We start from the raw sequence: 57,671 nt of genomic DNA on the forward strand, positions 1-57,671 counted from the left end.
TTTTCTCTTGGTTAGGGAGCTAATGATAATGGAGAGTTTTTACATAAGAAATTGGTTGCGGGAGCCGGATTTGAACCGACGACCTTCGGGTTATGAGCCCGACGAGCTACCAAACTGCTCCATCCCGCGTCCGTAAGAAACGCTGTAGTTGTTTTGATTCTTGCTACAAAGAAATTGGTTGCGGGAGCCGGATTTGAACCGACGACCTTCGGGTTATGAGCCCGACGAGCTACCAAGCTGCTCCATCCCGCGTCCGTAAGAAACGCTGTAGTTGTTTTGATTCTTGCTACGAAAGAAATTGGTTGCGGGAGCCGGATTTGAACCGACGACCTTCGGGTTATGAGCCCGACGAGCTACCAAGCTGCTCCATCCCGCGTCCGGATGTTTACTCTAACCTCTGTTGAGCCAACAGCTCAGTTGCTGTGTAGTGCTCAGTGCGTCAAAGCGGGGCGAACTATATCGACATGGCGGAGCCAATGCAAGTAACGATTACGAAATTCGGGTCAAGCGTTTATTAATCCGTCAATGTGCTGCCTTATCGATCAAGCCGGGAAATTTTAAACCTTCATTTGGCAGAACTTTTTATCATTTAATCTGAGGACAAGGTATAATGACGGATTGATTTTTGAAGTGTGTCTATCTATCCATGTTGAATTTTTTTGCCGCAGCCCCAAGAGGCTATGAGTACGCCCTGTCGTTGGAACTGGCAGAGCTTGGCGCCGCCGAGATAAAGGAAAGCGTTGCCGGCGTCTATTTCTCTGCGCCCCTTAATCTGGCTTACCGTATAACCCTATGGTCGCGACTCGCTAGCCGTATCATTCTAGTGATCTATAAGGGGCCCTGTGAGAGTCCCGAGCAGCTCTATAATGCGGCCTACTGCATCGACTGGCAGACCCATTTCTCCAATAAGAGCAGCTTCAGCATAGATTTTCATGGTGTGGGTGGCTTTATTAAGAACTCACAGTTTGGCGCGCTTAAGATAAAAGATGCGGTCGTCGACCGTTTTCGTGACGATGGCTGTCCACGTCCCGATGTGGCCCGTGTCGATGCTGACTTTAAGATAGATGCTCATTATCGCCGTGGCCAAATTACCCTGGGGCTTAACTTCTCTGGGCCTGCTCTGCATCAGCGCGGTTATCGCTCCACCACGGGGGAGGCACCGCTAAAGGAAAACCTGGCGGCCAACATGTTGGTACGTAGCGGCTGGCAACAGTCGCCGAAAGATCTACTCGACCCTTTCTGCGGAAGTGGCACCATTTTAATTGAGGCGGCTATGATGGCCTGCGATATCGCACCTGCGTTGCAGCGTCGTCGTTTCGGTTTCGAGCACTGGCTACGCCATCAAGAGGCCGACTGGCAGGAGCTGCTCGCTGAGGCCAAGGCCCGCGCCTCTATCGGTACCAAGCGTTGTGAGATCAAGTTTTATGGATCGGATATCGATTCGCGTCTGGTCGCTTTGGCAAAGCGTAACGCGCAAAACGCTGGTGTTGCAGAGCTTATCGAGTTTTCAGTATCTAACGCCCTCAATGTGACGCCGTCGGTGGAGCAGGGCTATCTGATCACCAACCCGCCTTATGGTGAGCGTCTGGGCAATGTCACTTCGCTGTTGCAGCTCTACTATCAACTGGGTGATAAACTCAAGGCCGAATTTGGTGGCTGGCAGGTAGCTGTGCTCAACAGCGACATCGAACTCCTCTCGGCCCTTAAGCTGAAAGCCGACAAGCAGATGAAGATGTATAACGGCGCGCTTGAGTGTGCCTTTAACCTCTATACGCTGCATGCAAACAGCACCCGTCGTCTCGACCCTAGCCAGGTGTTGAGCCAGGGCGGTGAGGTGAGCGAGGTCGCCACGGCATTTAGTAACCGTATCAAGAAAAATCATAAGCAGCTAAGCAAATGGGCTCAGCGCGAGGGGATAGACAGCTATCGCCTCTACGACGCCGATATTCCCGAGTACAATGTGGCGGTAGATATCTATCTGGATCATGTGGTGATCCAGGAGTATTCGGCGCCTAAGTCGATTCCCGAGGCGGTGACTAAGCGTCGTCTGACCGATGTCTTACTGGTGCTGCCGCAGGCCATCGGCGTCGACCCCGATAAGATTATTCTCAAGACCCGTGAGCGTCAGAAGGGCACCAACCAATATCAGAAGTTGGATGCCACTAAGCTCGAGCTGGTCACCACAGAGTACGGCGCCAAGTTTAAGCTCAACTTGAAGGACTACCTGGATACGGGTCTCTTCTTAGATCACAGATTGACCCGTAAGCTAGTGGGCGAGAAGTCGAAAGACAGAGACGTGCTTAACCTGTTTGCCTATACCGGCAGCGCCTCGGTGCACGCCGCACTGGGCGGAGCCAAGTCGGTGACTACGGTCGATATGTCTAACACCTATCTCAACTGGGCGCAGGACAACTTCGAGTTGAATGGCCTTAAAGGCAAGCAGTATCAGTTTATTCAGGGCGATTGCCTGCAGTGGATAGATGATTGTGACCAGCAGTATGATCTGATCTTCATCGATCCACCGACCTTTTCTAACTCTAAGCGGATGGAAGATTCTTTCGATGTGCAGCGCGACCACGTCAAGCTGTTGAGCGCGCTGGTGAAGCTGCTGCGTCCGGGCGGGGAGATACTGTTCTCCAACAACAAGCGTAAATTTAAGATGGATAGCGAGGCGCTCAGTGCCCTTGGTTTGTCGATCACTAACCTGGATAAGCAGACGCTGCCACTGGATTACAAGCGTAATCCGCATATTCATAATACCTGGTTGATTCAGCATGCCTAAGACCAGCGGCTATATTCTTTTTCATACCGATGCCTGCCACCTGTGTGAGCAGGCCCAGGCGCTTATCACGGCGCTGAATATCGATTTTGTCTTGCAGGATATCTGCGATGACGAGCAACTGGCGCAGCGCTATGGCGTGCGTATCCCAGTGCTGCTGCGTAGGGCCGATGACGCCGAGTTAGGCTGGCCTTTCGACAGCGAGCAGTTGCAACAATTTACAGGAGCATAAATTGAGTCTGGTTCGTATTAATAACGGCTCATTGGCCTATGGCTACACCCCCTTATTGCAAAACGCCGACTTTACCATAGAGCCGGGCGAGCGCGTCTGTATCGTGGGCCGTAATGGCGCCGGTAAATCGAGCCTGATGAAGGTGATTGGCGGTGAGGTGTTACTGGACGATGGCGAGTTTAACATCGCCACAGATGTTAAGGTCAGCCGCCTGCAACAGGACCCACCCAAGGCGGAGCAGGGCACGGTTTACGCCTATATTTCGGCTGGTTTGCAGGAGGTGGGCGAGAAGCTTGAGCGTTATCATCAGCTGTCTCACGATGTTGCCCACGTTGACGCCAAGGAGATGGAGCGCCTGCTTAAGCAGATGGAACGTCTTCAATCGGATCTCGATCATCTCAACGGCTGGCAGCTCGATACCCGCATCAATCAGACCTGTGAACTTCTGGGATTGGACGCCGATGCGAGCCTGGCTAGCCTGTCTGGCGGCTGGCAGCGTAAGGTGGCCCTGGCGCGCGCTTTGGTGAGCGAGCCTGATCTGCTGCTGCTCGACGAGCCGACCAACCACCTGGATATCGACACTATCGAATGGCTGGAAGAGTTTTTGCTTAACTATCGTGGCGCCATCGTCTTTATTAGTCACGACCGCGGCTTCATTCAGCGCATGGCGACCCGTATCGTGGATCTCGACCGGGGTGTGGTGACCTCCTGGCCCGGTGATTACCAGACTTACCTAGACGGCAAGGCAGAATGGCTCAGGGTTGAAGAGGAGAAGAACGCTCAGTTCGATAAGAAGCTGGCCGAAGAGGAGGCCTGGATCCGCCAAGGGATCAAGGCGCGCCGTACCCGTAACGAAGGCCGCGTGCGCGCGCTTAAAGCGCTGCGTATGGAGCGTATGGAGCGTATCAATCGTCAGGGTGGTGCCAAGATGGCCGTGGCCGATACCGAGCGCTCGGGTAAGCTGGTATTTGATATCAAAGATCTCAACTACAACCTGCCAGATAAGAACCTGGTGAAGAATTTCACCACCTCTGTGATGCGCGGCGACCGTATCGCCCTTATTGGCCCTAACGGCTGTGGTAAGTCGACCCTGATCAAGCTGTTGATTGGTCAGCTTGCGCCTCAGTCCGGCGAGGTGAAGGTGGGCACTAAGTTAGAAGTGGCCTATTTTGACCAGTATCGTGAGGCGCTTGATCCGGAAAAAACCGTTGAAGACAACGTAGGTGAAGGCAAGAAGACGGTGACCATCAATGGTCAGGACAGGCATATCTTAAGCTACCTGCAGGACTTTCTGTTTTCACCCATGCGCGCCCGTACGCCTGTGAAGGCACTTTCCGGTGGTGAGAAGAATAGATTGTTGCTGGCGCGTCTGCTGCTAAGGCCAGCAAACCTGATCATTCTCGATGAACCGACAAACGATCTTGATATCGAGACCTTAGAGTTGCTAGAGTCGCTGTTGACCGATTATCAAGGCACCTTGCTATTGGTGAGTCACGATCGTGCCTTTATCGATAACACGGTTACCAGCTCCTGGTGGTTTACCGGTAACGGCGGCTGGAGTGAATATGTCGGCGGTTATCAAGATGCCGTGTCACAGGGGGCAAAATTTTATTCTGAGGAACCAGTTGCCAAGGACGCTGTCCAACCCAAGGTTGCCGAACCTGTTAAGCGCGAAACCAAGGCGGCCGCTAAAGCAGAGAAGAAACTTTCTTATAAATTACAGAGAGAACTCGATGCCTTGCCTGCCAAGATGGAGCAACTCGAAGCTGAGATCGAAAGCTTGCAGGCAGTTATCAATGAGCCCGATTTTTATACTCAAGCACAAGATCTGGTCAGTAGCCGATTAAATGAATTGGCAGAGCTGGAACAGGAATTAGAAGTGTGTTTCGAACGTTGGGAAGAGCTAGAAGCCCTCAAATAGACGATAGAATAATAGGAAAAGTACATGAAGTTGAAGTTTGATAGAGCCATCTCTTTAGTCGCCGCCGGAGTGATCACCGCGCTGCAGACGGCTCACGCTGCACCTGTCTATGAGATCCAGAATATTCAAGACTATGATCTTAATGGTACCTTAGAGTCGACCATCAACGGCTACGGCATGTTTGTTAATCAGCAAGATAAGATGGTGGGGATCTCTAAGGGTAAGAAGAAGCTCGAGGTTGACGACGAGACTGGTGGCGCCATCGATATCGAAGATGGTATTCCGCCTGAGCAACTAGTGTCTTACTCCATTAACGCGCCCATCATTGCTAATAACTTTACCTTTTCCGCCGATGGCAATGGTGCGAGCGGTAGCTGGATCCCAACCTTCGATTCGGTTTTCGGCACTACTCATCCGAAAGATACCGATGAAGACCAGCCGGAGACCATTAACTCGATCAATGCCTATTACTATGGCATTAACAATAATGGGATCAAGGTAGGTACCTATACCGCGCCTGAGCAGAAAACCGAGTTTACCGGCGAGCGCAACGACAGTAACCAAGATCAGGAATATTGGTACTACCGTGAATTTGAGGAGCGTGGCTTCCTCAAGACTGCAGAAGGGACAGATATTGCCTTGGTACCACCTTATACCGTTTACAGTAAAGACGATACCGATGTAGTTGTAGGCGGTGTCTCTGTGGCGGCGGCCATCAATGACAATAACCTGATCACAGGCTATGCGACCACAGAACTGGCCAAGACGAGCCAAACCCGTGTCGATAACTGTATTAGCGGTGAGACCTATCCAATCGATGTCTGTGTGCAGAGGGATCAATATCCAGATAGCAACAATGCGCGCCGTATTCTTTATCAGACACGTGCCTTTGTGTGGCAGTTCGATGGTACGGACGTGACGCCGACCGAGTTACCGCTGGGACTTGAGTCGACTTCAGACAGTGTGTTCACCGCTCAGGGGATTGGTTTGAACAGTGAGGGTGTGATTGCTGGTCGCTCTCATGTATATCGTAACGATAACAAGGATAAGCTGGCGTTCGATGCCGCCTATTGGAAGAAAGATGCTCAAGGTGATTACCAATATCACTGGGTGAAGATGACTAACGATCAGCTGTCATCTGTTGCCTATGACATCAACGACAATGGCATTCTGGTGGGCAGCTACCGCCGCTACATCGAAGGCTACCTGCGTGACAAGTTCTTCTATCTGGATACCAACGCCGAAGATCCAACCTTCGTGACGCCGAATGATTTTTATGAGGTGATGTCTGATCGCAGCTCGCGTCCACGTGATATCAACAACAAAGATCAGGTTGTGGGTTTCGTCGAGGTCACCAGCGAGAAAGAGAAGCCACGTATGAAGGGTGCCTTCCTGTATGATAAGGCGAGTGACGAGTTTAACGTTATCGACGATCTCCTGGTGTGTGAGTCTAAGGGATATGTTAAAGACGATGCCGGCAAGTGGACCCGTAACCAGGTCGAGGTGGTCGATGGTGATGGCAAGACCCTTTACTATGATAGCGAGATCCGTATCGTAGAAGCCAACAGCATTAACGATGATGGCACCATAGTGGGCACCGCCTTCATTCGTAAGCCTTCTTATCAGTATGATGAGAAGGGTAATCTAATAATTGGTGAGAACGGTAAGCCATTATTCTCACTCAATGCCAATGGTCAGCCGGTAACCGCCTATCTGCCACGTATGGTGGTGCTAAAGCCGACCACATCGGGTACGGCCTGTGAAGTGGAAGAGACAGATAACTCGGGCAATGGTAAATATGAGCGTAAAGGCGCCGCCAGTTTTGCCTGGTTGTTCCTGCTGCCATTGGTTTGGTTGAGACGTCGTGTTCAGGCCTAAGGGTTGTTAGAACTTATCGAACTAAAAATCGGGGCCAATGCCCCGATTTTTTATTAATAAGGAACTCATGCGTTTAAAAAATAACCCTATCGAAAGGCGAATTTTTGATTGATCTCGTGATGAAAAAGTTCTATTTCTATGGATGAGGCTTCGGCCTTTAGGATTTGAGAACAGAGGATGCTTGCATGAAAAGACAAAAAAGAGATCGTCTCGATAGAGCTTTTTCAAAGGGATTCCAGGCCGGGATAGGTGGCCGCTCGAAGGATAACTGTCCTTATTCTACTTTAGACTCTAAATCACACTGGCTCGGAGGGTGGCGCGAAGGCGTCGATGGCCGTCTCAGCGGCCTGTTCAACAAGTGATTTAGCTGTTTGCCCTCTGTTAAGAGGGCATTTTCATAAATGAGCTAGCAAAAATCGCTTAGAAGCTAGAGGTATCGGTAAAGATACCGACTTTTAAATCCGTCGCCGAATAAATCTCACGTCCATCGACTTCCATTACCGCATCGGCAATACCCATCACCAGCTTTCTGTAGACCTTACGCTTGATGGTCAGCTTGTAGGTAACCTTCTTCGCATCGGGTAGCACCTGGCCGGTAAATTTCACTTCACCAACGCCCAGCGCGCGACCCTTACCTTCGGCGCCTTCCCAGCCGAGGAAGAAACCGACCAGCTGCCACATGGCGTCTAGGCCCAGACAACCAGGCATCACAGGATCTTTCTCGAAGTGACAGCCGAAGAACCAGAGTGATGGATCGATATCCAGCTCAGCAACAATTTCACCCTTACCAAACTCACCGCCGTCATCGTTGATCTTAGTGATGCGGTCTATCATCAACATGTTGTCGATAGGTAGGCGAGGCGAGTTGGCGCCAAATAGGTTACCGTGCCCGCAGGCGACTAATTCTTCTTTACTGAAACTGTTTGCTTTATTCATTGTTAACTTCACTCTAGCAATTTGAGTCGCCAAGGTTAGCTAACACGTGTACGCCAAACAACTCCGATCAGCTAGAAAGTTTCAGTTTATGGAGCAAGTTGGCAAAAAAAGATCGCTCTTCATCGGGATAACCGGCGAGTCCTTCTAATCGCGCCTGTACCATGCCATATAGGCTTTCCTCGGGGAACTGGCCATTATCATCTCGGCTGCCTGCGGGTTTGTTCATCAAGATGGCTACTGCTTGATCTGTATGCTCGACCTGGTACAGGTGAAACTCTTTTGCCTTGACGGCGGCTATCACGGCTGGAGCCAGGTTGAGTTGCTGCACGTTAGAGGCTGGGATGATCACCCCCTGGGTACCCGTGAGTCCTCTACGTTGACAGAGGTCGAAGAAGCCTTCGATCTTCTCGTTAACACCGCCAATGGCCTGTACCTGACCAAACTGGTCTATGGCGCCGGTGGCGGCGATACCTTGCTCTATTGGCTGCTCGGCAATGGCCGACATCAGAGCGCAGTACTCTGCCAGTGACGCGCTGTCGCCATCGATCTCCTGGTATGACTGTTCGAATACTATGTTGGCATTAAGATGCAGCGGCGCATCCTTACCGAAGATACGGTAGAGGCAAGAGGTGAGGATCATCAGGCCCTTGGCGTGTATGTTGCCGCCAAGTTCCGATTTACGTTCGATATCGGCCACTTCGCCGTCGCCATAGTGCACGGCGGCAGTGATCCTCGCCGGCTCACCATAGGTGTATTCGGCGGCATCCAATACGGTTAGGCCGTTGATCTGGCCTATCATGGCACCTTGGGTTGGCAGGTTGATGAAGTTGTCATCGAAGCTCTGGGCTGACAGGCTCTGAGAAGCGTTGTGGCGCGTCTGATGGCGGGCGAGGGCGAGGGCAATGTTCTCGCCGGTAAGTTGCTTGCTCTTGCCGTAAAGGGCTGCCTGTACCATGAGCTGACTGATCCCCAGCGTCTCAAGACTCAGGTGGCGCTGATGCTCTGCCAAGCGGGCACTGTAATTAAACAAAGGCGCCAGCGCCGACTGTTCCAGCGTGAGCTGGTTGGCTTCTGCCAGTTCAACTAAATAGTTGCCATAGTCGAGTTCGCTAAATTCGTTGAGATCTATTTCATCCACTAACTCACCCAGTAGGGGAAAGGCCGCGGGAAAGTTACGCTCTTCCAGATAGCTGACGCTATATAAGGTGCTACTGCCTACCAGGATGATCTTGCTGTGCAGGGGAATTGCTGGCCAGCCAGAGTGCAGCTGGTATTCACCGCGATGGGCGGCTTCCATTACCAGTTCCCACAGGGCTTCGCGTTTCCACAGCGACTCGGCGCAGATAAACAGGTAATCACAGTCGGCCATGGCGCCCGGATGATAGACATTAGGATTGTGGGCATCGAGATGACCTATGAGATCCCGGCGTTTAATGGCGCCGCTCAGATAGCGATAGGGTTTACTCGCGCTGCATTGGCACTCATCACCCGCCTCGGTCTGCCATGCCAGGCTGGCGTCTGGTGCCAGTCGGTTAAGATAGTGGGTCGGTCTGTGTCCCTGATAGTCGACCAGGGCTGAAATGAGGGCGAGTCTATCGATACCACTCTGATCGGCCAGATACATATGCTGGCCGCAGGCCTTAGCTAATAGGTTGAAGGCATCAAGTGTGCGTTCCTGGCCAAGCAGTCGACTGTGTAAGTTAGGCTTAAGTTGGTCAACCTTAGGTAAGTTAAATTGGGGCGATAAAGCGGCAGCGTCGATGGAATGTGCGATCATTTCTGGGGTGAATTATTGAAACATGGACTGATGTTAGCACAGTTTGGTGATGGCTCGACTTACTTTCGCGTTAGTTTTGACCTAGTTTCACGATAGTTTTGCGCGAGTTTCAATTTCGTATAGTCAAATGTGGCTGTTTATCTGTCCGCATTCTTGTGGGTGTAAGTGTGGGCGTATGTGTGGACCTATGTGCTGAAGAATATGTAGGCTTAGCTTGGAATTCGACTCCCATAGAGGTTAATGACTTCCTCTCATAAAACATTTTGTCGACAATCAGGTTGTTCAGGTAGCATTTTTAGTTGCTCTTTGAACTGACCACTAAGTCACATCTTCTAGGCATTAACGGCCCGATTCATAAGAGCGATTAGCCCTCTTTATTCAAATCGAATTGCCTGTTTAATGACCGCTTTCTCGTTGGGTTTTGTCAATCGTTCAAATGCAAGGCATTAAGACTTTAGTCGAAACAGACCTCTTTTTGTCGACAATTTTCCGGTTTTAGCTTGAGAAAGTCGATTGTGAAGGCTATATTGTCGACAACTAATTGTTTGACGGCGATCACATTCATCATGACCCGATACAGCCAAACCCCCGTGACAACGGCAGATAAAACCTTTTATCAACTCAGGCAAGACATTGTCGAAGGGGTAATTGCTGCGGGTGCTAAGCTAAGTGAGACAGAATTGTCGACAACTTATGGTGTCAGCCGAGCAGTGATCCGCGAGGCGATCAATCGTCTCGAGTCTTGTCATATCGTCGAGCGTCGTGCCAACGTGGGCGCCAGAGTGGTGGCGCTCAGTGAAGAGGGGCTGCTGGCCCTGTATGAGATCCGTGAGTCTCTCGAAGGTATGGCCGCACGTCTGGCGGCGAAGAACATGAGCGATGAAGAGATAGCGGAGCTCGAAGCCCTGCTGATCAGCCATTTTCAAGACGTCAAACAGGGTGAATCCTATTACCAGGAGGCCGGCGATGTGGACTTTCATTACCGCATCATATTGGGCAGCAAGAATAAGCACCTTATCTCTATGTTGTTCGACGGCATCTATCATCTGGTGCGTATGTACCGCGTTCAGCTTGGCATGGCGGGGCCTAGAGTCACCACAGCCTATGACGAACACAGGCATATAGTGCAGGCGATCGCCAATCGCGATCAGGAGCTGGCCGAGATGCTAATGCGTAGACATATCACCTATTCAAGAAACAACATCAGAAACAAACTCTCATCAATTCAGTCATAAGAGGAAGCGAGCATGAGCGCAGGAAAGAAATTCCGTCAGGCCTTGGCCGACAACAAGCCATTGCAGATCGTCGGTACCATTAACGCCTACACGGCCATGATGGCCAAGCAGATCGGTCACAAGGCGATCTATCTCTCAGGTGGCGGGGTAGCCAACGCCTCTTATGGTCTGCCGGATCTTGGGATGACCTCGCTAAACGATGTGATCGTCGACGTGCAGCGCATCACCTCCGCCTGTGATCTGCCGCTGCTGGTGGATATAGATACAGGTTGGGGCGGGGCATTTAACATCGCCAAGACCATCAAGGACATGGAAAAGGCGGGCGCCGCGGCCGTGCACATGGAAGACCAGGTCGCTCAGAAGCGTTGTGGTCACCGTCCTAACAAGGAGATCGTCTCTGTTGAGGAGATGGTAGATCGTATCAAGGCGGCGGTCGATGCGCGCACAGACCCAGACTTCTTCATCATGGCCCGTACCGATGCCTTCGCTCAGGAAGGATTGGAAGCGGCCATCGAACGTGCCAAGGCCTATGTGGCTGCTGGCGCCGATGGTATCTTCGCCGAGGCAGTGAAGACAGAAGAGCATTACCGTGCTTTTGCCGAAGCCCTAGATGTGCCTATTCTGGCCAACATCACAGAATTTGGTCAGACGGAGTTGTGGAATCGCGAGCAGCTGGGTCAGTGGGGCGCGGCCATGGTGCTCTATCCATTGAGTGCCTTCAGAGCCATGAACAAGGCGGCAGAGAATGTATATCAAACCATTCTGCGCGACGGCGACCAGAAGGCGGTACTCGATACCATGCAGACCCGCATGGAGCTCTATGACTATCTTGGTTACCACGCCTACGAGCAGAAGCTCGACAGCCTGTTTGCCGAAGGTAAGAACAAGTAACACAGCTTGGCTCGCCAAGGGCGGGCCAGATTGACAGCATACCCCCTACAACCTAGATGATGCAGTACTAGGGATAGACAAAAATATAATAGGAAGACGTTATGGTAGATAAAAAATTAGGCGGCGCCGGACTACGTGGACAGAGTGCTGGCGAAACGGCGTTATGTACAGTGGGCAAATCAGGCTCAGGTTTAACCTATTGTGGCTATGATGTGTCGGATCTTGCGGATAATGCCACCTTCGAAGAGGTTGCTTACCTGCTATTTAATGGCGAGTTGCCAAATGCGGCGCAGCTGGATGCCTACAAGAGCGAGCTGATGTCGATGCGCGACCTGCCACAGACCCTCAAAGAGGTGCTGCAGCGCATCCCTGCCGATGCCCATCCTATGGATGTGATGCGCACCGGCTGCTCTTTCCTGGGTAACCTTGAGCCTGAGATAGATTTCAGCCAGCAAAACAAGGCGGCCAACCGTCTGCTAGCGGCGTTTCCTGCCATCATGTGCTACTGGTACCGTTTCAGCCATGACGGCGTCGAGATCGACTGCGTGACCGATGAAGACTCGTTAGGCGGCCACTTCCTTAAGCTGCTAAATGGCAAGACGCCATCGGATCAACATCGCCGCGTGATGGACGTGTCGCTGATCCTCTATGCAGAGCATGAATTCAACGCCTCGACCTTCACCGCGCGCGTCTGTGCATCGACCCTGTCTGACATGTTCTCTTGTATCACTGGCGCTATCGGTTCGCTGCGCGGCCCACTGCATGGCGGTGCCAACGAGGCGGCGATGGAGATGATCCAAAAGTTCAGCTCGCCAGAAGATGCCAAGGTGCAGATGGCTGGCATGCTGGAGCGTAAAGAGAAGATCATGGGCTTTGGTCACGCCATCTACCGTGAGTCGGATCCGCGCAACGTGATCATCAAGGCCTGGTCTGAGAAGCTGGCGAAAGAGTTTGGCGACACCTCACTCTACGATATCTCTGTGGCCTGTGAAGAGTATATGTGGGACACCAAGAAGCTGTTCTGTAACGCGGATTTCTTCCATGCGTCAGCCTATCACTTCATGGGGATCCCAACTAAGTTGTTCACCCCTATCTTCGTCTGCTCGCGCCTTACAGGCTGGGCGGCCCACGTGATGGAGCAGCGCGCCAACAACCGCATCATCAGACCAAGTGCCGACTATATTGGCTCTGCGCCGCGTAAAGTGGTGCCAATCAACGAAAGATAAGCCTAGATACCAGCCCCTCTGCCTTTCAAGGCTCAGGGGCTGTTTTGGTTTGCTTGCTTCAACTCTTAAATCGTTTGGATAATTTTATGAACTCTTTACATCGTAAACCGCTTCCCGGCAGCGCGCTCGATTACTTTGATACCCGCGCCGCCGTCGAGGCCTTAAGCGCAGGCGCCTATGACAAACTGCCCTATACCGCTAAGGTGCTGGCAGAAAACCTGGTAAGACGCTGCGAGCCCGAACTGCTTAACGACGCCCTGAGTCAGCTCATCGAGCGGAAGCGCGATCTCGACTTCCCCTGGTATCCGGCGCGCGTCGTGTGCCACGATATTCTCGGCCAGACGGCACTGGTAGACCTGGCTGGTCTGCGTGATGCCATCGCCGAGAAGGGCGGGGATCCGGCCAAGGTTAACCCTGTGGTGCCGACTCAGCTGATCGTGGATCACTCGCTGGCGGTTGAACATGCGGGCTTTGAAAAAGATGCCTTCGAGAAGAACCGCGCGATTGAAGATCGCCGTAACGAAGACAGATTCCACTTCATCAACTGGACCAAGACAGCCTTTAAGAATGTCGATGTGATCCAGCCCGGCAACGGCATCATGCATCAGATCAACCTGGAGAAGATGTCGCCGGTGATCCAGGCTCGTGACGGCGTGGCCTTCCCCGATACGCTGGTGGGTACCGACAGCCATACGCCACACGTGGATGCCCTTGGGGTTATCGCCATAGGCGTGGGCGGTCTCGAAGCCGAGAACGTCATGCTGGGTCGCCCATCCTATATGCGTCTGCCGGACATCGTCGGTGTTGAGCTGACGGGTAAGCGTCAGAGCGGCATCACGGCCACGGATATCGTGCTGGCACTAACCGAGTTTTTACGCCAAGAGAAGGTGGTTTCGGCCTATCTTGAGTTCTTCGGTGAAGGGGCTGCGGATCTCACCCTTGGGGATCGCGCCACCATCTCCAACATGACGCCTGAATTTGGCGCCTCGGCGGGTATGTTCTATATCGATCAGCAAACCATCGACTATCTCACCATCACGGGTCGCGACAGCGAGCAGGTCAAGCTGGTGGAAAACTACGCCAAGACCACGGGTCTGTGGGCCGATAGCCTGAAAGATGCTGAGTATGAAAGGGTACTGACCTTCGATCTCTCGAGCGTCGTGCGTAACATCGCCGGTCCTTCTAACCCGCATCGCCGCGTAGCGACCAGCGAGCTGGCCAGTCAAGGCATCGCCGGCGTGGTCGAGCAGGACGACAAGCTGATGCCAGATGGCGCGGTGATCATCGCCGCCATCACCAGCTGTACCAACACAAGTAACCCAAGAAACGTAATAGCAGCGGGCTTGCTGGCCAAGAAGGCCAATGAGCTTGGCTTAGTGCGTAAGCCCTGGGTGAAAACCTCTTTCGCGCCAGGCTCTAAGGTGGCCGAGCTTTACCTGAAAGATGCGGGGCTTCTGCCTGAGCTTGAGCAACTAGGCTTTGGTATCGTAGGTTTTGCCTGCACCACCTGTAACGGCATGAGCGGGGCACTTGACCCTGTGATCCAGCAAGAAGTGATCGACAGAGACTTGTACGCTACCGCCGTATTGTCGGGTAACCGTAATTTCGACGGTCGTATCCACCCCTATGCCAAGCAGGCATTTCTGGCATCGCCCCCATTGGTGGTGGCCTATGCCATCGCGGGTACCATCAGATTCGATATCGAGAAAGATATCTTAGGTCATGATGACAAGGGTGAGCCGATTCGCCTCAAGGATATCTGGCCGAGCGATGAAGAGATCGATGCAATCGTCAAGGCGAGCGTTAAGCCGCAGCAGTTTAGGGATATCTACACCCCTATGTTCGACCTCGCGGTTGACTATGGTGAGGATGTGAACCCTCTGTATGACTGGCGTCCACAGAGTACCTATATCCGTCGTCCTCCTTACTGGGAAGGCGCGCTTGCCGGTGAGCGTACTCTAAAGGGCATGCGTCCGCTGGCGGTACTTGGGGATAACATCACCACAGATCATCTCTCGCCTTCAAACGCCATCTTGGCTAGCAGCGCCGCCGGCGAATACCTGGCGAAGATGGGCCTACCCGAGGTGGACTTTAACTCCTACGCGACCCATAGGGGTGACCATCTGACGGCCCAGCGCGCGACCTTTGCTAACCCTAAGCTGATCAATGAGATGGCGTTGGTGGACGGTGAAGTCAAGCAAGGCTCACTGACGCGCCTAGAGCCAGAAGGTGAGGTGATGCGTATGTGGGAGGCGATCGAGACCTATATGGATCGCAAGCAGCCGCTGATCATCATCGCCGGCGCCGACTATGGTCAGGGGTCGTCCCGCGACTGGGCGGCCAAAGGGGTGAGACTGGCAGGGGTTGAGGCGATTGTCGCCGAAGGCTTCGAGCGTATTCACCGTACTAACCTGGTCGGCATGGGTGTACTACCGCTGGAGTTCAAGGCCGGTGAAAACCGTCATACCTATGGCATCGACGGTAGTGAGACCTTCGATGTGATTGGCTCGCCGACACCTAGGGCAGATCTGACGCTGGTGATCACCCGTCAAAATGGCGAGCGTGTCGAGGTGCCTGTGACCTGTCGTCTGGATACCGCCGATGAGGTACTTGTCTATCAGGCAGGCGGTGTGTTGCAGCGCTTCGCGCAGGACTTCCTCGAAGCGAACGCCTAAGGGCAGTCAAAAGCGGGTAGGGCGATTATGCCTTGCCCGCTTCTCAAAGGATAAGCCAATGAAACAGATAAAAATTCCGGCAACCTATATGCGCGGTGGCACCAGCAAGGGTGTCTTTTTTGCGTTAAAGGATCTGCCTTTAAATGCCCAGCAGCCGGGCCCGGCCCGAGATGCCTTATTGCTTAGGGTGATCGGCAGTCCAGATCCCTACGGCAAGCAGACAGACGGCATGGGCGGGGCTACATCCAGCACCAGTAAGACGGTGATTCTGGATAAGAGTCAACGCGATGATCATGACGTGGATTACCTCTTCGGTCAGGTGGCCATAGACAAGCCTTTCGTTGATTGGAGTGGTAACTGCGGTAACCTGACCGCGGCGGTGGGCGCCTTTGCCATCACCCAGGGTTTGGTGGATAGCGCTAAGATCCCAGACAACGGCATAGCCGTGGTGAAGATCTGGCAGGCCAATATCAACAAGACCATCATCGCCCATGTGCCTATGGTGGATGGTGAAGTGCAGGAGCTTGGGGATTTTGAGCTCGACGGTGTGACCTTTCCGGCGGCAGAAGTGCTGGTGGAGTTTGTCGACCCGGCCGATGGCGAGGGCGACATGTTCCCTACGGGCAATCTGGTCGACAAGCTGGAGGTGCCGGGCGAGCCGGTTTTCGATGTCACCTTTATCAATGCGGGGATCCCTACTATCTTCCTCAACGCAGAGCAGCTGGGCTACCAGGGGACTGAGCTGCAAGAGGCGATCAATGGCGATGCGGCCGCGCTTGAGCGCTTTGAAACCATTCGCGCCCACGGCGCCCTGCAGATGGGGCTGATTCAGTCTCTGGATGAGGCCGCTGGTCGTCAACACACGCCCAAGATTGCGTTTGTGGCTCCGGCTAAGGCCTATACCTCTTCTAGCGGTAAGCAGATCGCAGCAGATGAGATAGATCTGCATGTGCGGGCGCTGTCTATGGGTAAGCTGCATCACGCTATGATGGGAACGGCGGCGGTGGCCATTGGCACGGCGGCATCGATTCCTGGCACCTTAGTCAATCAGGCGGCTGGCGGGCAGGCCCGTGAGAGCGTGCGTTTTGGTCATCCCTCTGGCACCCTCAAGGTGGGCGCCAAGGCGAGCGAGCAAGAGGGTCGCTGGCAGGTCGAAAAAGTCAGCATGAGCCGCAGTGCTCGCGTGCTGATGCAAGGCTGGGTCTGCGTGCCCGAGTCCTTGGGTTAAGGCGATACACACTCGATAAAAAAGGATGCCTCGGCATCCTTTTTCTTTTTTTCCGCTAGTGCTTTAGTATGAAGGGCACTGGAGACTTATGGTTGAGTGCTATAATTGCGCCATAAGTTTGCCGGCGGATAAAAATAGTTCACTTATAATTCATATGCTTAGTTGCACTTAATTTCCGCTTTCTTCTTTATCCCATTTGGGATAAATTACAATCTGTTGCCGACATGCCGTCTATGTGGGCCGAGTATTAGCTGAAGGGTAGATTGAAGTTGATTTCTGTATTTTTAGTTGATGACCATGAGTTAGTAAGAACAGGAATCCGCCGCATCCTAGAGGATGAGCGCGGTATCAAGGTTGTCGGCGAAGCAGGGGATGGCGAATCTGCCGTGCAGTGGTGCCGTAATAACGAGGCTGACGTGATCCTGATGGACATGAATATGCCTGGCATTGGCGGACTCGAGGCGACCCGTAAGATCTTGCGTTATCAGTCCCATGCCAAGATCATCGTCCTGACCATACATACCGAAGATCCTTTCCCGACCAAGGTAATGCAGGCGGGCGCTTCTGGTTATCTGACCAAGGGAGCGACGCCGCCCGAGGTGATACAGGCTATCCGTCAGGTGGCACACGGCCAGCGTTATCTGTCGCCGGAGATTGCTCAGCAGATGGCCCTGAGTCAGTTCAACCAGTCGGAAGAAAATCCGTTTAAGTCCCTGTCTGAGCGTGAATTGCAGATCATGATGATGATCACCAATGGCGAGCGGGTTAGCGATATCTCTGAGCAGCTCAACCTGAGCCCCAAGACAGTTAACAGCTATCGTTATCGCTTATTTGCCAAGCTTGGGATCAGCGGCGACGTCGAGCTGACCCGATTGGCGATCCGCTACAAGATGTTGGATACCGGCCAGTTCTAGTGTTAACCCGCGTGACTTTTATGGCCTCGATGTGACAGATAGCTTTAATGCGACCCAGTTTTTAAAAACCGTTTCCTCCTCTGCCGGCGTTTATCGCATGTACGATGCACAGGGGGTCGTTATCTATGTGGGCAAGGCCAAAGATCTCAAGAAGCGCCTCAGCTCCTATTTCAGACGTAATCTGCCCAACGTCAAGACTCAGGCCTTGGTGTCTCACATCGCCAATATCGATGTGACTCTGACTCCCAGCGAGACCGACGCGCTGATTCTGGAAAATGATTACATCAAGCAGTACATGCCCAGATACAATGTGCTGCTTCGAGACGATAAGTCTTATCCCTATATTTTCCTGAGCGGCCATCGCCATCCAAGGCTTGCCTATCACCGCGGGCCTCAGCGGGAGAAGGGGCACTATTTCGGTCCCTATCCCAATGGCGGCGCGGTGCGCGAAAGCCTGCATCTGATGCAGAAGCTGTTTCCTATCCGTCAGTGTGACGATCTTTATTATAAGGCGCGCTCTCGTCCCTGTTTGCAGTATCAGATCGCCCGCTGCAGCGCCCCCTGTGTGGGTAAGATAAGCGATGAAGATTACGCCGAGCAGGTAAAGCTTGCGAGCCTGTTTCTGCGGGGCAAGGATCAACAGGTGATCGCCACCTTGGTGGGCAAGATGGAGCAGGCGGCTATGGATCTTAATTATGAGGATGCCGCCCGTTATCGTGACCAGATCAGTGCGCTTCGACGCGTCGCCGAGCAACAGGAGGTGTCCAGCGACTCAGGCGACATGGATGTGATTGGCGCCTATTACGCCTCGGGCATCGCCTGTTTCCATCTGCTGTTTATTCGTAACGGTAAGATCTTCGGCAGTCGCAGTTATTATCCTAGTGTGCCGGACGAGACCGAGGTCAGCGAGGTGCTGCGCGCCTTCATGTTGCAGTTTTATCTGAATGTCGACAGTCAGCGCACCCTGCCGAGAGAGATAGTGGTTAGCCACGAGTTTGAAGATATTCATGAGCTGGAAGAGGCAATTGCCCAGGCCTCCAATAGACGCCTGCTGATCAAGACCAAGGTCCGTAGCGAGCGCGCCAGTTTCCTGCGTATCGCCGATGCTAACGCCAAGAATGCGGTAGAGACACGTTTGTCCCACCAAAATACCGTCGAGGAGCGTTTCCTGTTGCTAGAGGAGGCGCTGGAGCAGACTCAGGCGATCAATCGCATGGAATGCTTCGATATCAGTCATACCATGGGGGAGAGCACTGTGGCTTCCTGTGTGGTGTTTAATCGCGAAGGGCCGAGCAAGGGGGAATATCGCCGCTATAATATCTCAGAGATCACCCCGGGGGACGATTACGCGGCGATGAAACAGGCGATCGGTAGGCGCTTCGATAAGATTGAGGCCGACGGCAAGATCCCCGACATCCTCTTTATCGATGGCGGCATGGGACAGTTGAGGATCGCCCAGAAGGTGGTTAATGAAAAATTTGCTCACCTGGATGTGGCGCCGACGCTCATAGGTGTGGCAAAGGGGGAGGGGCGTAAACCCGGACTCGAGACCCTCATCTATGGCGAGAACGAGGTGGCCTTTAGCTTACCGGCAGATTCCGGCGCGCTGCATCTGATCCAACATATTCGCGACGAGTCACACCGTTTCGCGATAACCGGCCACCGTAACAAACGTCAGAAGACCCGTAATACCTCGACGCTCGAGTCTATCCCTGGGGTGGGGCCAAAGCGTCGTAAGGCGTTGCTGCAATACTTAGGTGGTTTACAGCAGGTTAAGGGGGCCAGCGTAGCGCAATTGTCTAAAGTGCCAGGCATTAGCCTAGAAATGGCACAAACAATACATGATGCGTTGCGAGGGTGAGAAAATTAAGGCAAGATTGGCGCTGCTTTTAGATAATTGGTTTTCACATGCCGTTTAATGTACCGATAGCTCTCACATTTTTTAGATTAATATTACTACCTGTTTTTGTAGTGCTTTTTTATGTGCCTTACACTTGGTCCCCCTTTGCGGCTGCCTTCGTATTTTGGCTTGCGGCGGTGACCGACGCATTAGATGGCTACGCGGCGCGAAAATTACAGCAATCGACCCGTTTCGGTGCATTCTTAGATCCTGTCGCCGACAAGATCATGGTGACCACGGCGTTGGTGCTCTTGGTGGCAGAATATAAGAGTATCTGGCTGACCCTGCCGGCACTGTTTATGATTGGCCGTGAGATAGTGATCTCAGCACTGCGTGAATGGATGGCCGAGATCGGCAAGCGCGGCGCGGTTGCCGTGTCCTGGATAGGCAAGTATAAGACGGCGGCGCAGATGGTGGCCATCATAGGCCTTATCTGGAAGCCTAACGAGTTTCTAACTTACACGGCGATGGCACTGTTTTACGTGGCGGCTATCCTGACGTTTTGGTCCATGGTGAGCTACATTATGGCGGCCTGGGCGGATCTCACAGACGAATCGAACAATTAAAATGCAATGCGATCACTTAGTGTCCAAACGGTGCGTTAAGGTGAAATAGGGCGTTGACACTTGAGGGTAAATCGGTAGAATGCCAATCCGCAGTCAGGGGAAAGCTTGTTAAGACTCTGACGCGGAATAAGATGAAGTAAGCGACATTAGCTCAGTTGGTAGAGCGATACCTTGCCAAGGTATAGGTCATCGGTTCGAACCCGATATGTCGCTCCAATCTTAACCTAAGGCGCGATGGCAGAATGGCTATGCTGCGGATTGCAAATCCGTCGATCTCGGTTCGACTCCGGGTCGCGCCTCCACTTTATGTTTTAGTGCAAATATGCGGTAAAACACACTTTGCCCGAGTGGTGGAATTGGTAGACACAAGGGATTTAAAATCCCTCGCTGGTAACAGCGTGACGGTTCAAGTCCGTCCTCGGGTACCATTTAAATCAATGGCTTAGGTTGAGTAGATGCATACTACTTTATCTGGTCCGAACATTTTCCGAAGATAATTTCCGAACATCACAGCTATTTTTGTGTGCTGTCAACGCTCGAAACCTCCTTCACTTTTCTGTCATACCGAGCCGTTTGTCCAACTGATTTGTGTCCAGAGATCGCCTGTTTTTCTTCCAGTGTACCCGGGATGTCGGATATGCCTTTGGCTTTAAGGTCGTGAAAGGTAAAGTCTAATGCAAGGCCGGTAGCTTTCCTTGCTGTATTTCTATCTCTTGCCCATCGGCTAATGAAGCCATCTCTTGACCAGGCGCTGCCATCCTCTTTGCATACAACGAAAGTGGAACTAACTCCTGGTTGGGGTAAAGATTTAGCCAGTTCGATCGCAGCCCGTAGCCGTGGTGACCAGAGTTTGATTTGCTCGGTGCCAGTTTTGCTCTGGGCAATGAAAATTCCGTTTTCAAGCAGCTGAGAAGTACGCATCTTTAGGATGTCGCCTTGTCTTGCACAGCATAAGTACGCCAATTCCATAGCAACTTTGACCACTGCTGATGCATAACTATAGAGCGCTTGGTATTCTGCGTCTGTAACATAACGTTTTCGGCTTGTCTCCTTGAATTTACGCACGCCTTGACAAGGATTTATCTTACATAGCCCGCGCTCGTAGCCATATCGGAAACAGCGACTCAAAAATGCATGTTCTCTATTCGCTTGAACTCGACTAGCTATTCCGCGTTTATCCATATAGAGCCTGACGTGGCGAGGTTCTACATCGTCAACGTGTACTTTGCGAAATACTTTTAAAACTTTCTTTGAGTATTTGTGGTAATCCCTTTGGGTTTCTTGACCTAGCGCTTCAAAATCCGCACTTTGGAAGAATAGCGAGATTAAACCCGCCACAGTAGAATCTTCATTTACGCTATTGACTGCTTTTTCCCAGCAATACCAAACTTCAGAAATTGAAGCGTCAAGATTACATAGTCTAATAGCACCTCCATCTTTTGGTCTCCATTCATAAGCACTTTTTCCACGATAAACTCGTCTTGGCAGTGAGTAATCGCTTTTGTTTTTTCGTACTCCACTCATAATTAATTCTCCTGTTTTTTATTGCAAGCTAGAATAATCTGGAAGTTCTTTATATGATTGCGATGTCAAGGGGTGATTTAACTGGTGCCATGTTAGTCTCGGCCTCCCATGTATATCGACTATATGATTTATTTTGTATTTAGTTAGGATGAAAATTTGTTTCGAGGGATTCTTAGCTCCTGTTATTAATTCAATTTCTTTTTCTGTTAATAGTGTCATTTCTGGTGGTTTGTTACTCATGATATTCTCCCGTCTATATGCCAAATGTTCTTGTTTGTTATTTGTGCTGAATTTATAGCGATTCATTTTAATAATGTCAACGCTTCAAACATATTTATTTATTTTTGTCAAACATTTGCAGGTGTATTTTTTATAAAAACAATTAACTTTTATTTGATGTCGTATATTATGGTTGTTATTAGATGGGGTTACCTAAGGATTAATTAGGTTTTAAATAATTGGTTTAGAAGGCTTAGGCATTTTATTATCAGATATAACTAATAGCTAATATCTGTGTTCTTTTTAAAATTCAGTAGCAAATGTTGGTTGTGCGATGATGTGCCGTTATGCTTTCAGACTTACAGAAAAACTACACCTACCCTGACTTAGTGCTATCATGTCGTGGGTTTAGCGCGACAGGCACAGATTGTACGCCAAGTTGCTAGATACCCTGCAAATCGCTAGCAAAATCATATTTTGGTAACTCCAGCAACGTAAATGAAAACTTTTATGAGAAACTCCTGAAGGGCGCTATGATGTTAGCTTACGTTTAAGTGAGGGGGGGATGTGAAGTGCATAGTGGCGGTAGAATCAAAGCAATCAATGGCCTAAATGAACTTTTTGTATATATTCTCATTGATTTAGGACATGATCACCAAATAGTATTTTAGGTTAAGATACTGGCAGCTAGGTGCTTTTCGAAGAATGATTGTTATTTAGGAAGCTTACCGTAAAGGCTGTTTGAGTTTCTGAGTTATCGAAGTGCATTTACAAAGACACTTTTGTTTTTTCAAAGGAATGGCAATATGGAAAGCTTACTGGTGAACGTTAGCAAATATGCGGCTAGCCATCAAACATCACCAATTGAAAACTTCATCACTGAAGCCTTCTCATGGATTCTCAAGTATGACGTGACAGTAAGAACTGCTTTTTCAACTTTATTAAAAAAGAAAGCAGAACAAAATAATGTCATATTTAAATCGCTCAGTGGATCTAATGATATTGAAACGCAAGTTAATTTTTTTGGAAAGTTTCCGGATTTAGTTTGGACTGCTGAGGATAATGACTTTTGCGCTATTTTTGAGCATAAAATTTGGTCGGAACTGCATTCCAATCAACTTAATAATTATCGTGACTATGCAAGGCAATATCTTAACAATGCCTATGTCATAGTTTTAATTACAGCACATGTAGGCCAGCATCGCCAGTCTCCAGATATAGCATTGTGTTGGCACGAAGTTGCAAAAATTATTGAAGAGCTCGAGGGAAATGATGAGAGAGAAAGTTGGCTGCGTAGTGAGTTTAATCACTTACTTAAAAGTAATGGGCTGTTAAACTTTACACCAATTAACCCATTGGCTATTTCTTATTATAACGATGCTAAAAATATTGACGCTCAGCTCTATAAAATAGTTCAGCGTACAATTGAAAGCCCATGGCCTGTATATGATAGTGATATTAACTTCCATCACTCTGCCAAGCATCGCTGTTCTCGCGGTAAATATGATTGCTGGGGACGCATTGGATTGGAATTCTGCTCTAACAGCACTGAAAATGATGAAGTTGGTTGGAAGCCCGCATTATTTTGTGGATTCATGATTGACGGAGAGGATCACAGAGCAAGCGATTTACTTACTGACGGCCCGATTGCAACCGTTATATTAAGTGTGAATAAAAAACTTCAATCAAAGTTGAAAACAGGTGGACACTATGACCGCTTCGTGAAAGATCTACAGAAAGAATTACCTAGCAGTTGGCAAGTGAGTGATAGAACCACCAAAGGACAAAGAGCCAATCCGTGGCATCCATTGATTGTATATTGCAGTCTTTCCCATTTTATGAAAGGTGCAAACATTTTTGAGGAGCAAGATGCAGCCTATTTCAATCAAATGGTAGCATTACAAAGACTGTTTTTACGCATCTCTTCCTTCGGAGAGTTTTGCATGGAAATGAAGCGACAACATGATCTTTAGTCGTAAGTTCCCTATACAGCAACGGATAGATACGTGTGAAGTCATGACAGTTCGGTACTAATTCAGTCGCTTCTTTTAGTCGGTTAAGTTTTAAGCATTATCCGGGTTGTAACCCTTGTCTTAAATTTTTATGTAACTTGTTGATTTTTTTTGTTAAGAATGTTTGAGCTTTGCAAGCTTACTCTAGATATTGTTTGAAGTATCTGGCAATATCGGACTTTGATTATGCCCGTTTGGTAAGTGTCTGGCTTTTATTAGAAATTCTTCGTAACTGCTCTATTTTAAGTTTACGTTTGAGCTAGGTGCGTACGCTAGATAATTCGTCCGGTTAAAGGTGAGGCCCAAGGATGGTTGAAACAATTCCAAGCTACGAAGAAATGATGCCTGTGGTTCTTAAGGTTTTGGCTGATGGACAACTGAAATCGTTGCGTCAAATCACAGAAGAAGCATCAGCAGCTTATGGTTTCACCAACGAGCAGTTGGCGCTGACGCTTCCGAGTGGTAAGCAAACCTACGTCTATAGCCGTGTGGGTTGGGCCAAAGAATATTTGGTTAAAGCCGGGCTTCTTGAGCAGCCAAGCCGTGGCATTTGCAGCATTACCGAGCGTGGCCGAGCCGCGCTGCGTTCTAATCAAAAGGTCAACAACCAGTACCTGAGTCAGTTTGATGAGTTTGTTCAGTACAAACAGATGTCAAATCAGGCCACATCTCAATCATCAAAGGCTAAGTCTTCAGAAACGGTGGACGACTCAAGTCTTACGCCTTCTGAACAAATCTCAAAAGCCTTCTCGGCACTAAACTCCGCGCTTGCAGATGAACTGTTGGGGCAAATCCACAGCGTGTCGCCCAAGTTCTTCGAGCAACTGGTGGTCGATTTAATGCTGGCCATGGGTTATGGCGGTAGCCAAAAGGATGCAGGGCAGGCAACTCAGTACACCAATGACGGTGGTATCGATGGCATCATCAAAGAAGACAAGCTAGGGCTTGATTCCATCTACCTGCAAGCCAAACGCTATCGCGATAACACTGTCGGTAGGCCAGACATTCAAGCCTTTGCCGGGGCACTTGATATGCACCGTGCCCGCAAAGGGGTGTTTATTACTACCTCCAGTTTCAGCAAAGATGCTCGCGAATTTGTTTCAATGATTGAAAAGCGCATAGTGCTCATCGATGGCCGTGAACTCGCGGCGCTGATGATAGAGCACAATGTTGGCGTTTCGACTCGCGAGCTATATGCCGTAAAGGCGATAGACTCAGATTATTTTTTGGTAGACTAGCCAACTTTTACTTTGTATTTATTTTTGTCTGAGTGAATTTAGGCCCTCAATAAAACTGATTACTAAGATAGATCTTCAATAACTTTTGGAAATAAAATGCAAAAACTGACGCTTAACAAACTGTCCCGTAAGCTTTTTGAAGCTTGTGACATTCTGCGGGGCAAGATGGATGCTTCTGAATACAAAGAGTACATTTTCGGGATTCTATTCCTTAAACGTATGTCTGACCAGTTTCATAAAGACTATGAAACCAAAGTAAAAGAGTTAAAAAAAGCAGGTCATAGTGACGCAGCTATCCAAACCGTAGTTGCTAAAGCGTCTCAGTTTAGTTTTTTCGTACCAGAGAAAGCGCGTTGGGAAAATCTGCGTCATTTAAAAACCAACGTTGGTTCAGGGCTAAACAAAGCGCTTGAAGCATTGGAAGAGAGCAATACCAAGAAAGGCTTGGAAGGCGTACTCAAGCACATTAACTTCAACCGTAAGGTGGGTAAAAAGCCTATCCCTGATGAGCGTCTGGTTGAGTTTATTCAGCACTTTGACAGCATCCCTCTCTCAAATGACGATTTCGAATTCCCCGATCTATTGGGCGCAGCCTACGAATACTTGATCAAATACTTCGCCGACAGTGCAGGCAAAAAAGGTGGTGAGTTCTATACCCCTGCTGAAGTAGTGCGCTTGCTGGTAGAAATTCTTGAGCCTGCTGAAGGCATGGAGATTTACGACCCCACCTGTGGTTCAGGCGGTATGCTAATCCAAAGCCGCAACTACGTGCAGGAAACCGGCGGCAACGTTAAGAAAATTCACCTGTTCGGCCAAGAAGACAATGGTGGCACCTGGTCTATCTGTAAGATGAACATGATCTTGCACGGAACAGGTGGTGCAGACATTGAAAATGGTGACACGCTAGCCACACCACTGCACCGAACCAAAGATGGTGAAGTGCGTCCTTTCGATCGCGTAATTGCCAACCCTCCGTTTTCACAAAACTATAAGAAAGCGGATATGCAGCTCAAAGAACGCTTTAACACCTTTATGCCAGAGTCTGGTAAGAAAGCAGACTTGATGTTTGTGCAGCACATGGTGGCCTCGCTCAAAGCCAACGGTAAAGCTGCCGTGGTGATGCCTCATGGCGTATTGTTCCGTGGCGCTGAAGAGCGTACTTGCCGCCAAGACTTCATTGAGCGCGGCATTCTTGAAGCCGTGATTGGCCTGCCGCAAGGTTTGTTCTACGGTACGGGCATTCCTGCCTGTGTGTTGGTGTTGAATAAAGCAGGGTGTAAAAACCGAGACTCAGTGCTGTTTATTAACGCTGACCGTGAATATCGTGAAGGCAAAAACCAAAACAGCCTACGCCCTGAAGATATTGAGAAAATCACCAGCGTCTATAAAGCCATGCTGGAAGATGATAAGCATCCTGGCGTCGAAAAATATGCGCGTTTGGTTCACAAAGACGAACTGGCGCGTGAAGATTACAACTTCAATATTCGCCGCTATGTCGATAACAGCCCAGCACCTGAGCCTCAAAACGTTAAAGCACACTTAAACGGTGGTATTCCAACCAAAGAAATTGATGCGCTGCAAAGCACTTGGAATGATTACCCAGGCTTGAAAGAAATCCTGTTCGTCCCACGTTCTAACAACGAGTTTCAAGATTTTGCCGATGAGTTTGAAGCGCTGTCATCGCTCAAACCGCACATCGAAAACTTCCCAGCAGTGCTGAAAAAACATGCGGATTTCCAAGCCGCGTTGGATGATTGGAAACAAGACTTTGCGGGCTTTGAAACTCTGGGCGACAAAAAGCTCGGTGATGAAGGTGTATTTGCACTGCGCCGCGAATCTCTGAATACCATCGAAAAGCACCTAATGCCGATCAAACTGCTGAACCAATACAAGGTGCGTGGTGCATTGGCGGATTGGTTTAAAACCCTGGAAGCAGATTTCAAATCTGTTGCTGCAAGCGGCTGGAATGCTGAGCTTATTCCTGACGAAGTGCTGTTTGCCAGCCAGTGCGCCGATGTGGTGGAAGAGCTGGAGGGTAAACAGGCGCGTATCAGCGAACTACAAGCCTTTCTGGATGCAGCAGATGAAGAGGACTACGAGCCAACTGGTGAAAACCCTGCGCTGCCGTCTGAGTATGTTAAGCAGCTTAAAGGCGAGCTGAAAGAACACAAAGCGACGATAAAAACCAGCTTGGCAGTGCTGAAAGCCCAAATCAAAGATGCATTCACCCAGCTGAAAAACAGTGCCGAACTGCCAAAAGGCACTAAGCAAGGGGATTTTGCAAAAGGGCTGACAGGCAAAGAAATGAACTTCGCAGTCCATAGCGAGATTCTTGCTTTAGCGGAAGAACTCGGCGTTCAGTTAGATAACCTTGAGCAGATCAAAGAGCACGCGAGAAAAGGTGCAGTTGCTGTGGCTGAAGCAACAGAGATTGAAGCCAAGCTGGCAGCACACAAAGCGTTAGAAGATGAGTTGAAACAGCTGAAAGCGGAAATCAAGGAAACAGAAAAACGCCGAGATGAACTGCTTGAGGCTGCCCGAGCGGCAATTACACCAGAACAGGCGAAAGTGTTGATTCTGGACAGGTTCAAAACCGAGTTAGACCGCCAATACCAAAGTTATGTCCGTGCATTGTTGCTTGACCGTATTGCTGCAATCGAGAACCTACATCGTAAGTACCAAGTTACCGCCAAAAGCATCATTGCCAAGCGAGAGCAGGAAGCGAGCAAATTAGCTGGCTTTATGAAGGAGCTTGGCTATGAGTGATTTTGAATGGGTGCAACTAGGGAAAATTGCTGCGATTACGCTGGGGCAATCGCCAGATTCAGAAACATATACAGATGATGATAGGTACATCCCTTTCTTGCAAGGTTGTGGAGACTTTACACGTAGCTATCCTGAGACTGATGTTTTTTGTACGTCTCCTGGAAAGGTTGCTAAAGAAGGTAGCTTATTAGTTAGTGTAAGAGCGCCAGTTGGCACAACCAATGTTGCAGACAAAGATTATTGTATTGGGCGAGGGTTAGCTGCGGTTAAAAGCAATATTGTCTCGGCGTTATATTTGAGGGAGGCGTTCACTGTATCGGCTAGTTTTCTTCATCGTCGTGCTCAAGGTTCAACGTTTGATGCTATTTGCGCAAAAGATCTTTCGGAAATGAAAATTCCTATGCCAAAGAGTCGTAGAGTGGGCGCAAAAGTCACAGATATAATCCAATGCCTTAACTCTGAACTCGACGCCACACAAGCCCTTATCGAAAAATACACTGCTATCAAGCAAGGCATGATGGCGGATTTGTTTAGCCGAGGTATCGACCCAGAAACCAAAGCCCTTCGCCCAACGTTTGGAGAAGCGCCAGAGCTTTACTACAAGACGCCATTGGGGATGTTGCCGAAGGGGTGGGATATTGCCCCCTTTGAGCAATTAAGTGAGGTGATTGACCCCAATCCAAGCCATCGCTACCCAGACAGTGTCTCAATTGGCGGAGTTCCAATTGCTTCAACTGAAAATTTTGAAGGTACTGACGGGTTTAACCTCGTCAAATCTAAGCTTGTACCTGATAGTGAATTTGAAAAGCAATTTGAACGATGTAAGTACCAAAAAGATGACGTGATTTTTGCCCGCAAAGGAAGAATCGGTTTTGCGCGCCAATATGGTGAAGCTAAAAAGGTTTTCTCACACACTGTTGTTGTGATGAAGGCCAAGGCTGGCGTATTCCCAGATTTCTTACTATGGCTAGCAAGAAGTACACAATATCTAGAAGCCATTGATTTTGAGATGAATAGTAACAGCGGAGTACCAACTCTTGGAGTCGATGTTATCAAAAGGGTGCGTGTAGCTGTTCCTTCAGTTGAAGAACAACAAGACATTGCCAAATGTCTAAATCAAATTAATAAAAAAATTCATACCGAGTTGGCTTTTTTGGCAAAAACAAAAGCCCAAAAATCCGGCCTAATGCAAGACCTCTTAACAGGCAAAGTCTCAGTCCCCGCATAATAAAAAGTGGCAGCAGGTAAATGCCTCGCTGCCAGTAATAAGGAAATCAAACAATGTCAGAGTACCAACTGGTAGAAAAGCCGCTGCTAAACCAGCTTAAAAGCATGGGCTGGGATGTGACGGATTTAGGGCAAGGTGTGCCGACCGACCCAACCACCAGCTTTCGCAGCTCTTTTCGTGAAGTCATCTTAAAAGACATTTTTAAAACCGCAGTACACCGCATTAATACCACTGATGACGGCAAGCCTTGGCTGACGGATAGCCAACTGGATGTCTTGCTTGATGATGTCACCGACTTTGGTACTCACAAATTACTGGCGGCCAATGAAGAGTTTATTGGTCGTCTCCACAAATGGCAGCTCGACCGCAACGAACTGACCGGCGAAGAAGATCCGGTTGTTAAGCTGATTGATTTTGATAACTGGGAAAACAACACTTTCACCGCCATCAACCAGTTCCGCGTTGATACCCCAGGGCTAGGTAAAGAGCACATACGCCCAGACATTGTATTGTTCGTCAACGGCCTGCCGTTGGTGGTGATTGAGTGTAAAGAGCAGTCACAGCATTGCTGTAACCCCATGGCAGCAGGCATTGACCAATTGCGTCGCTATGCAGACTTGCGCGAGCCCGAACACAGTAAACTGCGCGAAGGTGAACCCGCTCTGTTCTTTACTAACCAGTTGATGATCAGCACTTACGGTGATGATTGTAAAGTGGGCACTATCACCTCGAATGAAGATTACTACTTCAACTGGAAAACCATCTACCCCGATACAGAGCCCTATATCGCACCGGAAATTGGCACCCATCGCAGTCAGGAAAAGCTCGTTCAGGGCATGCTCCACCCACAAAGACTGCTTGATATCATCCGTTGTTTTACCCTGTTTATGGATACCGACAATGGCCCTCGGGTAAAAGTGATTTGCCGTTACCAGCAATTTCGCGCGGTGCAGAAAATCATTGAGCGTATGGAGCAGGGCGAAACGGGGATTCAACGTTCAGGCGTGGTTTGGCATACCCAGGGAAGCGGAAAAAGCCTGACCATGGTGTTCTTGGTGCGTAAGCTTCGTCGCCATCCAGAGCTGAAAAGTTACAAGGTACTGATGGTCAACGACCGGAGTGATCTTGAAGAGCAATTGACCAATACCGCCGCGTTAATTGGTGATACGGTCGTTGAGATCAAGAGCACCAAGGAAGCAAAAGAGAAGCTGGCAAACGACACCTCGAATACCAATATGGTGATGGTGCATAAGTTCCGCGAGCAAGACAGCAGTTTCCTGCCGGAATCTGTTCGTAAGCTGTTATCTAAGCACCTCGCAGAAGCAAAAGAAGCGGGCGATGTTGAGCGTATTGAGGAGCTGGAAGCTGATTTTGACGCTGAAATCGTCATGCATCGACCTTTCGGCGTGATCAACGCCGGTGAAAAGGTGCTGATCTTGGTAGATGAAGCGCACCGTACCCAGCGAGGCGGCAAAGACCGTCCCAGTCTTTCAGACAATCTGTTTGATGCTTTCCCAAAATCAACCCGAGTAGCGTTCACGGGAACGCCGCTTATTGCTGACCACCACACTTATCCAACCTGGAAGCGTTTTGGCGTTAGCCAAGAAAAAGCCTATATCGACAAATATAAGCTTCAGGATGCTGTCGATGATGGTGCCACGTTAAAAATCCTTTACGAAGGTAAAACTGCTGACAGCGCGATCTACGATAAAGCGGGGTTTGATACCAAGTTTGAAGATCTCTTTGCGGACAGAACAGAAGAAGAGCTCAGAGAGATCCGTAAAAAATACGGTGCGGAAGGGGATATTCTTGAAGCAGAGAAGCGCATTGAAGAAATCGCAGAGGACCTAGTAAAGCACTACATACGGCAGATTTTGCCAGCAGGTTTTAAAGCTCAGGTGGTGTGCTCTTCCAAGCAAGCTGCTATTCATTACCATACCTACATTGAAAAAGCGCTGGCGAAAGAAATCGAGCGATACAAAAAGCAGCCAGAGCAATGCATTGATAAGGCTTGGCTTGAACGCCTTGAGTTTTTGAAAACGGCAGTCGTGATCTCCAGTGATGACACCAATGAAGCCGCGTCATTCACCTATGCCAGAAAGCAGGCCAAAGAGCTAAAAGCCGTCGAGAGCTTCAAGAAGAAGTTTGATCACAGCAAGCCAAATACCGGCGTTGCTTTCTTGATTGTCTGCGACATGCTGTTAACGGGCTTCGATGCGCCTATTGAACAGGTGATGTACCTCGATAAAAAGCTGCGAGAGCATAACTTGCTGCAAACCATTGCCCGTGTAAACCGCACTGCGAAAGAAAAGCAGCGTGGGTATATCGTCGATTATATTGGTCTGGCTCATCACCTGAGAGATGCATTATCGATGTACTCGCAGGATGACCAAGACGACATTCTGGAAAGTTTGCAAAATATTGATAGCGAAGTGCCGGTTTTGGAAAGTCGATATCGCCGATTGCTTCAGCTGTTTACCGAACTCAAGGTTCATAACATCGAAGCGTTTGTGAACCAGAAGCTTAGTGTCGATGAGCACTATCAAGTTCAGCTGCAAGCGATTGCTGTTTTAGAAGATCCTCGCCAGCGTGACAGTTTCAATGTGTTCTTGAAGAAGTTTCTTCAAAGCATGGACATCATCATGCCTAACTCTTTGGCGGACCCTTACAAAACGCCGATGTACCAGTTTGTGCACATTCAAGCCAAAGCACGCCAGCGTTACCAAGATGACAGCATGAGCTTCCAAGGCGTTGGCGCAAAAATTCGCCACCTTGTGAACGAGCATCTGATCAGTTTGGGCATTAACCCTAAAATTAAACCGATTGATCTGTTCAGTGATGCGTTCATGACGCACATGGGTAAAGAGCCGGATTTACAAGCGCAAGCGAGTGAGATGGAACACGCCATTCGTAAGCACTGCAAAGTCAATGCGGATGATGACCCAGTCTTCCACAAAAAAATGAGTGAGAAGCTGGATGAAATCATCAAAAAGCACTCCGGCAACTGGGAAAAGATGATCATAGAGCTGAGTGCTTTACGAGATGAAATCGATGCGGGACGCGGCCCGAATGCTCAAATCGCCGATCCATTCTTTGATCTGATTGTCAGCATTGCATTCCCAAATGGCGAGCCTGTTAAGCCTATGGATAAGGTCAAAGCCTGTGTCGACGCCATTATTGACGAGCTGGGTGAGAATATTGGTAGCTTAGACTTCTGGGAACGCGATGATTTGATTTCGGAGCTAGAAGGGAAAGTTGAAATGCGCTTCTTACTAAGTGGCGTCCCTCAATTGAGTGAGCTAAGTGAGCAACTGACAACTGAAGTAGTGGCATTAGCGCGCAGGAGGGAATTGTTAATTCTGTCTGAACAGGCGTTGAATGAGCGTATCGATGAAATTATCGAAAAGCTTCGTGCTATTGACCCTGAAGCGTTACAAAAACAAATCAGCAAGCAACCAGACCTCTCATTGTTGAAATATGACTTGGATGGTGTTGATCTATTCCTGGCCCAAGAGCTGGAGCAATATGAGAGCTTCTACGAACTAGCGTTGATTAAGGTCGCAACCGATATTCACTATGTTGAAGACGCAGAACACCATTCATCGCTGCCGTATGAAGTCAGGAAGCAGTTTTTACTTAATGCTGAAGATGTTCGAGAAGCTCTTGCCGATATAATTCTATCAATTCAATCAGAGCTAACTTTCCCTGATTTTGGACATAAGCCTATAGTAGCCTTAAAAGAGACAGCAAAAGGCAGTTTGTTTATAACTGTTGTCGTGGGGTTAATGACCAATTTTATCTACGATGTCATTAAAACGACTGCCTTGAAGGGACGACAACCGATAAAAGACATAGTTTCAAAAGGTGGTCGAGTTAAAAGTGAGTTACCTGCATTGGTTGAACGAAATCGAGCAGAGCGCGGGCTTAATGAATCAAATTATCGGATTTCTTATACCGAAGAAAGAAACTTAGTTGATGATGCACTAAAACAACTGCGTGACCGCAATTTACCCAACCCAGATAAGAATAAACATCACTAATGCGATACAAAGATATCAAATACAGCTTGAAACAAAGCAAGCGAAAGACCACCAGCATTCTTATCGAACGGGATGGGAATGTCACTGTGCTTGCGCCTGAAAGTTACGATATTGAAAAAGTAGAGAGCATTATTGAGGAAAAACGCAGTTGGATTTATCGTAACCTTGCAGAGTGGGAAGATCTTAACCGCACTAAAGTCGAACGTGAGTTCGTGAGCGGTGAGGGATTCCCCTACCTGGGCTGCAATTATCGCTTAAAGCTGGTGGACGAGCAGAAAGAAGACTTGATCCTGAAAAATGGTTACTTCCTCATGCGCCGTGATAAAGCGGAATACGGTAGCGAGCTATTCAAACACTTCTATCGCACCAAGGGGTTATCTCGTATTAGTAAACGGGTAGAGCATTTCGCCCCAAAGCTAGGGGTGGATTACCGCGCAATCAGAGTCATGGAGCTCCAGCACCACTGGGCCTCCTGCTCACCAAAAGGCGACCTCAACTTTCATTGGCGTTGCCTGATGGCACCGCTCGCAGTTCTGGATTACATCGTGGTGCATGAATTAGCTCATCGTATTGAGCGTAATCATAGTGCTGCTTTTTGGAATCTTGTCGATAAAATTATGCCGGACTACCAGAAGCAGGTTTCTTGGCTGAAGCTTAATGGAGCTGGATTGGATCTCTAGCGAACAGGGATGGTGGTAATCATGAAGTTAATTGCCAATGGTTTAAACAAGAATTTTTTTAGGTCATTACTCCCTCCTTCTGGAGCAGAGCTCGATGGTGTAGTTGCTGCAATTGCCTATGGTGATGACAGGACTGAACTGTTGGAGCATTGTGTGAGTAATAAGTTTCGATTAGACATTTGGATGCGTTACGACCATAAAGTACCGGTTTCTCCAATTTTCTTGTCTAAGTTGTTGAAAAATTCGAGAAATAATGTTTTTTGCAAACTGGTACCAGATAGGTTGCATAGTAAAGTAATCTGGTGGAAAGGCCATGGGGCCTATATAGGGTCAGCAAATCTCACCGACAGAGCATGGAATAGTAACATTGAAGCTGGAGTGTTTTTTACCGAAGCAGACCTAATTGGAAGCGGAATGTATGAGCAGCTTATAGAGTTTTTCGATAATTTGGAGGCTTTGGATGCTTGTGTTGACTTAACTGAAGAGATTGTAAAAGAGCAGAGTCTTCTCTTCGAAATTAAAACGCGAAAGATGGCTGAAGAGAGAAAACTGGAGAGAAAACGAAAAGTACCTGTTTGGGAGGGGGTTAGCTTTGTTGATGATAAAAGTGTCAAAGACAGGAAAAAAGATAATTTTAAAAAAGAATGGGATTACGCCCTGTCTTCAATTAGAAATATAGCTTCACAAATCAATGATTTTAGACCTGTTTGGATAGAGTCAAGTACCCCTGAATTTTGGCAGGCAGATCAATTTTTGCATGCCTACTATTACAATCAAGTAAGGCAAAGTAATAACACGTACCCTTACGAAGAATACTATCAAAAAAATCATAAAGATCCTCAATCTGCACTCATGTCAATGTTGGCTTGGTGGAAAAGGCTACCGGAACCGCCTTCTGAAGAAGACCACACCCTGCTGGTTCGAGCCCCTCTCATCAAACGATGTTTACAGCGTGATACGATTCGTACACTTAAAAGAGATGATTTACAAGGGCTCGTAAGTTCGACTCATGCGACAATGGACCACTTGATTAAAATGAGTACGGCAACACTTGGTAAACCAGGGCAAAAATCATTATCACGAGATGAGCGACTGCCATTGTTTACGGATTGGTTGTTTAATAGCCGTAATAATAAGGGGCAATCAATTTTTGAACTTTTGGATTTTGTTATATACGGCGGAAGAATAGAGGATATGTGGGAGCGAATATATCTTGCTGGAAAACACGATGATTATAGGTTCGAGCATTATGGAATTAATTCTATTGCGGAAGTTGTTGGTTGGGCTAAACCAGAAATTACCCCACCAAGAAATGGGCGAACAAATAAAGCTTTAAGGGCTTTGGGATACTCAGTTCGTGTAACTATATAGAATAGTGTTTTTATCTAAGAATGAACGTAAATTTATAAGATTTTTTCGTCTGATTCAACAAGGGAACGAGAATGATATTTAGTGAAGTTATAGCGTTTATTCAATTGGCTAAACTGCCATTCGATTGGATAAAAAAGCAGCTTGCAACTGTTCCAGAGACACCCGCCAGTCGCTTTATTGCCTTGTTTAATGCCCACGGCGTAAAACCAAGCCAAATCCCCGATTTCTTTGGCCATGGCCTCAGTATTGGCGATTGCCAATCCGCCGAATCGCTCACTAAGGTACTAACCAGTGGTCATATTGAGAAAGCTACTAAGCTATTTAGCGTCAACAAAGACTGGTTAGACTGTGCGAGTGAGCAGGTATATGAGCCTCAGAGTTTCTATAAGAACCCCCAAGGTTTTGAATCCTATATTGATAGCCTATGTGCAAACAGCAGCATGCCAGTTAGGGCAGAGCTATATCTGCCTACCCGCAGTAAGCCATTCTACCCAGATCATACTGGACTCTTGATGATCTCTGTACCCATTGGCGAGGTAAACCAGCGCACTATTTACCGTTTCGAACTGGTACTTTACGAGGGGGCATTCTACTGGCGAACTCGGGGGTATCTCGCGGTAAATTTAGCCTACATGCTACGAAAATATTCGGTTGTTTTTGGCTGCTACGTGCCGCCAAAATTACTCGAACCAATCGCGCAGGGGCTTCGTCTGCCGGTTTACGAATACGCCTCTCAGCGGGCTTCCGCGATTAGAGTTCAGGGTCGTTGCTCAATTGAAGAACTTGTCAGTTGTCCGGCAGCATTTCTGCAAGATGTTGATCCAGAGCGAGAGAATTTTGGTCATCGTGCCGCTTTGGAGCTATGGCTTAGCATGGCTGATAAGATGGCTATTTGGGATAAGGCTCAACACTCAGGTATTGTAGCTACCTTTGAGGATGAATTGACACGATTTTCTCATTAGTTCGAAATAGCCAAGGAAGTTGACATTATAAAAATATCATAGCAACACAGGGAGTTAAATGTCTGTGATTCGGTATACGAACGATACAAAGAAACCATGCCAAACCAAGGCTAAAATTGATGCATCTGCTGATGCTATGATGGAATTCGGCGAGACTAGCTTCGATATTCTTAGCATGCTTGAGGCTCATATTCAGAAACCTCGAGAAAAAACTCAAAAGTTTAGTTTGGGCAAGCCTAAGACTCACAATTTCTTCTTACCATCATTCTACCAATGTAGTGAATGCATAATGGGCATGCCGTTTAACAAACTGATCGAGTTTATGGAAGAACAACAAGGCAGAAAGCTAAGAATAAGCCGTAATAGTCGTTCTGCTATGTTCAATAAAGGGGTTGGTAATCCAACAGCCAAGAAGTTTATCGAATGGCTTAAGCCTGTAATAGCAAAATTTTCTCGAGAGATTGATTTAAGAACAACAGAAATATTCAAGAGAGGTGCAGTTGATACTTCAACATCTGGCGATTGGCTGTGTTTGATGGCAGGTATAAGAACAAGTGAATCATTTCATGACCCATATGTTATTTCTGAGTATTATCCACTTTTTGTATTTTTGGAAGAAAGGTGTGATATCAATATTGAAATGATTAAGGTTATTAAAGGAAGGGTTGATTCTGGAGCAATATGTTCAGAAAGTTCAGCTGAGGTGTTTTCTGCAATGAGAACCTATTGGCATAATTGTACCGAAATACCAGATTCAGCATTTGAAAATTATCAGCGCTCACTATTTTTGTATGAGGATGGAAGATTTGATGATGAATGCAAACTATCGCTTTTTAAATCGTACTTTCACCTCCACTTCGATTTCTTTTTTAATCTTTTTTCAAGCTATGAGGTTGGCTGTGTTATAACGTACACTCCGAATAGAGATGAACTTAAAACCAAAAATGGCATTTTGTGTCGGTCAATAACGCGTTTTGTTAAAAAATCTAAACTGGAAAAGTACAATCTTACCTGCTTTGGCGAATTACTCGAAGAGATTCGTGATGTGATTTCGAAAATCAATAAAGAGAATAATTGTAAAGAGCTTAGTAAGCGGGAAATGTCAATGAGCCTTCCTATGGTGCTAGATCCAATTAACCCATCAGAAGAGTCTGACGCTGACAGGCACTACAAAAAGTTTAAATCTTGGCAAAGCGGAAAGGAGTTCCCAACTATGCAATCGGTCGAGACATTTTTAGATAATCTTACTAAAGACCTTGGCCAGGCGAATAATACCCAAATAACGCTCTTATGCATGATGGCAATCTGGCTCGATAAGGAAATTATGAAATGTCACGAGACTCTATTAAAGTCTAAAGAAATAGACACTGTAGAGCCTATAGTCGATGGACTCTTTGCCGCCATCGGGCGTTACGAAGTCTACTATCGTCATCATTTACAAAAGCACATGAATAGAATAGCCGGAGTGTGATACTCCGGCTATTGTTCTCATACTACGTCACCTGGGGTGAACTTTCATTCGTCCTCCAGGCGGTCCTGCCAATCTTCAGGACGCTCATCTTCACCCCGGCTTTGCCAATAAGCATCATGCTCGGGGTTTAGCTGGCAACTACGGTTATCGTCATCGTGCTTAGCCATGTTACTTACCTCCCTTGTTATTTGAATTCTTTGCAGCGCCGCTTTGTGCCCTGGCAGCAAAACTGCCTTTAGGTACAGAACCACTGTTCTGTTTTGCGGTAGAGCTTTGAATGCGAGCAGCGGCTTCAGGGGTCATTGGGGTCTTGGTATTAGACATCTTCTATCTCCTTGTTTGGTTATATTGGCAGGAGGTCCTGCCGATGACGCCTATAGTGCCAAGTAATGATTTGTTTGGGGTGGGGGGGAAGACGCCCAAAATTTAGCAGAAGAGTTTTTTGGTGCTGTTCCGGGAGTTCAGCGATCATACAGGACTGCTTACCGTATCTTTGATGGAGGGCTACGTCGATATCTGATGTCAAATAGTACAAAAAATAATCATTCGAGTGGGTCTTTGAAAAAAATTTTGGCTGAGTGCTAACCGTATATTTTAGGTACTAAAATACAAAACAGAACATTAATATATGTGCTTTTATTTGATTTTGTTAAGAATAATTGTTTTCAGTAAGTCTTGGTGCGCATTTTAATTAAGGTTGGTGTTTTTATGGTGCTAAGAACAATATGCGCCAAATCAATATTTTGCGTTTAAATGGGAGGGGTGTTTCTGGAGATAAATGTACATTTTGCTCTAGAGAAATATACAATAAAATATTATTTTGTAGAAATAACATTGTTTTTTTGGTCCATCCATGTACAGCTTGGTCTATTTTTAATTTGTTTCTTAATCCATGCGCCATCTCTGATCTGTTGACACTTTCTTTACTTCGTATATATTTTCAATTGTTCTCAGCCAACAGGCGCAAATAGAAACAATGTTCTTACGCAAGGCTTTGATTAAATTGCTTTCGTCAGATGTTTAGTTTATATTTGCAAAAGTTGCTGGGAGGTTTTAATCAAATTTATAAAACTTCTGGAGAGGCAAAACCATGAGATTAAGTTCAATTAAAGTAGTGCCAGTATTTTACGAAAAACAGTTAATAGATTTAACAAAGAATGATCCTGTTGTTGGTGAAATGATGAGTCTGATTATGTTGCAAAAGAATAATAGAACAAGACATTCTTCGGTTGATTTAGCAAATGAGATAAATCGACGAGGTTTTGTTATGGTTAATGCTGAGGAGATTGCGAAGAAGTTTAGAATTCTTAGGGTTTATGGCTGCGGTATAGTTGAACATAGAAACAACAGAAAAGATGATGCTTACATGTATTGGATTGGTCAGAGTAGAACAATTGCAAAGATTGCATTTAGAGTTTTAAAGTACAGAGATGTTGAGTTTGAGGTTAGAGGTGGACGTTTACGCAGTCACTAATAAGTAATTGTTCGCATTAAGGTCACGTAATAACTTAAGATGTAATTGTAAGCTTTGGTTTTTACTTATGGGTTACCTCTATTAATAACAATCCTGTTTATTTCACTATTTTCATGGAGTGTTGAAAACTATATTACGCCGTTATTTATAATTTTAAGGCTTGGTTTGTGTATGCAGACTTAATTAAACATCAGCTACAAAAAACGCTGAAACGCGATAGTATCGCGTTTCAGTCAATAATTACGGCCCCGTAATTCTAGCAGTAGATTCGCTCAAGTTCTCAATAGACTCTTGCATAAACGAATTAAACAAGTAGGCGGAATTTAGGGTTTCTTCGGCAAGTTTTGATAGTTTTTTATCGATAAAAAAGCTGTGCACTCTTCCAACGAATCGTGCGAGTAATATACCAACGGCAAAAGTCGCCAAGCCAGCGATGAAACCATTCATAAATCCTAAAACGATCGCCATCACGAATCCGATGGTCAGGGTGATAAAGACGGATTGTGCCTCTGAAGCCATACTTTTTGCTAGCTAGGCATGGTCAAAAAGGCAAAATCGTCTTGTATTGACGTTAATGTAACCCACGCGCCTGCGATAATCATGATTTGTGCCTTTAAACAATATTAGCTCATGTCCTTCAGGTGCCCAAACTAACTACCGTTGACTTTTCTGGGTTAAAAGCGCAGCTAACGGCAAAAATCTTTCCGAACATGGTTTTTAATATTCTTGAATAACAACAGGTTAACGAGTGAAAAACTATAGTTCATGTTCGGAAGATTTTTGTAAACCTATGATATATAATAATTATTCGAGGGATTTAAAATCCCTCGCTGGTAACAGCGTGCCGGTTCAAGTCCGGCCTCGGGTACCATCAATTGATGACAAAAAGGTCTCAACGCAAGTTGGGGCCTTTTTGTTTGTTCACTAAAAATATTCTATTTAATTAATAAAAATCATGCGCCTATCGCATTTTGCACATTTGCCGGCTGGGATTTTGCTAAAGGCGTAATACAATTATTTGAAGAATCGTTTTACTGCATTTTTTTATGTATTGCTTATTAAGGTCTTGAATTCAGATGCGTAGAGCTAGCGGATTTACCCTGATTGAGTTGGTGGTGGTGATTGTCGTGTTGGCGATACTGGCCGTGGTTGCCTTGCCAAGGTTTATCTCTGTGGGCCAGGATGCCCACGACAGCGCGGCGAAGGGAGCGTTTGCCGCCTTTACCTCGGGTGTGTCCCTCTATCACAGCTGCTGGGCGGCTTCAGGGGCGAGTGGTCATGTGGTGGATCTCGCCTGTTTTGGTGACGGTACTATCGATTCGACCACCACAGGCTACCCGCTGGGGCAGACAACCCAGACAAGTGGAAACAATGGTACCCTGCTGCAAGGGGAGTTTTGTCGTCAACTTTGGGAAGGCTTGTTAGATAATAACGACTACCAGCTGGCGCCACATGATAATGCGTCGTTTGGTGGCAGTAACGATATCATCTACTGGTACTCTGGTGGGGAGATCAGTAATAGTAACACCTATTGTTACTTTAACTATATTCGCGATAATCGCGCAAAAGGCAGTGAAAACTGGCAATTAAGGTACTATCCGGGCACGGGCAAAACCTTAATTACACGTTCGACCCTCAGCTAACTCGGCTCCTAGCCTTCTTTCTTAACATGCCTGGTTTGTTTGGACCGGGCATTAGCTTATAAAAAATCCGTCTTTAGTCGCCTAGGTTGGCCTGTCAACTATGAGCCATAATTATCCAAGGAGGTTTTTATGGCTTTGAGACGCATTTTCATATTGCTTCTGCTGTGTTGGTCATGCTTAGGTGTTGCCGATGAGCGTCTCGCTGCGGCAAATCAGGCGTTGCTCGATCAGGTGGAAGTGATCCACCTTGCCAGTGCCTCCAGCGAGTTTGAGCGCTATCGTGAGCAGCTCAGTGAGGAAAGAGCGCTCTCTCCGGCAAGGCTCTATACCATAGCCCAGGCCGCCGCTCAGTTTTGGCAGCGCCAAGGCATAGCGACCGGCGAGTTTCCTTCAGTGCCTGACGATCCCTATACCAGTGTGATCGCCAGCGAGCCCCAGGTAGCCGATTATCTGATGCTGAGTAATCGCGTGCGCTATCTTCTTTGGTTGGCGCGCCATGAGTCCTGGTTGCCACTCGAGCCTCTGGGCTGGCTAAAGCCCGGCGAAAGTCATAGAATCATTCCCGAAATAAGAGTGCGCCTGCAGGCCTTGGGAGATTATCCCCAAGGGGATACCAGTGGCCTCTATTTCGATGAGACATTGAAAGCGGCCATGATCAAATTCCAGACCCGTCATGGCCTCAAGCCTGATGCCATCATAGGCCCCGCAACCCTTAGTTGGCTTAATCGCACTCCCAGAGAGCGTGCTCAGCTCCTGGCGGTCAACTTTATCCGCCGGGCCGAATATCTGGCTGACATAGGGGAGCGCTATCTGCTAATTAATATCCCTGCCTATGAGATGTGGCTGGTGGATGATAACCAGGTGGCGCTCAGGTCTAAGGTGATCGTTGGTAAGCCTTATCGCCAGACGCCTATCATCAGCGGCGAGATAAAGAATCTGGTGCTCAATCCCAGTTGGCGGGTGCCGCGCCGCTTGTTGACCCATGATCTCCTGCCCAAGGTGAGAGAGGATGGCAGCTATATCAGCAGCCGCAACTTCGAGGTGTTTGACTATCAGGGAGAGCGGGTTATCAAGAGTGACGATGAATGGCGCGACATCGCCAAGGGTAAGTTTCCCTATCGCCTGGTGCAAAAGCCTGGGGTTGGAAATACCCTGGGGCGCTACAAGTTCTTCTTTCCCAACGAATACAGCGTTTATCTACATGATACCTCAGAGAAGGCGTTGTTCCAGCGCAGCGACAGGGCGCTCTCATCGGGTTGTATTCGGATCGAGAAGGTTGAGCAGTTAGCCAACTGGATGGCTTCCCACCTGGTGCGTGATAAGCAGACCTGGGTACGTATGCAAATCGAGCGTGATAAGACCCAGTGGTTTGCCTTCGATGCGGGCCTGCCTATCCATCTGGTGTATTGGACCTCTTGGCTGGATGGCGACAATGTTGCCCAGTTTAGAGATGACATATACAAAAAGAATCAAAATATTAGTCTGAGTTTGCACGCCGCTAAATAGCCGCTAGCCCAGTGTTTGTCTGACCTCTGGCAAAAAGTAACACTTGATCTCCCCCTAAATTAAGGTTAATTTGTCCGCTGTTTTGGTTAAAAAGTAAACGGTGGTGTTGATGTGACGATAGTTTGTCCTGCGCGTAGGCAGTTGTTATTAGGCCTAGGTGGTGTAGCAATGTTTTCTATGGTGCCGTCTAAAGCGCGAGCGAGTCGCTCGACACAAGGAGTAAGATCCCTAGGGTTTTACAATAGGCATACAGGAGAACGGGGGCAGGGAAGCTATTGGATCGATGGTGATTATCAAACAAATACCTTGAATGATTTTAATCACCTGTTGCGGGATCATCGCCAAAACGAGACGGCGCCCATGGATAAGCGTCTTTTCGATCTGCTTTTCTCGCTGAAGCAGACCCTACAGGTCGACGAAGATTTTCATGTGATCTCAGGGTATCGCTCGCCTAAGACCAATCAGATGCTGGCCAGTCGCAGCTCTGGGGTGGCGAAGAAGAGTTATCATATGAAGGGGATGGCGATGGATATCGCGTTGCCTGACGTCAATCTTAAAGATCTGCGTGATGCGGCGATCTCCCTAAAACTCGGCGGTGTTGGTTATTACCCAAGCTCAGGCTTTGTGCACGTCGATACCGGCCCTATCCGTACCTGGTAAGCTAAATGCCGGCTTTGACTCACTTAAGGTTTGTTAAAGCCGGATCACTGTGCTAGTATTCGCTCGCTTTAAATGAGGTCATCGTTGGTCGAAAGCGATGGTCACCTATATTACTATTGATTTAAGTGAGTAAATTATGTCTTACACAATTACCGCACAAACCCGCACTGAAATTGGGAAAGGTTCGAGCCGCCGCCTACGTCATGCTGGTAAAGTTCCTGCAGTTATCTATGGTGCGGGCAAAGAAGCCGTTTCTATCGAATTCGAACACCGTTCAATCATCAACATTCAAACTAACGATGATTTCTACAACAGCGACATCACTATCGTTCTAGACGGTAAAGAAGTTAAAGTTCGTGTTCAAGCTATGCAACGTCACGCGTTCAAGCCTATGATCGAGCACGTGGATTTCAAATTCGCTTAATAGCGGATCTGAAATAAAAAAAGCGCCTTAGTGGCGCTTTTTTTATGCCTCTATTTCCTGTATCCCTATTTACCCATTCCCTTCTTTTCCTATCCCTCTATGCCGCAGGATCAGATTCCGAGAGTTTTTCCGGGCAGCTGGCAATCACTATAGGCTCGCCCTGATCGTTAATCTCTTCCAAGGTGACATTGAAGCCCCAGAGCCTGTGCAGGTGTTTGACCACCTGCTGGCAGCTCTTATCCAATGGAATGCGATTGATGGGGATGTAGCGCAGCGTCAACGAGCGATCGCCTGAGATGGCAACGCTCTGCACCTGAATGTTTGGTTCAAGGTTAGACAGATTGTACTGCTGGGACAGTGTCTGACGGATCTCCTGGTAACCCAGGTCGTCATGGATCGCCGAAATGCTGAGATAGTTTTTCTTGTCATCGTCCAGGATACTGAAAAACTTGAACTGGCGAATGATGTTAGGCGACATATATTGGCTGATAAAGCTCTCGTCTTTAAAGTTTTCCATGGCGAAGTGCAGGGTATCGAGCCAGTTGCTGCCGGCGATATCGGGAAACCAACGCTTATCCTCGTCGGTGGGCGACTCGCAGATGCGGCGAATGTCGACAAACATGTTAAAGCCCAGGGCATAGGGGTTGATGCCTGAGTAGTAGGGGCTGTTATAGCTCGGCTGGGCGATCACATTGGTGTGGTTTTTCAAAAACTCTATCATGAAGCGGTCGGAGACCAGCCCCTCGTTGTAGAGGTGGTTGAGAATCGTGTAGTGCCAGAAGGTGGCCCAGCCTTCGTTCATCACCTGGGTCTGCCTCTGTGGGTAGAAATACTGTCCCATCTTACGCACGATCCGCACTATCTCCCGCTGCCAGGGCTCGAGTAGGGGGGCATTCTTCTCGATGAAGTAGAGAATATTCTCCTGGGGCTCGGCGGGAAAATTGGGGGCGCTCTGCTGCTTTTGGGTGTCCGGCGTCAGGGGGATGGTGCGCCAAAGATCGTTCACCTGGCTCTGCAGGTAGGCCTCACGCTCTTTCTGGCGTACCTTTTCCTCTTTGAGTGAGATCTCGCTAGGACGCTTGTAGCGATCGACGCCGTAGTTCATCAGGGCGTGGCAAGAGTCCAGTACTAACTCTACCTGCTCCTCACCATAGCGCTCTTCACACTCTCTGACATAGTTTTTGGCAAACACCAGATAATCGATTATCGAGCTGGCGTCGGTCCAGGTTTTAAACAGATAGTTGCTCTTAAAAAAGCTGTTGTGGCCGAAACAGGCGTGCGCCATCACCAGCGCCTGCATGGTAATAGTATTCTCCTCCATTAGGTAGGCGATACAAGGATCTGAGTTGATCACTATCTCGTAGGCCAGCCCCATTTGGCCACGCTTATAGCCTTGCTCGGTTTCAATAAACTTCTTACCAAAGGACCAATGGGTATAGCCTATGGGCATGCCTATCCCCGCATAGGCATCCATCATCTGCTCGGCGGTGATCACCTCTATCTGGTTCTTATAAGTATCCAGACGGTAGTGATCCGCCACCCGCTCTATCTCGGTGAGATAAGATTCCAACAGCTCGAAGGTCCAGTCCGGGCCGTCATTTAATACAGTGCGCTTCTTTTTTGAACTCATAAGGCCCCCTAAACAGCTTGTTTCTTAAACAGTTCTCTAAATACAGGGTAAATGTCCTCGGCCTGTTTAATGTGCTGAACTGCAATATTATCGTGAGTCTTCTGTAGTCCTTCGTATTCTCGCCACAGGGTTTGATGGGCGCGGTTGGTGATCTCGATATAGCTAAAGTAACGCACCACAGGTAGCAACTTACGCTCGAGGATCTGGCGGCAGGTAGGGGAGTCATCGGCCCAGTTGTCGCCATCCGATGCCTGGGCCGCATAGATGTTCCACTCGCTCTCTGGATAGCGCTCACGCTGGATCTCATGCATCAGCTTGAGCGCACTGGAGACTATGGTGCCGCCAGTTTCCTGGGAGTAGAAAAACTCGTGCTCATCTACCTCTTTGGCCTGGGTGTGGTGCCGAATGTAGACCACCTCCAGATTCTTATAGGTGCGGGTAAGAAACAGATAGAGCAGGATATAGAAGCGTTTGGCCATATCTTTGGTGGCCTGATCCATAGAGCCCGACACATCCATGAGACAGAACATCACTGCCTGGCTCGAGGGTACCTCACGTTTGGCGAAATTGTTGTACCTGAGATCGAAGGTGTCGATAAAGGGCACCTTGGCAATCTTGGCCTCAAGCTCTGCTATCTGCTCCTTCAGGGCGATGATCTTCTCCGCCTCCGAACCGGGAGTCTGCTCTAGGGCCTCCAGCTCTGCTTTTAGCTCTTTCAGCAGCGCCTTCTTCGAGGATGACATGGCGATCCGCCGTGCCAGGGATGAGCGTAGCGAGCGAATGATGTTAATGTTGGCGGGCACGCCATCATTGGTAAAACCGGCGCGATAGGTTTGATACTCCACCAGTTTGTTGAGGCGATTGCGCTGCAGGTTGGGGAGTTCGAGATCTTCAAACAGCAGCTCCAAATATTCATCTTTGGAGATCTGAAATACGAAATCGTCCTGGCCCTCGCCTGAGTTAGACGCATCCCCTTGGCCGCTGCCTTGTCCACCGCCCTGGGGCGGACGCTCTACCTTATCGCCGCGGGAGAACTGATCGTTACCCGGATGCACCCGCTCGCGCATGCCCCCTTGTCCCTGATGAAAGGTGGGCTCGCTGATATCCCGGGTAGGGATGCTGATCTTCTCGCCTTTATCTATGTCGGTCACGCTGCGCCGGGTCACGGCGTCACTGACGGCCTTCTTGATCTGTTGCTTATAGCGGTTGATAAAACGTTGACGATTGACTGTACTCTTTCCCTTAGTATTCAATCTTCTATCGATAAAATTAGCCATGCGCACCTCCCAAGACTAGCGGGGAGCAAGCTCCCCGTGTACGGGTATCAAGATGATTTACGAACCCGTAAATACCACTCAGACAGGAGTCTGACCTGTTTCTTGGTGTAGCCTTTCTCCATCATGCGATTGACGAAATCGTCGTGCTTACGCTGATCGTCTGTCGAGGTCTTAGTATTGAATGAGATAACCGGCAGCAGATCTTCCGTGTTGGAGAACATCTTCTTCTCGATGACGGTACGCAGTTTCTCGTAGCTGGTCCACAGCGGGTTAGAGCCTTCGTTGTTGGCCCTGGCGCGCAGTACGAAGTTAACGATCTCGTTGCGGAAGTCTTTCGGGTTACTGATCCCCGCAGGTTTCTCTATCTTCTCAAGCTCGGCGTTGAGGGCGGCGCGATCGAACAGCTGGCCTGTCTCTGGGTCCCGGTACTCCTGATCCTGGATCCAAAAATCGGCGTAGGTGACATAGCGGTCGAAGATGTTCTGGCCATATTCCGAATAGGATTCCAGGTAGGCGGTCTGGATCTCTTTACCGATGAACTCGATATATTTAGGGGTGAGATAGCCTTTTAGGAACTCCATATAGCGCTCGGCCGTCTCGGCGGGGAACTGTTCCTGCTCGATTTGGCGTTCCAGCACATAGAAGAGGTGCACAGGGTTGGCGGCGATCTCGCTATGATCGAAGTTAAACACCTTAGAGAGGATCTTAAAGGCGAAGCGGGTGGAGAGCCCCTGCATCCCTTCATCCACGCCGGCATAGTCGCGATACTCCTGATAAGACTTGGCCTTAGGATCGGTATCTTTTAGGCTCTCGCCATCATAGACCCGCATCTTAGAGTAGATGGAAGAGTTTTCCGGCGCCTTGATGCGCGACAACACGCTAAACTGGGCCAGCGTCTCTAGGGTATAAGGCGCGCATGGCGCCTGAGCCAACTCAGAGTTGGTGAGCAGTTTCTCGTAGATCTGGATCTCTTCTGACACCCTTAGGCAATAAGGCACCTTGACTATGTAGACCCTATCTAAGAAGGCCTCGTTGGTCTTGTTGTTTCTAAAGCTGGTCCACTCCGACTCGTTGGAGTGCGCCAGAATGATGCCGTTGAAGGGCAGGGCCGACAGGCCTTCGGTGCCGTTATAGTTACCCTCCTGGGTGGCGGTCAGCAAGGGGTGCAGCACCTTAATCGGCGCCTTAAACATCTCGACGAATTCCATCAGGCCTTGGTTGGCACGGCACAGGGCGCCCGAGTAGGAGTAGGCATCGGCGTCATGTTGGGCGTAGTGCTCCAGCTGACGGATATCTACCTTACCGACGAGCGATGAGATATCCTGATTGTTCTCATCGCCTGGCTCTGTCTTGGCTATCCCAATCTGATCCAGGATGGCGGGGAACACCTTGACCACCTTGAACTGGGAGATATCGCCGCCAAACTCATGTAGGCGCTTCACCGCCCAGGGTGACATTATGGTCTTGAGGTAGCGCTCGGGAATGTTGTATTCGTTCTTAAGCAGCTCGCCATCCTCCTCTGGATTGAAAAGACAGAAGGGGTGATCGTTGACTGGGCTGCGTTGGCCATTGGCGCTCAGCACATAGATGGGCACTCTCTGCATCAATGATTTGAGCTTCTCGGCCAGGGATGACTTACCGCCCCCCACAGGGCCGAGGAGATAGAGGATCTGTTTCGACTCTTCCAGTCCCTGGGCCGAATGCTTGAGGTAGGCGACGATCTGCTCGATAGAATCTTCCATGCCGTAAAAATCTTTAAAGGCGGGATAGCGAGAGATAAGCCTGTTGGAGAAGATGCGGCTAAGGATCGGATCCTTAGAGGTGTCTATGACCTCGGGCTTACCGATAGCCGTAAGCAGTCGCTCGGCCGCCGATGCGTAGGCGATCCTGTCTTCTTTACAGATAGCCAGAAACTCTTGCAGTGAATACTCTTCGTCTAATTTTTTTTCATAGCGCTGTTGATAATGCTCGAAAATGCCCATGTTCCACCCCCTGAAAAGCCAACGATATGTCTTAAGGGACAACTGAAAATCAGTGACCTACTACTAATAATAGTCCTTAAACGAGATCTGGGTATCAAAAAAGACAATAAAAACAATGACAAACAGTTGCAAATGCAATTGTTGCAACTGTAGCTGCCTGATTAGGCGAGTTTGCTTACGTGGCGTTGGGGCTGCTTAGTTATCGCGAAAAGGAGCGTAAGCAAGGGCATGAGACATCGAATTTGAGAGACTATCTTCAAGAGTAGTTGAGTGTGTATTTAAGTGCATTCTTGAGGGGGGAATGTGCGAGAGGAATCGGTTACTTAGCAATGAACTTAACTCGTTCTAGTAGCTCGAAACGTGTTGCTAGCCTGCGTTAGCGTAAGGGGCTAAGGTTTTTGCCAGCTAATAAAAAAGGAGCCGGGAGGCTCCTTTTCAAATCTGGTTGAATTAGATTAAGCAGCGAAGTTGCTGTTAACGAATTCCCAGTTAACCAGGTTCCAGAACGCCGCCATGTAGTCAGGACGTACGTTACGGTAATCGATGTAGTAAGCGTGCTCCCAAACGTCAACAGTCAGAAGGGGTGTAACACCTTCGTCAGTCAGTGGGGTTGCAGCGTTGCTAGTGTTAACGATGGCCAGGCTACCGTCAGCTTTCTTCACTAACCAAGTCCAAGCGCTACCGAAGTTGTTAACGGCTGCATCGGTGAACTGTGCCTTGAATGCATCGAAAGAACCGAAGGCTGCGTCGATAGCTGCGGCGATGTCGCCAGTTGCTGCGCCGCCAGCGTTAGGTGCTAGACAGTTCCAGTAGAAAGTGTGGTTCCAGATTTGAGCTGCGTTGTTGAAGATGCCGCCAGTAGAAGTCTTAACGATCTCTTCTAGGCTCTTTTCGGCAAGTTCAGTACCTTCAACAAGACCATTTAGTTTCACTACATAGGTGTTGTGATGCTTACCATAGTGATACTCGATGGTTTCCTGGGAAATATGGGGCTCGAGTGCGTTCTTCGCATAAGGCAGTGCTGGTAATTCAAAAGCCATGTTTTTTCTCCATTGACATTCAATTGTCTTTTTAGGTTTGCTCACAGAGGCACATTCTACCTGATAAAGTTGTGATGTGAATCATTGTTTGTTTGATTTTTTAGATTAATTCAATCGATAACCTAACTCAGTGAATAACCCTGAAAAAAGTAGGTTTTCGTTATCTGTGAACCTAGCGTACAATAGGTTAAATTTGTTGACGTAGCTTTGCTGCAAAATTTAGGAAAGAAGATGGACACAAACGAAACTGTAGAAAAAATCAAACAGCAAATTGCTGAAAATCCTATCATCGTTTACATGAAAGGGTCTCCTAAGCTACCTAGCTGTGGATTTTCTTCGCAAGTGGCGCAGATCATGATTAACTGCGGTGCTCAATTTGCCTATGTTGATATTTTGCAGCATCCCGATATCCGTGCCGAGCTGCCTAAATACGCAAACTGGCCAACCTTCCCACAGCTTTGGGTTGAAGGCGAGCTGATTGGTGGTTGTGACATCCTGACCGAGATGTATCAGAAGGGTGAGCTACAGACACTGATCGCCGATACTGCGGCCAAATATGCTGATCAAGAGGGTGAGGCTTAATCTTAATTGAGCCAAGCCGAAGGTTAATCCTTCCTATCCGATAAGAAAAAGCCCTTCAAATGAAGGGCTTTTTTGTGTCTAAAATCCATGCATCAAGCATGCTGACTGTCCTGAGTTCCTTAGGCGGCCTCCTGCTCCTGACGGGCGTGGGTTTCGGGCAACAGGAGGTTCATGGTGATGGCCACGATACCGCAAAGGCTGATCCCCGTGAGGCTGAATGAGCCGATACCAAATGCCATGCCGCCGATACCAAAGACCAGAGTCACGCCGACTATGCAGAGGTTTCTTGGCTCGCTGAGATCCACGTGATTCTTGATCAGTGAGTTCAGACCGACGGCGGCGATTGAGCCGAACAGCAAACACATGATGCCGCCCATAACAGGTACGGGGATGGTCTGCATAAGCGCGCCGAGCTTGCCGATAAAGGCCAGCAGAATGGCAGTGATGGCGGTCCAGGTCATGATGGCTGGGTTGAAGGCCTTGGTCAGCGTCACCGCGCCAGTTACCTCAGAGTAAGTGGTGTTTGGTGGGCCGCCGAGCGCCGATGCTGCTATGGTCGCGATACCGTCACCGCTCAGGGTGCGGTGCAGGCCAGGCTTCTTCATATAGTCTTTACCTGTGACGTTTGAGATCGCTAGTATGTCGCCGATATGCTCGACCGCCGGGGCGATGGCCACGGGGATCAAGAAGGCGATGGCGTGCCAGTTAAATTCAGGCGCCACAAAGTTTGGCATGGCCAACCAGCTTGCCTGGGCGACCGGGGCAAAGTCGACCACACCGAAGAAGAGGCTGAGACCATAACCCACTATGATGCCAGCCAAGATTGGCATCAGCTTAACGATACCCTTGGCAAAGATCGCCACCGCTATGGTGGTCAGTAGCGAGGCGAGGGAGATGATCAGGGCATGCTCCGGGTCGACCAGAACCAGTCCGCCATCGCCGCTCTTACCGAGCGCCATGTTAACGGCAACCGGCGCCAGACCCAGACCGATCACGATGATCACTGGGCCAACAACAACTGGTGGCAGCAGTTTCTTGATGAAGGCATCACCTCTGAATTTCACTAGGGTGGCCAGCACCAGATATACGCATCCTGCAGCCATCAGGCCGCCCATGGTCGCGGGAATGCCCCAGGTTTGTACACCGTAGAGGATGGGAGCGATGAAGGCGAAGGAGGAGGCGAGGAAGATGGGGACTTGGCGTTTGGTCACCAGCTGGAAGAGCAAGGTGCCAATGCCGGCGGTAAAGAGGGCGACGTTGGTATCGAGCCCGGTTAACAGCGGCATCAATACTAAGGCGCCAAAGGCGACAAACAGCATTTGCGCGCCCTGTAGGGGGATTGCTAAACGTTTCATTGTTATTCTCTTTTTATGGCTAAACCGCACAATGTTAACGTCTTGCTAGCATATTTGCACTTAACTTGATCACATTCTCCGGCTTGCCTAATTAAAGCCATAGAAAAAAGCGAATTTGACGGTGTTTGCAGACAGGCATGGCCAAGGCTTATGTGTTACACTGCCGCCATTGTATTCGTGAATAGATATAGATACGGATGTTTAAGAGTCTTTTTTCTGTGGTGCTTGCCGGTACGTTTTGCGCCGCGAGTCTGAATGTTGCCGCTGTCGAGGTGACCGAGCTGGACAGGAGTGCGATTAAGATCGCCGATCGCAGCCAGCAGGTAAAGAATCAGGCGCTAAGCCAGGCGATGCAAGAGGTGGTATTGAAAAATACCGGCGATCGCGCCGTCCTCAGCGCGCCTTTGGTGGCCCAGGCCATTGCCGAACCTACCGCTTATATTCGTCAGTTTGGCTACCAGGAACAGGGCGGCGAGCAGTTCCTGCAGGCTTCATTCGATCACAGCAAAATCATCAGCCTACTGCGTCAGGCTCAGCTACCGGTTTGGGGTAAGCAGCGCCCACTGACGCTGTTGTGGCTAGCTCAGGAGAATGAGGGTAAGCGTGAGCTACTCAACGACTCCTCAGTGCTGGAGAGCCGTAGCCTGATCGCCAAGATCTCGCAGACGCGCGGCGTGCCCATGCTACTGCCTATGATGGATCTCGATGATTCCATGGCCATCAGCGTCACCGACGTGCGTGGCATGTTTGCCGATACCGTGGCTAAGGCCAGTCAGCGCTATGGCAGTGATTACTTTGCCATGGTATCGCTGGACAATCAGCCAGATGGTCAGGTGAGCTATCAGTTGTCCCTCTTCCCGGCAAATAGCGAGCAGCCGCTGTTTAATCCCTTAACCACACAATCGGCTCAGGTTGCCGATATGGACGCGGCGGTAACTGCAATTTTCGAGGCGATCAGCCAATACTATGTGGAGCGCTACGCCATTGCCGATAGCGGCGAGGCGAACAGCACTCAGCTGACATTCGTCGAGATCACCGACCGTCAGCAGCTGCTGGAGATTGAGAAATACCTGCATCAGCTCAGTGCGGTTAAGTCTGTGTCTCTGACTAAGCTGCAGGGGATCACCGCCGAATTTTCCTTGCAACTCTTTGGCAGCGAAGAAGATCTATATCGTTTGATCAGCCTGGAGCCTAAGATCCGCAGCCTGGAGCAGTCAAATAGCCAGGATCAGCTCAACCTGCAGTCGGGATTGGGCGTCGATGAGAGTGTGGATCCGTTATCATCGTCACAGACTCCACGCCACGAGTATATTTGGCAAGGACGTTAAGGTAAGCTGGGCGTCTAATGGTAATATGCTGAGTACTAAATTAGGCCGCCCAGGTAATACAGTCACAAGATAAGATCGAGATCCCTATACGTGTCACCCCATTCACCGGTACAACTTTCTTTACCCGTCTATCTGCCCGATGATGAGACCTTTAACAGTTATTATCCTGCGGCCGGTAACGACGAGCTGATCCAGAGCCTGCAGGCATCTGCCGAAGGGCGGGCCAACAAGGCCGTGTATCTCTGGGGGCCGATCAAGGCTGGGCGTACCCATCTGATGCACGCCACCTGTGCCAGGGCCAATGAGCTCAATCGTAGCAGCTTCTATCTACCGCTTGGCATACACGCCAGCATCTCTACCGAACTGTTAGAGGGGCTGGAACAGTTAGATCTCGTCTGTATCGATGATATCGATGCCATTGCGGGGCATCCTCTGTGGGAAGAGGCGCTGTTCGATCTCTATAACCGGGTGGCGGAGCATAAACGCTGCGCCCTGGTGGTGAGCGCCAGCGCAACGGCCAGCGACGCGGGATTTGCCCTGCCGGATCTGGTGTCTCGTATGCAGTGGGGGCTGACCTATCAGCTACAACCTATGGCCGATGAGGAGAAGCTGGCGGCGCTACAACGCCGGGCGGCGATGCGCGGTTTACAGCTGCCGGAAGATGTGGGACGCTTCCTCCTCAATCGTCTGGCGCGGGATCTGCGTACTCTGTTTGATGTGCTCGATCGCCTGGACAAGGCATCACTGGTCCATCAGCGTAAGCTCACCATTCCCTTCGTAAAAGAGATGCTGCGCCTGTAGCGTCCGTCTTAATCGCGCAGGTCTCCTAGCACTTTTAACGGTCAGCATTTTAGCGTTCAGGATATAAAGTCGTTAAACACTCACCACAAAAAAGGCACCTTATCGGTGCCTTTTGCGTTAGATGCCTTTTTGCTAGATGCTCTTTGCGTTAGATGCCTGTTTATCTAGCCTGCTATTTCTTGCGCTTCTTCAGTCCCAGGCCCAATTCGCGACCGCGAATGCGCGCGTAGAAGGGCAAGGTCACCATCAAGAGGCTCAGCAGCGCCACCTCGCAGATGGCGAAGACCAGCGCCGTCTCGGTGACATAGAGCAGGGTCAGGCCATGCAACATATAAAGGCAGATGATGAAACTTGCCCAGGCATAGGTGTAGGGCTGACCGGTTAAGATCCCCTTAAGCGGCGCCAGCAGGGGCAAGATCCACAGCAGGCTGAAGATCAGCGAATATTGTCCGGTCAATCCCTGATTGCCAAACCAGGCGGTCATCAACAGCAGCAGCGCCACATAGGCGGCGCGGCTAATTTGAAACAGTGTCTTTGAGTTCATTTCGACTCTCAGCCTTACAGAATGGCCAGTACGTTTTCTGGGGGTCTACCAATTGCCGCCTTACCGTTTGCCAGCACGATGGGACGTTCGATCAGCTTAGGGGTGTCTACCATGGCCTGGATAAGCGCCTCGTCGTCGGTGACGTCGGCCAGGTTCAACGCCTTGTATTCCTCTTCCTTGGTGCGCATCAGCTCACGTGGCGCTAGGCCGAGCTTATCTAAGATGCTGCGGATCTCCACCTTGGTCAGTGGTGTCTTGAGGTATTCGATCACTTGGATATCGCAGGCTTTCTCTTCCAGCAGCGCTAGGGTCTGGCGGCTTTTAGAGCAACGAGGGTTATGAATTATGCTTACTTGCGTCATGGCAGTTCTATCCATATCTAGAAATTTGCCGCCATTCTACTGCAAAAGGTGAGCCGAGTCACAGGGCCTTGGCTCACCTTTATTGGTTTAAAGCAGTTTGTGATTGCTTTAAAGCAGTTCGAGCTGTTTCTTAGATTGTTTGAACTGACGGATCCTGGCCTCTATCTTAGCCAGCTGCAGCGGATTTTTCTCCGACAGCCGGTAGGCAAAGTTGAGTTGATCTATGGCGCCATCATAGTCGGCCGCCAGCGCCATGGTTTCCGCCTTGACAAAATGTTCCATGGCGCGGTTGCCTGTCTGCTTGTAGGCATCGCTCAGCAGCTGTAGCGGCAATTGATTCTGCTTATCGAGGAAGATCATATCTTCCAGCAGGGGAATGGCCTGTTTGGCCTTACCATTTTCGATAAACGCGTTGGCCAGGTTGATGTTGATCACCTGAGAGGTGGGCTTAAGCTTACGCTCACGGGTCAGCAGCTCGATCGCCTGTTGATGTTCATGGCGCTCCAGCAGGAGATCTGTCTTGGTATCGATATAGAAGAGGTTATTGGGATCTTTGGCGAGCAACTTGTCTATGATGACCTCAGATTCCTTGGCCTTCTCGGCGCGCAGTAGGGCAAGTGCCTTACCGTACAGGGCCGCCTCTTCAAACTGGTAGCTGTTCTTTCTTATCTGGTCGTTAAACAGGGCGAGTGCTGCCTCTTCACTGTAGCTAGAGAAGCGCACCTGAATACGCGCCTTGGCCAGCTGAAAATCCAGATTATCGGCCACATACCTGTGGGGATATTGCGCCGCCCGGTTTCTTGCCTCGGCAATTCGCGATTCGGGCAAGGGGTGCGTCAGCAACATCTGCGGCGGCTTAGTGGTAAAACGATAGCGTGTGGCCAGCTTAGAGAAGAAGTCCGCCGCGCCGTTAGGATCGAAGCCGGCGTCGACCAAGATCTGCATGCCGATACGGTCCGCTTCTTTCTCGTGCAGGCGGGTGTAGTTGATCTGCGCCTGAGTCGCTAAGGCCTGAGTCGTCGCCATGGCTGCCATGCCCACCTGGGGCACGGCAATGGTGAGCAAGATAGCGCCGAGCAGCCCTGCAATTGTTGCCGGAGAGCTCTTCTGCTGGGCCTCGAGAGACCGCGCCAGGTGCCGCTGGGTCACGTGGGTGATCTCGTGGCCTAATACCGAGGCCAGCTGGCTCTCGTTATCGGCGTTTAGGAACAAGCCGGTATGAACCCCCACATGGCCGCCGAAGAAGGCGAAGGCGTTGATTTCATCGTTTCTAAGCAGGAAGAAATAGAAGGGGGTCTTTACCCCTGTCGCGTGGGCCACCAGGCGGTTACCCAGTTCGGTCAGATATTGATTGAGTACGGGATCGTTAAGCATGGGCGCCGAAGAGCGGATCACCCGCATATAGGCATCGCCGTAGCTGTTTTCTTTCTCCAGGCTGAAGGTGTTCACCGCCGCAGTGCCAAGATCAGGCAGATCGTTATTGGCAAAGCCTAAGGGGGCGATAGAGAACAGGGCCATCGACAAGGCACCGGCAACCAGGGATTTTGCTTTGTTAACTTTACTCAAACTTATCCTTAGCGTTTATAGATAACAGGGTCTGCTTTGTTGGAACCAAATCGAGCCAATTAGTTCAGTTTGTCTGGCCCATGAGGCGAGCGTCTCGCCATCATTGTTCGCTTGTGGTTTCACTGGAGACTTAGGATAATAGCCCGAGTTTGCCTTTAGCAAGATCATTATGACTTTTATTGACTTAACCCACTACCGATGTCCCCTGGCCTTAGTTAAGCTAAAGATGGCGCTCAAGCAGTTGCCCAGTGGCGACGTGCTGCGGGTACAGCTTAAAGACAGTGGTTCGCGCCAGGATGTGCCCAGGTTTCTTGAGAAGGCCAACTGGCAATATGTTGAAATACAAAACGATGCTGAGATCTTGGTGTTGTCGATAACCCGAGGCGACTAAAATTTTGCCCTGGGGGAGTTTTAGATATCGACCCTAACGCGCCTTTAGATAGAAATGAGTCTTTAGCTTCAGAGGCGCCAATTAATTATTTTTCATGATGCTCGATGTTGCAGACCTAAACGCTTAATTTACAGAGCGGCGGGTCTTGGTTTCTAAATAGGAAGAGTAGATGTTTTCAATCATTACCAATTGGTATAAAGAGAGATTTAGTGATCCCCAGGCGGTGACCCTGATGCTGATATTGCTCGGGATCGCCCTGATCATCTATTTTGCCGGGGGGCTCTTAGCGCCCCTGCTGGTCGCCCTGGTGCTGGCATTTTTGCTCGAATGGCCGGTAGCGCAGATGGTCAAGATAGGTATCAACCGCACCACGGGGGCCTCGCTGGTGCTTGTGCTGTTTGTTGGTGTGATGCTGCTGATCACCTTCGGTCTGGTGCCCAGTATCTGGCGTCAGGGGGTGGCACTGGTGACGGATCTGCCCACCATGCTGGATAAAGGTTTTATCACGCTCAAGGGCTTGGTCGAGCAGTATCCGCAGTTTTTAAGTGTCGAGCAGCTCGATGCCTCGGTGGGCGAGCTCAAGAAGCTGCTGGATACCCAACACATACTGGATCTGGGTAAGCAGTTGATCGGCTACTCGGCATCACTTTTGGTGCTCATGGTCTACGCCATCTTAGTGCCACTGCTGGTGTTCTTCTTCCTCAAGGATAAAGATGAGCTGGTTCGCGGCAGCAAGCGTTTCATCCCCGCCAATCGTGACTTGGCCCGTAAGGTGTGGCTGGAGATGAATCAGCAGATCTTTAACTACATTCGGGGCAAGGTGATCGAGATAGTCATCATAGGCGCCGCAAGTTATATCTTCTTCGCCATCATGGATCTGCGTTACGCCGCCCTGCTTGGGGTGTTGACAGGCTTCTCCGTGTTGATCCCCTATGTGGGCGCGACTCTGGTGACCCTGCCGATCGCCCTGGTGGCCTTCTTTCAGTGGGGCATAAGCCCGGAATTCGGCTATCTGATGCTGGGCTACGGCATTATTCAGGCGCTGGATGGTAACCTGCTGGTGCCAATTCTGTTCTCAGATGCGGTGGATCTTCACCCTGTGTTTATTATCGCGGCCGTGCTGGTCTTCGGTGGACTCTGGGGTGTTTGGGGCGTCTTCTTCGCCATTCCGCTCGCTTCCTTGGTGAAGGCGGTGGTGAATGCCTGGCCTAAAGCCGATAAGCCTGAGCAGGAAAAGCCTAAGACTGAAGTTGAGCAGGAAGCCGTCTGATCTGTATTTAAACGTTAAAGGAGCCGCTAGGCTCCTTTTTTGTGGCAAGTATACATAGAAAGTGTTTGTGGCTTATCTCAACGCCTGCTTGGCCGTCGCCGCCAGGGCGCGGTAGACAAGTGTGGTCTGCTTGGCCTTGATGTTCCAGTGTTGCCAGTAGAGGGGCA

At 49.2% G+C, this 57,671-nt stretch carries 48 protein-coding genes and 6 tRNA genes (1 of these 54 cut by a window edge); 35 read left to right on the forward strand and 19 right to left on the reverse strand.

What is annotated here, in order from left to right; translation table 11 throughout:
* Positions 1-52 precede the first annotated feature (52 nt).
* The 3 genes from K0I63_RS09275 to K0I63_RS09285 all read right to left on the reverse strand — a co-directional run bounded on the left by K0I63_RS09275 (position 53) and on the right by K0I63_RS09285 (position 376).
* A tRNA-Met gene (locus tag K0I63_RS09275) sits at positions 53-129 on the reverse strand.
* Positions 130-175: 46 nt separating this feature from the next.
* Positions 176-252: transfer RNA gene (locus K0I63_RS09280), tRNA-Met, on the reverse strand.
* 47 nt (positions 253-299) lie between these two features.
* Positions 300-376: transfer RNA gene (locus K0I63_RS09285), tRNA-Met, on the reverse strand.
* Positions 377-646: 270 nt separating this feature from the next.
* Here K0I63_RS09285 and rlmKL point away from each other — a divergent pair.
* The 5 genes from rlmKL to rmf all read left to right on the forward strand — a co-directional run bounded on the left by rlmKL (position 647) and on the right by rmf (position 7,172).
* Positions 647-2,782, forward strand: a complete 2,136-nt coding sequence (gene rlmKL / locus K0I63_RS09290) for a bifunctional 23S rRNA (guanine(2069)-N(7))-methyltransferase RlmK/23S rRNA (guanine(2445)-N(2))-methyltransferase RlmL (protein WP_220083228.1) — start codon at positions 647-649, stop codon at positions 2,780-2,782.
* Positions 2,775-3,011, forward strand: a complete 237-nt coding sequence (locus tag K0I63_RS09295; RefSeq protein ID WP_144199065.1) for a glutaredoxin family protein — start codon at positions 2,775-2,777, stop codon at positions 3,009-3,011. Before rlmKL ends, K0I63_RS09295 begins: the two co-directional genes overlap by 8 nt.
* 1 nt (position 3,012) lies before the next feature.
* Positions 3,013-4,932: an ABC transporter ATP-binding protein gene (locus tag K0I63_RS09300; RefSeq protein ID WP_220083229.1), complete on the forward strand. Its 1,920-nt coding sequence runs from the start codon at positions 3,013-3,015 to the stop codon at positions 4,930-4,932.
* A 24-nt stretch (positions 4,933-4,956) separates the two neighbouring features.
* Complete coding sequence (locus K0I63_RS09305; RefSeq protein ID WP_220083230.1) at positions 4,957-6,810, forward strand: DUF3466 family protein; 1,854 nt, start codon at positions 4,957-4,959, stop codon at positions 6,808-6,810.
* 185 nt (positions 6,811-6,995) lie between these two features.
* Entirely contained in the window at positions 6,996-7,172 is a 177-nt protein-coding gene (gene rmf, locus K0I63_RS09310; protein ID WP_011865614.1) for a ribosome modulation factor, read from the forward strand.
* Positions 7,173-7,230: 58 nt separating this feature from the next.
* Here rmf and fabA read toward each other — a convergent pair whose 3' ends face one another.
* Together fabA and K0I63_RS09320 are read right to left on the reverse strand one after the other, a co-directional pair.
* Positions 7,231-7,746 (reverse strand): bifunctional 3-hydroxydecanoyl-ACP dehydratase/trans-2-decenoyl-ACP isomerase, encoded by a 516-nt coding sequence (fabA, locus tag K0I63_RS09315; RefSeq protein WP_220083231.1) that lies wholly within the window; start codon positions 7,744-7,746, stop codon positions 7,231-7,233.
* A gap of 67 nt (positions 7,747-7,813) precedes the next feature.
* Positions 7,814-9,523, reverse strand: a complete 1,710-nt coding sequence (locus K0I63_RS09320; RefSeq protein WP_220083232.1) for a S16 family serine protease — start codon at positions 9,521-9,523, stop codon at positions 7,814-7,816.
* 566 nt (positions 9,524-10,089) lie between these two features.
* On the opposite strand from K0I63_RS09320, the gene K0I63_RS09325 reads away from it, so the two are divergent.
* The 11 genes from K0I63_RS09325 (at position 10,090) to K0I63_RS09375 (ending at position 20,586) form a co-directional block, all read left to right on the forward strand.
* On the forward strand, positions 10,090-10,758 hold the full coding sequence (locus tag K0I63_RS09325; protein ID WP_041511381.1) for a GntR family transcriptional regulator: 669 nt from the start codon (positions 10,090-10,092) through the stop codon (positions 10,756-10,758).
* A gap of 12 nt (positions 10,759-10,770) precedes the next feature.
* Complete coding sequence (prpB, locus tag K0I63_RS09330; protein ID WP_011865618.1) at positions 10,771-11,649, forward strand: methylisocitrate lyase; 879 nt, start codon at positions 10,771-10,773, stop codon at positions 11,647-11,649.
* A 101-nt stretch (positions 11,650-11,750) separates the two neighbouring features.
* Positions 11,751-12,875, forward strand: a complete 1,125-nt coding sequence (gene prpC, locus K0I63_RS09335; RefSeq protein ID WP_220083233.1) for a bifunctional 2-methylcitrate synthase/citrate synthase — start codon at positions 11,751-11,753, stop codon at positions 12,873-12,875.
* Positions 12,876-12,961: 86 nt separating this feature from the next.
* Positions 12,962-15,550: a Fe/S-dependent 2-methylisocitrate dehydratase AcnD gene (acnD, locus tag K0I63_RS09340; protein WP_220083234.1), complete on the forward strand. Its 2,589-nt coding sequence runs from the start codon at positions 12,962-12,964 to the stop codon at positions 15,548-15,550.
* Positions 15,551-15,608: 58 nt separating this feature from the next.
* Complete coding sequence (gene prpF / locus K0I63_RS09345; RefSeq protein WP_220083235.1) at positions 15,609-16,778, forward strand: 2-methylaconitate cis-trans isomerase PrpF; 1,170 nt, start codon at positions 15,609-15,611, stop codon at positions 16,776-16,778.
* 269 nt (positions 16,779-17,047) lie between these two features.
* Positions 17,048-17,692 (forward strand): UvrY/SirA/GacA family response regulator transcription factor, encoded by a 645-nt coding sequence (uvrY, locus tag K0I63_RS09350; RefSeq protein ID WP_220045265.1) that lies wholly within the window; start codon positions 17,048-17,050, stop codon positions 17,690-17,692.
* A 31-nt stretch (positions 17,693-17,723) separates the two neighbouring features.
* Complete coding sequence (uvrC, locus tag K0I63_RS09355) at positions 17,724-19,553, forward strand: excinuclease ABC subunit UvrC (RefSeq protein ID WP_220083236.1); 1,830 nt, start codon at positions 17,724-17,726, stop codon at positions 19,551-19,553.
* A 47-nt stretch (positions 19,554-19,600) separates the two neighbouring features.
* Positions 19,601-20,158, forward strand: a complete 558-nt coding sequence (gene pgsA / locus K0I63_RS09360; protein ID WP_011865624.1) for a CDP-diacylglycerol--glycerol-3-phosphate 3-phosphatidyltransferase — start codon at positions 19,601-19,603, stop codon at positions 20,156-20,158.
* A gap of 140 nt (positions 20,159-20,298) precedes the next feature.
* Positions 20,299-20,374: transfer RNA gene (locus tag K0I63_RS09365), tRNA-Gly, on the forward strand.
* A 12-nt stretch (positions 20,375-20,386) separates the two neighbouring features.
* A tRNA-Cys gene (locus tag K0I63_RS09370) sits at positions 20,387-20,460 on the forward strand.
* Between the two features lie 39 nt (positions 20,461-20,499).
* Positions 20,500-20,586, forward strand: a tRNA-Leu gene (locus K0I63_RS09375).
* Between the two features lie 85 nt (positions 20,587-20,671).
* Here the strand turns inward: K0I63_RS09375 and K0I63_RS09380 are convergent.
* Positions 20,672-21,682 carry a tyrosine-type recombinase/integrase gene (locus tag K0I63_RS09380; protein ID WP_258406978.1) on the reverse strand — a complete coding sequence of 337 codons (1,011 nt, stop codon included), beginning with the start codon at positions 21,680-21,682 and terminating at the stop codon, positions 20,672-20,674.
* An 18-nt stretch (positions 21,683-21,700) separates the two neighbouring features.
* Positions 21,701-21,988, reverse strand: a complete 288-nt coding sequence (locus tag K0I63_RS20055; RefSeq protein WP_350354958.1) for a DUF4224 domain-containing protein — start codon at positions 21,986-21,988, stop codon at positions 21,701-21,703.
* A gap of 719 nt (positions 21,989-22,707) precedes the next feature.
* Between K0I63_RS20055 and K0I63_RS09390 the strand changes: the two genes are divergently transcribed.
* The 9 genes from K0I63_RS09390 (at position 22,708) to K0I63_RS09430 (ending at position 37,669) form a co-directional block, all read left to right on the forward strand.
* Entirely contained in the window at positions 22,708-23,874 is a 1,167-nt protein-coding gene (locus K0I63_RS09390) for a PD-(D/E)XK nuclease family protein (RefSeq protein WP_220083238.1), read from the forward strand.
* A 347-nt stretch (positions 23,875-24,221) separates the two neighbouring features.
* A complete protein-coding gene (locus K0I63_RS09395; protein WP_220083239.1) occupies positions 24,222-25,151 on the forward strand; it encodes a restriction endonuclease in 930 nt (309 codons plus the stop codon).
* Between the two features lie 96 nt (positions 25,152-25,247).
* Positions 25,248-27,917, forward strand: a complete 2,670-nt coding sequence (locus tag K0I63_RS09400) for a type I restriction-modification system subunit M (protein WP_220083240.1) — start codon at positions 25,248-25,250, stop codon at positions 27,915-27,917.
* Entirely contained in the window at positions 27,910-29,145 is a 1,236-nt protein-coding gene (locus tag K0I63_RS09405; RefSeq protein ID WP_220083241.1) for a restriction endonuclease subunit S, read from the forward strand. The genes K0I63_RS09400 and K0I63_RS09405 overlap by 8 nt, the downstream gene beginning before the upstream one ends.
* Before the next feature lie 53 nt (positions 29,146-29,198).
* Positions 29,199-33,185 carry a type I restriction endonuclease subunit R gene (locus K0I63_RS09410; protein ID WP_220083242.1) on the forward strand — a complete coding sequence of 1,329 codons (3,987 nt, stop codon included), beginning with the start codon at positions 29,199-29,201 and terminating at the stop codon, positions 33,183-33,185.
* The gene (locus tag K0I63_RS09415) at positions 33,185-33,865 is read left to right on the forward strand and encodes a M48 family metallopeptidase (RefSeq protein ID WP_220045062.1); all 681 of its coding nucleotides are present in this window, start codon (positions 33,185-33,187) and stop codon (positions 33,863-33,865) included. Before K0I63_RS09410 ends, K0I63_RS09415 begins: the two co-directional genes overlap by 1 nt.
* A gap of 21 nt (positions 33,866-33,886) precedes the next feature.
* A complete protein-coding gene (locus K0I63_RS09420; protein ID WP_220083243.1) occupies positions 33,887-35,236 on the forward strand; it encodes a phospholipase D-like domain-containing protein in 1,350 nt (449 codons plus the stop codon).
* 71 nt (positions 35,237-35,307) lie between these two features.
* The gene (locus tag K0I63_RS09425; protein WP_220083244.1) at positions 35,308-36,198 is read left to right on the forward strand and encodes a hypothetical protein; all 891 of its coding nucleotides are present in this window, start codon (positions 35,308-35,310) and stop codon (positions 36,196-36,198) included.
* A gap of 58 nt (positions 36,199-36,256) precedes the next feature.
* Entirely contained in the window at positions 36,257-37,669 is a 1,413-nt protein-coding gene (locus tag K0I63_RS09430; protein WP_220083245.1) for a hypothetical protein, read from the forward strand.
* A 44-nt stretch (positions 37,670-37,713) separates the two neighbouring features.
* Here K0I63_RS09430 and K0I63_RS19985 read toward each other — a convergent pair whose 3' ends face one another.
* Entirely contained in the window at positions 37,714-37,836 is a 123-nt protein-coding gene (locus K0I63_RS19985) for a hypothetical protein (protein WP_258406979.1), read from the reverse strand.
* Position 37,837: 1 nt separating this feature from the next.
* Positions 37,838-37,993 (reverse strand): hypothetical protein, encoded by a 156-nt coding sequence (locus tag K0I63_RS09435; protein WP_220083246.1) that lies wholly within the window; start codon positions 37,991-37,993, stop codon positions 37,838-37,840.
* Between the two features lie 766 nt (positions 37,994-38,759).
* Between K0I63_RS09435 and K0I63_RS09440 the strand changes: the two genes are divergently transcribed.
* Entirely contained in the window at positions 38,760-39,143 is a 384-nt protein-coding gene (locus K0I63_RS09440; RefSeq protein ID WP_220045067.1) for a hypothetical protein, read from the forward strand.
* Positions 39,144-39,383: 240 nt separating this feature from the next.
* On the opposite strand, the gene K0I63_RS09445 is transcribed toward K0I63_RS09440, so the two are convergent.
* Positions 39,384-39,662, reverse strand: coding sequence for a hypothetical protein (locus tag K0I63_RS09445; protein WP_220083247.1), 279 nt, complete (start codon positions 39,660-39,662; stop codon positions 39,384-39,386).
* A gap of 557 nt (positions 39,663-40,219) precedes the next feature.
* Here K0I63_RS09445 and K0I63_RS09450 point away from each other — a divergent pair.
* The 4 genes from K0I63_RS09450 (at position 40,220) to rplY (ending at position 43,376) form a co-directional block, all read left to right on the forward strand.
* Positions 40,220-40,786, forward strand: a complete 567-nt coding sequence (locus K0I63_RS09450) for a prepilin-type N-terminal cleavage/methylation domain-containing protein (protein ID WP_220083248.1) — start codon at positions 40,220-40,222, stop codon at positions 40,784-40,786.
* 129 nt (positions 40,787-40,915) lie between these two features.
* Entirely contained in the window at positions 40,916-42,292 is a 1,377-nt protein-coding gene (locus K0I63_RS09455; RefSeq protein ID WP_220083249.1) for a L,D-transpeptidase family protein, read from the forward strand.
* Between the two features lie 111 nt (positions 42,293-42,403).
* Complete coding sequence (gene mepK / locus K0I63_RS09460; protein WP_220045070.1) at positions 42,404-42,952, forward strand: peptidoglycan L,D-endopeptidase MepK; 549 nt, start codon at positions 42,404-42,406, stop codon at positions 42,950-42,952.
* A 136-nt stretch (positions 42,953-43,088) separates the two neighbouring features.
* Positions 43,089-43,376 carry a 50S ribosomal protein L25 gene (gene rplY / locus K0I63_RS09465; protein ID WP_011865628.1) on the forward strand — a complete coding sequence of 96 codons (288 nt, stop codon included), beginning with the start codon at positions 43,089-43,091 and terminating at the stop codon, positions 43,374-43,376.
* Positions 43,377-43,473: 97 nt separating this feature from the next.
* Here rplY and K0I63_RS09470 read toward each other — a convergent pair whose 3' ends face one another.
* From K0I63_RS09470 to sodB, 4 genes are all read right to left on the reverse strand, one after another.
* Positions 43,474-45,006, reverse strand: coding sequence for a SpoVR family protein (locus K0I63_RS09470; RefSeq protein ID WP_220083250.1), 1,533 nt, complete (start codon positions 45,004-45,006; stop codon positions 43,474-43,476).
* Positions 45,007-45,014: 8 nt separating this feature from the next.
* Positions 45,015-46,283 (reverse strand): YeaH/YhbH family protein, encoded by a 1,269-nt coding sequence (locus tag K0I63_RS09475; protein WP_144199091.1) that lies wholly within the window; start codon positions 46,281-46,283, stop codon positions 45,015-45,017.
* Positions 46,284-46,330: 47 nt separating this feature from the next.
* Positions 46,331-48,265, reverse strand: a complete 1,935-nt coding sequence (locus K0I63_RS09480) for a PrkA family serine protein kinase (protein ID WP_011865631.1) — start codon at positions 48,263-48,265, stop codon at positions 46,331-46,333.
* A gap of 455 nt (positions 48,266-48,720) precedes the next feature.
* Positions 48,721-49,305, reverse strand: coding sequence for a superoxide dismutase [Fe] (gene sodB, locus K0I63_RS09485; RefSeq protein ID WP_011865632.1), 585 nt, complete (start codon positions 49,303-49,305; stop codon positions 48,721-48,723).
* 231 nt (positions 49,306-49,536) lie between these two features.
* Between sodB and K0I63_RS09490 the strand changes: the two genes are divergently transcribed.
* Positions 49,537-49,887, forward strand: a complete 351-nt coding sequence (locus tag K0I63_RS09490) for a Grx4 family monothiol glutaredoxin (RefSeq protein WP_011865633.1) — start codon at positions 49,537-49,539, stop codon at positions 49,885-49,887.
* Between the two features lie 119 nt (positions 49,888-50,006).
* On the opposite strand, the gene K0I63_RS09495 is transcribed toward K0I63_RS09490, so the two are convergent.
* Positions 50,007-51,242, reverse strand: coding sequence for a uracil-xanthine permease family protein (locus K0I63_RS09495; RefSeq protein WP_220083251.1), 1,236 nt, complete (start codon positions 51,240-51,242; stop codon positions 50,007-50,009).
* A 197-nt stretch (positions 51,243-51,439) separates the two neighbouring features.
* On the opposite strand from K0I63_RS09495, the gene K0I63_RS09500 reads away from it, so the two are divergent.
* Together K0I63_RS09500 and hda are read left to right on the forward strand one after the other, a co-directional pair.
* A complete protein-coding gene (locus tag K0I63_RS09500) occupies positions 51,440-52,570 on the forward strand; it encodes a DUF2066 domain-containing protein (RefSeq protein ID WP_220083252.1) in 1,131 nt (376 codons plus the stop codon).
* Positions 52,571-52,660: 90 nt separating this feature from the next.
* A complete protein-coding gene (gene hda / locus K0I63_RS09505; protein ID WP_220083253.1) occupies positions 52,661-53,371 on the forward strand; it encodes a DnaA inactivator Hda in 711 nt (236 codons plus the stop codon).
* A gap of 172 nt (positions 53,372-53,543) precedes the next feature.
* Here hda and K0I63_RS09510 read toward each other — a convergent pair whose 3' ends face one another.
* From K0I63_RS09510 to bepA, 3 genes are all read right to left on the reverse strand, one after another.
* Positions 53,544-53,915 carry a DUF2069 domain-containing protein gene (locus K0I63_RS09510; protein ID WP_220083254.1) on the reverse strand — a complete coding sequence of 124 codons (372 nt, stop codon included), beginning with the start codon at positions 53,913-53,915 and terminating at the stop codon, positions 53,544-53,546.
* 14 nt (positions 53,916-53,929) lie between these two features.
* On the reverse strand, positions 53,930-54,277 hold the full coding sequence (gene arsC, locus K0I63_RS09515) for an arsenate reductase (glutaredoxin) (protein WP_041406615.1): 348 nt from the start codon (positions 54,275-54,277) through the stop codon (positions 53,930-53,932).
* Positions 54,278-54,385: 108 nt separating this feature from the next.
* Entirely contained in the window at positions 54,386-55,843 is a 1,458-nt protein-coding gene (bepA, locus tag K0I63_RS09520; RefSeq protein ID WP_491573756.1) for a beta-barrel assembly-enhancing protease, read from the reverse strand.
* A gap of 169 nt (positions 55,844-56,012) precedes the next feature.
* Here bepA and K0I63_RS09525 point away from each other — a divergent pair, with 169 nt between their 5' ends.
* Entirely contained in the window at positions 56,013-56,234 is a 222-nt protein-coding gene (locus tag K0I63_RS09525) for a sulfurtransferase TusA family protein (protein ID WP_011865640.1), read from the forward strand.
* A gap of 169 nt (positions 56,235-56,403) precedes the next feature.
* Positions 56,404-57,504 carry an AI-2E family transporter gene (locus K0I63_RS09530; protein WP_220083255.1) on the forward strand — a complete coding sequence of 367 codons (1,101 nt, stop codon included), beginning with the start codon at positions 56,404-56,406 and terminating at the stop codon, positions 57,502-57,504.
* Positions 57,505-57,576: 72 nt separating this feature from the next.
* On the opposite strand, the gene K0I63_RS09535 is transcribed toward K0I63_RS09530, so the two are convergent.
* On the reverse strand, positions 57,577-57,671 hold the final stretch of the coding sequence (locus K0I63_RS09535; RefSeq protein WP_220083256.1) for a LysR family transcriptional regulator ArgP. The gene runs 793 nt beyond the window's last position; 95 of the gene's 888 nt are visible here — the last part of the coding sequence; its start codon lies off the right edge, out of view; its stop codon occupies positions 57,577-57,579.

The organism is Shewanella rhizosphaerae (genome assembly GCF_019457655.1).
In the GTDB taxonomy this organism is placed as follows: domain Bacteria; phylum Pseudomonadota; class Gammaproteobacteria; order Enterobacterales; family Shewanellaceae; genus Shewanella; species Shewanella loihica.

Coding starts and splice junctions, on each gene's coding strand:
- acnD (WP_220083234.1), top strand. CDS start 12,962: ATGAACTCTTTACATCGTAAACCGCTTCCCGGCAGCGCGCTCGATTAC.
- K0I63_RS09500 (WP_220083252.1), top strand. CDS start 51,440: ATGTTTAAGAGTCTTTTTTCTGTGGTGCTTGCCGGTACGTTTTGCGCC.
- prpF (WP_220083235.1), top strand. CDS start 15,609: ATGAAACAGATAAAAATTCCGGCAACCTATATGCGCGGTGGCACCAGC.
- K0I63_RS09440 (WP_220045067.1), top strand. CDS start 38,760: ATGAGATTAAGTTCAATTAAAGTAGTGCCAGTATTTTACGAAAAACAG.
- K0I63_RS09450 (WP_220083248.1), top strand. CDS start 40,220: ATGCGTAGAGCTAGCGGATTTACCCTGATTGAGTTGGTGGTGGTGATT.
- sodB (WP_011865632.1), bottom strand. CDS start 49,305: ATGGCTTTTGAATTACCAGCACTGCCTTATGCGAAGAACGCACTCGAG.
- K0I63_RS09305 (WP_220083230.1), top strand. CDS start 4,957: ATGAAGTTGAAGTTTGATAGAGCCATCTCTTTAGTCGCCGCCGGAGTG.
- arsC (WP_041406615.1), bottom strand. CDS start 54,277: ATGACGCAAGTAAGCATAATTCATAACCCTCGTTGCTCTAAAAGCCGC.
- K0I63_RS19985 (WP_258406979.1), bottom strand. CDS start 37,836: ATGGCTAAGCACGATGACGATAACCGTAGTTGCCAGCTAAACCCCGAG.
- K0I63_RS09325 (WP_041511381.1), top strand. CDS start 10,090: ATGACCCGATACAGCCAAACCCCCGTGACAACGGCAGATAAAACCTTT.
- K0I63_RS09480 (WP_011865631.1), bottom strand. CDS start 48,265: ATGGGCATTTTCGAGCATTATCAACAGCGCTATGAAAAAAAATTAGAC.
- rmf (WP_011865614.1), top strand. CDS start 6,996: ATGAAAAGACAAAAAAGAGATCGTCTCGATAGAGCTTTTTCAAAGGGA.
- K0I63_RS09525 (WP_011865640.1), top strand. CDS start 56,013: ATGACTTTTATTGACTTAACCCACTACCGATGTCCCCTGGCCTTAGTT.
- K0I63_RS09380 (WP_258406978.1), bottom strand. CDS start 21,682: ATGAGTGGAGTACGAAAAAACAAAAGCGATTACTCACTGCCAAGACGA.
- K0I63_RS09410 (WP_220083242.1), top strand. CDS start 29,199: ATGTCAGAGTACCAACTGGTAGAAAAGCCGCTGCTAAACCAGCTTAAA.
- K0I63_RS09400 (WP_220083240.1), top strand. CDS start 25,248: ATGCAAAAACTGACGCTTAACAAACTGTCCCGTAAGCTTTTTGAAGCT.
- rlmKL (WP_220083228.1), top strand. CDS start 647: ATGTTGAATTTTTTTGCCGCAGCCCCAAGAGGCTATGAGTACGCCCTG.
- K0I63_RS09510 (WP_220083254.1), bottom strand. CDS start 53,915: ATGAACTCAAAGACACTGTTTCAAATTAGCCGCGCCGCCTATGTGGCG.
- K0I63_RS09390 (WP_220083238.1), top strand. CDS start 22,708: ATGGAAAGCTTACTGGTGAACGTTAGCAAATATGCGGCTAGCCATCAA.
- K0I63_RS09455 (WP_220083249.1), top strand. CDS start 40,916: ATGGCTTTGAGACGCATTTTCATATTGCTTCTGCTGTGTTGGTCATGC.
- K0I63_RS09295 (WP_144199065.1), top strand. CDS start 2,775: ATGCCTAAGACCAGCGGCTATATTCTTTTTCATACCGATGCCTGCCAC.
- K0I63_RS09320 (WP_220083232.1), bottom strand. CDS start 9,523: ATGATCGCACATTCCATCGACGCTGCCGCTTTATCGCCCCAATTTAAC.
- K0I63_RS20055 (WP_350354958.1), bottom strand. CDS start 21,988: ATGAATCGCTATAAATTCAGCACAAATAACAAACAAGAACATTTGGCA.
- K0I63_RS09430 (WP_220083245.1), top strand. CDS start 36,257: ATGTCTGTGATTCGGTATACGAACGATACAAAGAAACCATGCCAAACC.
- K0I63_RS09530 (WP_220083255.1), top strand. CDS start 56,404: ATGTTTTCAATCATTACCAATTGGTATAAAGAGAGATTTAGTGATCCC.
- rplY (WP_011865628.1), top strand. CDS start 43,089: ATGTCTTACACAATTACCGCACAAACCCGCACTGAAATTGGGAAAGGT.
- K0I63_RS09495 (WP_220083251.1), bottom strand. CDS start 51,242: ATGAAACGTTTAGCAATCCCCCTACAGGGCGCGCAAATGCTGTTTGTC.
- K0I63_RS09470 (WP_220083250.1), bottom strand. CDS start 45,006: ATGAGTTCAAAAAAGAAGCGCACTGTATTAAATGACGGCCCGGACTGG.
- pgsA (WP_011865624.1), top strand. CDS start 19,601: ATGCCGTTTAATGTACCGATAGCTCTCACATTTTTTAGATTAATATTA.
- K0I63_RS09395 (WP_220083239.1), top strand. CDS start 24,222: ATGGTTGAAACAATTCCAAGCTACGAAGAAATGATGCCTGTGGTTCTT.
- K0I63_RS09405 (WP_220083241.1), top strand. CDS start 27,910: ATGAGTGATTTTGAATGGGTGCAACTAGGGAAAATTGCTGCGATTACG.
- fabA (WP_220083231.1), bottom strand. CDS start 7,746: ATGAATAAAGCAAACAGTTTCAGTAAAGAAGAATTAGTCGCCTGCGGG.
- K0I63_RS09425 (WP_220083244.1), top strand. CDS start 35,308: ATGATATTTAGTGAAGTTATAGCGTTTATTCAATTGGCTAAACTGCCA.
- K0I63_RS09490 (WP_011865633.1), top strand. CDS start 49,537: ATGGACACAAACGAAACTGTAGAAAAAATCAAACAGCAAATTGCTGAA.
- K0I63_RS09445 (WP_220083247.1), bottom strand. CDS start 39,662: ATGGCTTCAGAGGCACAATCCGTCTTTATCACCCTGACCATCGGATTC.
- K0I63_RS09475 (WP_144199091.1), bottom strand. CDS start 46,283: ATGGCTAATTTTATCGATAGAAGATTGAATACTAAGGGAAAGAGTACA.
- K0I63_RS09415 (WP_220045062.1), top strand. CDS start 33,185: ATGCGATACAAAGATATCAAATACAGCTTGAAACAAAGCAAGCGAAAG.
- K0I63_RS09435 (WP_220083246.1), bottom strand. CDS start 37,993: ATGTCTAATACCAAGACCCCAATGACCCCTGAAGCCGCTGCTCGCATT.
- prpC (WP_220083233.1), top strand. CDS start 11,751: ATGGTAGATAAAAAATTAGGCGGCGCCGGACTACGTGGACAGAGTGCT.
- K0I63_RS09420 (WP_220083243.1), top strand. CDS start 33,887: ATGAAGTTAATTGCCAATGGTTTAAACAAGAATTTTTTTAGGTCATTA.
- prpB (WP_011865618.1), top strand. CDS start 10,771: ATGAGCGCAGGAAAGAAATTCCGTCAGGCCTTGGCCGACAACAAGCCA.